We start from the raw sequence: 49659 nt of genomic DNA, 5'->3' as shown, positions 1-49659 counted from the left end.
CTCGTGCGGCTCGATGCCGGCGCCTGCGAGGGCGCGGTCGAGCACGGGAATAATCGCTTCGACATGGCTCCTCGACGCGATCTCAGGGACGACGCCGCCAAATCTCTGGTGGGGCTCGACCTGGGAGGCGATGATATTGGACGCCGCCCTCACAGTGCCGTTGCCGGTTACAACCGCGCACGATGTCTCATCACACGACGTCTCAAATGCCAGGATGACAATAGCCCCACCCTGTCCCGCGCTCACAGGAGACCCTCCTTCCACATTATTATCGCATCCTCATTGTTGTCGTGATAGTAACCTCTCCGGAGGCCGATCCGGGCGAACCCCAGCTTCTCGTAGAGCCTCTGGGCCGGCCTGTTGGAAACGCGCACCTCGAGGGTCATCCTCTTGGCCCCGCGAGAGGCTGCCACCGTCATCATGGAGCGAAGAAGCGTCTCCCCGATCCCCTGCCGGCGATAGTCCGGGTGAACGGCTATATTAGTTACATGAGCCTCATCCAGTATCAACCAGGTCCCTATATACCCTACGACCCGCTCACCCACGCTCGCCACCAGGTAGCATGCCCTGCTATTATGAAAAAGCTCAGAGGCAAATGCGTTCCTCGACCATGGCGTCGGAAAGGAAGCTGACTCGATCTCGATAACATGGTCGAGGTCCTCCTGTCGCATCAAACGGATCTCATAGACCTTTGTTCCCATACAAGTTCAGCCCCAGACTTTCTCAAATAGAATGGTGCCAGGGTAAATGGGTCATCCACATCTCCCGCCTCGATCCTGCATCTCGCAATCTCAGCGATGCTCGAGGCGTGCACCGCGGCCTGTATTCCCAGGGCCACATGCGCACGGGCCCTCTTGCCTGCCCTCGCAAACGCACCCTCGATTTCCGCCCGGTACCGGGCCGCCCCATCGCCTGTAAATAAGACATCCTCCCCCAGGCCTGCCATGTCCTCGATCACAACATCCACATCTACGATCGCAGGCTGGCTGGGGCGCCTTCCTTTGCCTGTACCTGGACGCTCGCCGCCCGGTTCACTAAGATCAAGACAATCATAGCTGGTATAGCTGGCCGCATAGACCTGCCGCCGCCGGGCAGCGATCATGGGGCAGATCACGCCTGGCCAGAATCTCATGGCATGTGCTAGGGCATCTAGCGTCAAAACCCCGGCAAGCGGGATCTTGAGCATGTAGGAGAGGGTCTTGGCCATCGTAACAGCTATCCGGACCCCTGTGAAGGAGCCCGGACCGACCCCAACGCCGATCCCGTTCATATCCCTCAACTTGAATCCCAGGTCACCCAGGAGGTGCCCGCAAATGGCCATAGTCTCCTCTGATCTCGCCCGCGTTACAGTAAAAAATACCTCTCCGATAGGGCCTGAATCATCAACCACCGCTACGCTCCCAATGGAGGCTGAGGTATCAAAGGCGAGCACGCGCATCTCTCACCAGCTCCTCAACCAGAGTTCTAAACCTCTCTCCACGCGGCACGAGCCTGATGCGCCGCACCCCATCCTCGACCACATCCAGGAAGATATCAAGCCTATCGCCTGGCAGTATCTCCCGGATCTTGTCAGCCCATTCTATAACGGTCGCGCCCTCACCGTAGATATAATCCTCATATCCTATGCATCCCATTTCCTCGCTGCTATCGACCTTGTAAACGTCGATATGATAAAAGGGCATCCTCGTGCCCTGATATTCATGAACAATGGTAAAGGTTGGGCTGGTAACCGGCTCCCTGACCCCGAGAGCCCGCCCCACCCCCTGGGCGAAACACGTCTTTCCGCTGCCGAGCCCGCCTATGAGGCAGACCACGTCACCCACCTTCAAGAGCCGGCCGAGAGCCTCGCCGAGCTCCCTGGTTTCACCCGGCGTATACGTCATGAAACTTACCTCGATAAACTCAGCCAAATGATCCACCCCATCCCCCTCGTCCCAGTTGAGAGAGGCCACCGCATGAAATGACCAGATGACCAGTTATGAAATAGCTAGTGTCGATTATAATACATTTGCCCATGGGTAGCAAGTCCAGGCCCAGCCTTCCAGCCTGCCCACCAGCCTGGCAACCTGCCGCCGGTCGCGCTGCCCCTACTACCCTTGCCCCTGCTACCCCCGGAGGAAACAAAAGCCCATCCTGCAATCCATAAACAGGCGGGCTTCCTGGCAACATCTATAGGTTATTATGCGCCCTTGATGGGATGAAAATCCTCCCCCCATTAAGAAACTTGAGAATCGCATCCAGCTCCAAACTTGATCGGAGACCCTGAATTCCTACCCCGGGGCCTCAAAAGGCTCTTAAGGGACTTGCCCACCTCCTGCAGACCCTTTTAACTCCATATATCTCACGATAAGGCTATCCAGTTCCTCACTTATTTTGCACATCTCATTTGAGGAGAGCACGCCCCCGCACTCACCGGCAAGGTGCCGGAGCCTGGCGCGAAGCACCTCGATCTCGTTAGAGATCACGTCAAGCATCAATTTCAATCTAGGCCCCCCTTGAGGGGCTCCCGCTAAGGAGCACCACATATATCATTATCCTTTCGATTAGACACTAGGCACCGTCCCATCGATTAGATATCACCTGGATATCACCTAATATATCACCCGTAATCCTCATTCCCCAAGCCCCACCGCACAATCCGCTGTTTTTTCAACATTCCCTGGACGTCCTGAACACTCAGCTTTCGAGCTTCCTTCATCTTGACGCCAACATCACGCCAACCTCGTCTCATTGCTTACTTACTTTACTTCGACACCCTTCTCTAATTTCCTCCAATTTAATTAAATTATTTGCAATGTTTTCGCGCCCTCTAAGCTTGCATATAAAAGTCGCCAGCCCACTGCGCGGCCTTCGGGCAACACCATACGGGATGCGGACCAACATAAAGGTCACGCCCTCACCTGGCCAGGCTTCGCCCTGGAAATCGGCCGCGATCCCGTCCTTTTTCAATTATGAGCACCCCGTTTACGATCACATACTCAATCCCGGCGGCATACTGGTGCGGCTCCGAATATGTCGCACAGTCAGCGATCCTCGCCGGGTCGAAGATCACTATATCAGCGAACATCCCCCTCGCCAGGATCCCCCTCCTCTTTAGCCCGATCTTGCGCGCGGGGGCGGAGGTCATCTTGCGCACAGCCTCCTCCAGGGTAAGAACCCCTCTCTCCCGCACGTATCTCGCCAATACCCGGGGGAACGCACCATAGCTCCGCGGGTGGGGCTTGCCCCTGCTCAGCGGGCCATCCTGCGCCCTTGCCCCGGCATCAGTCCCGATCATGCTCTCGGGGTGGCGCAGGACCAGGGTAACATCCTCCTCGCACATGCCAAATCTCACCGTCTGGGCCTCCCCGCCCTCCTCGAGCAGTAGCTCCACGACGACATCAAAAGGCTCCCTGCCTCGCTCCATTGCAATATCCAGGATGCTCTTCCCCTCGAGCGCCTTGTTCTTCTCCAGGCAGACAGCTGAGATGACTATATTCTCCCACCCAAAACCCCGGCCCTCACGCTCCTCCACCTCATCCCGGATCGCGCCCAGCACCCTCTTGTCTCGCAGGCGTTCAAGGAGCTTCTCGCGGCCGCCATCGAAAAGCCACTGCGGCAACACCACTGATAGGCCCGTCGATGAAGCGGTATAGGGGTAGACGTCGCACGTAACATCATTTCCCCTCTCCCTCGCCTCATCTATCATGGCCAGGGTCGTGGCGACCTTGCCCCAGTTTGCCCGGGAGCTGGCCTTGTGGTGGGAAATCTGAACAGGTATGCCTGCCCTCGCACCGATATCGATCGCCTCACGGGTTGCCTCAACAACATGGCAATCCTCGTTTCGGATGTGGCTGGCGTAAATGCCTCCCCGCCTCCCGGCGGCCCTCGCAAGCTCCACGAGCTCTTCCGTTGATGAATAGCTCGAAGGGGGGTATATGAGCCCGGTTGACAGCCCCCAGGCTCCTTCATCCATCGCCCTGGTTATGAGATCCCTCATTGTTTCCAGCTCCCCGGGGCTCGGAGCGCGACTCTCAAACCCCATAACGGCGGCCCTGACGGTGCCGTGGCCAATGAGACCAGCGACATTTACCGCGGTTTTCCTCTGGCTCAAGGCCTCCAGGTACTCGCCGAACCCCCGCCACGTCACCTTGATATCCAGGCTCGCAAGCCCCTGGCGCGCCTCACGCTCTGCAGCTCCGGCGAGCGGTGCGAGGGATGACCCGCAGTTCCCCACGACCTCCGTGGTGATGCCCTGCCTGATCTTGCTCTCCGCCCTGGGATCAGCCAGCAGGTTCTCATCTGAATGCGAGTGAATGTCTATAAAGCCCGGCGCCACAACCAGCCCGCTCGCATCGATAGTATGCGTCGCAGGGGTCTCTCCGCGCTCCGCCGGTTCCGCAGAGTATACTGCTGACCGCAGCACATCCGCGATATAATCCCGGCTCACCACGACATCCCCCGTAAAGGGGGGATTCCCGGTCCCATCCACGATCAAACCGTTCCTGATGATGAGATCGATCACCCTGACATCCTCTTCCTCTCTCTGGGGTTTTAATTCTCTCGGAGAGTTATTTTTCGGAGAGTTATTACCCATGATTTGAATTGCTCAACGCTCTAATGCTCAATGAAGGAAACGACTATAGATGGCTATATAAAATTATGCCATGCGGCTGTCTCTTGTGATTGCGTATGATGCATGTGAGAGTGTCTCATTGAAACCCTGTCAGGGCAGGAAATCGCCGCCGGATTCCGGGAGGGAGAGGTAGTCGAACGTAGCCTGGGCCAGTATAGCGGCGCCGATAGCGAGAGCGCGCTCATCAAAATCAAACCGCGGGTGATGGGAGGGAAAGGTGATACCGGCTTCCGGGTTGCCGGCACCCAGCATGATGAAAACCCCGGGGACGAGCTCGAGAAAATAGGAAAAGTCCTCGCCGCCCAGGGATGGCTCGATCTCGCGGATTACATTGGTGTCCCCTACGACCCTGGCCGCCGAGCGCGATGCGAGCTCCGCGATCCGGCCATCATTGACAGTGGGAGGATACCCCGGTATATGCGTAAACTCCGCTGATGCCCTCATGCCGCCCGCTATACCGCGCAGGAGGCGGTCTATCCTTCCCGGGAGCTCCATCCTTACCGCGGGGTTCAGGGTCCTGAGCGTGCCCGTCATGGCCACCTCGTCGGCTATGACGTTATGGCGATAGCCCCCGTGGATCGTCCCTATAGTCAGGACCACGGGGCTCATTGGGCTCACCTCGCGGCTCACTATCGTCTGCAGGGCGCTTATGACCTGCGCCGCCACGACTATGGCATCCACCGCCCTGTGGGGGGCCGCGCCATGACCGCCCTCACCCTTGATCCTTATCCGTATTTCATCGGTGGACGCGAGGGCTGCACCGCTCTTTATTGCCACCCTGCCAGCGGGGATTTCGGGCCAGATGTGTATCCCCAGTATCATATCAACCCTGGGGTTTTTAAGAACACCGGCCTCGATCATGGGCTTTGCCCCTCCGGGGCCCTCCTCAGCCGGCTGGAATATGAATTTTACGTTGCCGGGGAGCTTGTTCTGGTTCTTCAGGTCGGCTAGGAGCATCGCAGCCCCGAGTACCATGGCCACATGGCCGTCATGACCGCATGCGTGCATGACGCCGGGGATCCTCGACCGGTATGGAACATCCTTTTTATCCTGAATCGGCAACGCATCCATATCCGCCCTGATCGCCACGGTCTTCTCGCCCGCCCCGGCTGCACCTGTAACGTCACCGGCTCCCCTTAGAAGGCCAACAATCCCCGTCCCTGCGACGTTCTCTGTAACCTTCATCCCAAATTCCTGAAGCACCTGAGCAACAAGGCGGGATGTTTTAAATTCCATCCCGCCCAATTCGGGGTTCATGTGGATCGCGCGCCTGATCTCAATGAGCCTGGGCTCAATCCTCTTTGCGTTTTCAAGCATCACGCACTGCGACGACATACGCCACTCCCCCGCTGTAGTCATGGTAAATCTCCCGATTTTTTACATGCCACCCGTCATAACTCGTCATTTCATTATTTATATTTATGAATTTATGAAGCTACATCACAGATCGTTCAAATCATCCAGGCCCAGGCTGATCTCCAACGCCTTGTTGATTTTCTCCATGGTCCGCGGGTCCAGGTGGGATACCTTTTCCTTCAACCTGCGGGTATCGAGGGTTCGAATCTGCTCGAGCAGCGCCACCGAATCTACATCCAGCTTGCTCCTGGCCGCAGACAGTTCAACATGCGTGGGAAGCTTGGCCCGCTTGATTTTGGACGTTACAGCTGCAACTATGGTGGTCGGGCTGTACCGGTTCCCTATATCATTCTGCAAGATGATGACGGGACGAATGCCGCCCTGCTCGGAACCGATGACGGGGTTAAGGTCAGCGTAATAGATGTCGCCCCTCCTAATCATCATCCCTGGGCTCTTCACTCCCGACAAGATATGCCTCGTAATCATCCAGCACCCGGGCATCGACAGCGAGGGCGCCCTCAGCAAGTTCCTGGTTCAGGTTCGCCATTTTCAGGTAGCCATCCTTCATCCGCGTGCGTATCTCTGCCTTCCGCCTCTCCTTAATATAGCGGCGCATCGCCTCCCGGATGAACTCGCTCCTGTTGCGATTCTCCTTCCTGACAATGCCGTCCACTTCCGCTAGCAATGTATCCGGCAGGCATATCATGATCCTCTTGACCTCAGCCACCCTAGCACCCCCATATAGAAGACTTGCCGGATTATTCTATTGATCCTCTCATCACTAGTATATATTTAATTCTACACTACTATTATATAACACGCCTATATAACGCGCCTGTATGGCCTACGCGCTGTGGATAGAAAGTCCATGCACAGCCTCGGCTGCCTCCATCAACGCTTCTGAGAGCGTCGGGTGAGCATGGATCGTCTCGGCGAATTCGCACGCCGTTATCGATGACCTCACCGCGAGCGTGGCCTCGGCTATGAGCTCCGTCGCGTGCGGCCCGACGATCTGGACCCCGAGAAGTCTGTCAGTTTCCTTGTCGGCTACCATCTTGACGAAACCTTCAACCTCGTTCATGCTGACTGCCTTGCCGCTGGCCGCAAACGGAAATCTACCCACGGCCACTTCGATCCCATGCTCCCGCGCCTTATCCGCGGTCAGGCCCACGCTTGCGATCTCCGGCGCGGTGAAGATGCAGGCCGGCACAGCATCGTAATTCATCTGCTTCCTGCCGCCCATAATATTATGCGCCGCCACAATACCCTGAGCTGAAGCAACATGGGCAAGCAAGGTTTTTCCGGTCACATCGCCGATCGCGTAAATTCCTGGCACACTGGTGGCCATCATATCATCAACGATGATCTCCCCCTTGCGGCCTACATTGACGCCGGCGGATTCCAGCCCTATACCGTCCGAGTTGCACGCCCTGCCTACGGAAATGAGCGCTTTATCGCACACCACAGTCTCCCCGGACTCGAGGGTCGCCACGGCCTGGCCGTCGACCCTCGCGATCGACGTGATCTTAATGCCGGTTTTCACCTGCACGCCGCGCTTTCGCATGGCGGCCGACAATAGCCTCTGGATATCCTTATCCTCGGTCGGGAGGATTGATGACATAAGTTCTATTATGGTAACCTTGGTCCCGAGCGCCGAGAAAATGCAGGCAAACTCGCACCCGATAACGCCACCACCAACGATAAGGAGGGTGCCGGGAACCTCCCTGAGATTTAGAACCTCATCGCTCGTGAGGATGGTCTCCCCGTCGTGCTCGAAACCCGGGAATATCACAGGACGCGACCCGGTCGCGATGATGATGGTCCCGGCGCCCAGCACGACAGTGCCCTCGCCTGCCTGCGCTCCTGTTTCGCCATCCCGCACCGGCCGGGCATCCGGTCGAGCAGTCGCCTGCTGGCCCTCCAATTCCACCTCAACGGTTCTCGCCCCTGTAAGCCGGGCCTTCCCCTTGATGACGGTCACCTTGTGCTTTTTGAGGAGGAAGGCCACGCCGCCCCTCAACCGCTCCACGATCCTGTCCTTCCGGTCCATCATCGCCCCGAAATCGTAGCTGACTTCCCCGTCCCCGGCACGCACCCCGAAATCGCCGAGCCGCTTCACAAACTCAAGCGCAGAAGCGCTTGCGACAAGGGCCTTAGTAGGGATACAACCCCGATTGAGGCATGTGCCGCCCAAGTCAGCCTTCTCTACCAGGCAGACCCTGGAGCCAGCTCCGGCGCCGAGCTGCGCCGCCCGGATCGCTGCCACATAACCGCCGGGCCCTCCTCCGATCACGATAACGTCAAATTCATTGCTTGAGTTGCTGTTGCCAGAGTTGATGCCTGTACCAACATTCTCCCTATCATTCTCCCTGTTCATTGCCGAAAAACTCCCCCATAGCTGGAATTTCCATAGCCCGAGTCAATTTAGTTCAGCATCTTAGCTATTTGGAAGATAAATCCTCGGAACCCTCTTGCTTATGGCGCACACAATCTCGTAATTGATCGTTCCCGCAGCGTCCGCCACTTCCTCCGCAGTTATCTCTCTATTATCCTGCCTGCCGATGAGCACGGCCTCATCCCCGGCCTCCACCTCGAGATCACCCGCATCCACCATGCAGGTATCCATGCATATTGTGCCGACTATGGGACAGCGCTGCCCCTTTATCAGCACGTGCCCCTTATTTGAGAGGGCCCTTATCAGGCCATCAGCATACCCGATCGGGAGCGTTGCGATGGTCGTCGCGCAACGGGTTACATGGGTGCAACCATAGCTTACGGGCGTCCCGGCGGGAACCCTCTTGACATAGGCCACGCGCGTTTTCAGACTGAGAGCGGGCCGGAGGTCCAGGGTAGGGTTGGGGCTCGAGCCCGGGCCGTGATGCGAGGGCATTCTGCCCTGCAGACCAAAAGGGGAGAGCCCGTATATGATGATCCCGGCCCTCACCATGTTAAAATGGCTCTCCAGTAGGGTGAGAATCGCCGCGCTGTTGGCGGCATGCCGGATAGGGATCTTAATACCGCCCTCCGAGAGGCTGGCGAGGACCCCGTTAAACCTATCGAGCTGGACCCGGGCGAAATCGAGGTCGCTATCCGCCGTTGCAAAGTGCGTAAAAACCCCCTCGATCTCGATATTTGGCAGCGCGGCGAGCCTCCTCACAAAGCTCACGGCATCCCCGGGGGTGACGCCGATCCGGCTCATCCCCGTGTCTATTTTCACATGGACCTTGGCCCTCCGCCCCTCCTGGGTTGCGCATAAAGCCAGGGCCTCCGCGAATTCATAATCCGACACGGTAACCGTCAGTCCATAACGTAAAGCCCTCTTGGCCTGCGGGGGGAAGATCGTGCCCAATATGAGGATGGGCGCTATAATTCCGCTTTTGCGTAGGAGGATCCCCTCTTCGACCGTTGCCACGCCCAGCCAGGTCGCGCCGCTCCCGAGCACGGTAGCCGAGACCTTTTCGGCCCCGTGGCCATACGCATCAGCTTTTACGACGGCCATTATCTCCGGCCCCGGGCCTATCTTCCTGCGGATCTCCCGCATATTATGAGCTATATTATCCAGGTTGATCTCCGCCCGCGTCGGCCTATCCAGCATGTAATCCCACACTTAAACTCCACCTCTCCCGGCTCCGTGGCCCCGCAGCTCCTTACACCACATCTCCATCCCCGCATTGAGAGCTGCACCCGCGCCCGCGCGCGCCCCACCTGAAGCCTGAGGCCGCTACCGGCCTTTCCTGAGCCGTGTCTCCGCGAGCGGCAACCTCTCAAGGATATCCCCGGCGAGGAGCCCAGCCTCTCCTTTATCCTCCAGGGCCAAGTCGCCCGCGAGCCCGTGAATATAGACACCAGCGATGGCTGCCTCAAAAGGGGCCAGTCCCTGAGCGATCAGGCCGGCTATCGCGCCGGTTAACACGTCGCCGCTACCGGCAGTCGCCATCCCCGGGTTACCGGTGGGGTTTATATATGCAGCCCCCGATGGATCGGCGATAATCGTCCTCGCACCCTTAAAGACCACAACCTTGCCCCATTGCCTTGCCGCCCTGCAAGCTGTAGCAAGCCTGTCTCGTTTCACCTCGTTAACGTTGACGCCAAGGAGCCTGGCCATCTCCCCCCCATGAGGCGTCAGGACGAGAGGCGCCCGCGCGGCCCGGAGCACGGAGATGTCCTGGGCGATAGCATTGAGAGCATCCGCATCTACGACGGCTGGCATGTTGAGGGATACAAGCAGATTCCTGACAAGCTGGGCCGTTTCGCTATTTGTGGAAAGCCCCGGCCCTATAGCAAGCACATCCGCTCGCTTTGCAGTGCTTTCGATCATGCCTTGCGCGGCAATGCTCAAGGACCGCGCCTCCGTTTCGGGAAGCGGCCTTGTTATAACCTCTGTGAGCTTTATTTCCATCAAATCGTGAAGGCTCCGGGCAATGCCGAGGGTGACAAGGCCCGCCCCGGTACGCAAAGCCGAAAGACAGGTCAGCGCAGCAGCTCCTATCATTCCCTCGGACCCGGCGATCACGAGGATCCTCCCGAAATCGCCCTTGTGGGAATCGGGGTGCCTCGCGGGCAATAACCCCCGCACGTAACCGGACGTCGACATATTAAAGCGCAGCCTCTCGTCGGAGGCGAAGGCTGATGGTATGCCAATATCGGCGACAACGACGTTCCCCGCATAGAGCGCTCCGGGATACAGCATGAGCCCCACCTTGGGCAGGCCCATTGTCACGGTATATGATGCCCTGACGCACCTCCCTGCAACCCCTCCCGTATCGGCGTCAACGCCTGACGGTATATCCACAGAGATGACGGGGCGGGAGGAATCGTTTATCGCCTCGATGACAAGAGCTGCAAGCCCGCTAATCTCCCCCTTGAAACCCGTGCCGAAAATCGCATCGATTACGATATCGGAGATGGATATGGCGACCCGGGCCTTGTGCAATTCACCCTGGGATAGCTCTTCAACCTCGAGTCCCATCCTGGCGAGCGCCGCGAGGTTGACTGCGGCATCACCCTTGACCTCCTCCTTCTTGCCCAGGAGGAAAGCCTTGACCCGTGCCCCCCTATTTGCGAGGTAGCGAGCCGCAACAAACCCGTCCCCACCGTTATTCCCCTTGCCCGCGAAGATGCAAACCCGGCGGCCGGCAACGTTCCCGGCCGTGTCCCCGTCCCCAGCCGCACCTCCGCCATCGCAGCCGGACCCGCTAACGGTAAGACTACCAAGCACCCTGCCGGCGGCATCCGCAACGGCGCGACCGGCGTTCTCCATCAAGACGATCCCCGGGATCCCGATATCCTCAATTGTCCTGCGGTCGATCTCCCTCATTTCCCCGGCAGTCACAACTTTCATGAGATGCATGGTCACCCCCAACTGCAATGGCGAAGGCGATCGCATAGCTATCGCAATGAGACAGGCTGACAAACACCTGGCCGACCCCGAGGCGCCTGGCAACGTCTACCGCCCTTCCGTGAAGGACGACCGCTGGCGCCCCCGATGGGTTCTCGACGATCTCGATCTCGTTCCACCCAAACCCTCTTACGCCGGTCCCAAGGGCCTTTGCAACCGCCTCCTTCGCCGCAAAACGAGCGGCGAGACCATGATAGCGGCCATCCCTCGCGCATTCAAGCTCCCGCGGGGTAAATACCCTTTCGCTGAGCCTGTCACCCTTGCGGACCATGAGCTCGGCTATGCGCCCTATCTCGATCATGTCCACGCCGATGCCCTTTATCATCATTAGCAACCCTATCTATTCCATCTATTCCATCTATTCCACGGTTACGCTCTTTGCCAGATTCCTCGGTTTATCCACGTCGCACCCGCGCGCCACAGCCGCATAATAGGCGAAAAGCTGGAGCGGGACAACGGAAAGCACCGGCGTAAGCAGGGGGTCCACCTTTGGGATATGAATTACATAATCGACAAGCTTCCCAATGGTTTCATCGCCCTCGAAAGCCAGGGCGATCACTGTTGCGTCCCTCGCCTTGACTTCCTTGATATTGCTCAACATCTTTTCATACACATCAAGCTGCGTGGTGAGGGCAAACACCGGCACCCCCTGGACGATGAGCGCGAGGGTCCCGTGCTTCAACTCGCCCGCCGCATATGCCTCGGCGCGGATATATGAAACCTCTTTCAGCTTGAGGCTGCCCTCCATGGATACAGCGTAGTCAAGGCCCCTCCCGATGAAGAAAACATCCTCGCACCTAGCGAACTCCCTCGCAAAATCCCTCACCCGCTCCTCGTGGCGCCCGAACAGCATATCAACATGCTGGGGCAGCTGCCTGATCTCCTCAACAAGGCGCTTGCTGTCCTCGGGCTTGAGGGCCCCCGCCCTCCTGCCCAGGTATATCCCGAACAGGTAGAGGCTCACAAGCTGCGCCACGTATGCCTTAGTGGACGCGACCGCGATCTCCGGCCCTGCCCACGTATGAATTACGTCATCCGCTTCGCGCGCGACGGAGCTCCCAACCACATTCGTTATCGCGAGGACCCGCGAGCCGCGCGCCCTTGCCTCACGCAGGCCGGCAAGCGTGTCCGCCGTCTCCCCCGACTGGCTTATCACGATGGTGAGCACGTCAGGCCCCACCATCGGGTCGCTATACCTGAACTCAGAAGCTAGTTCAACCTCCACAGGGATCCGGGCGAGCCTCTCGATCACCTTTTTCCCGACGAGCCCGGCATGGTAGGCCGTCCCACACGCTACGATGGCGATCTTCTTCAGGCGCCGGAGGTAATCATCATCGAGCTCGAAATCCTCGAGCGAGACCTCCCCGGTCCTGCCATTTATGCGGCCTGCGAGCGTATCCCGGATGGCCCGCGGCTCTTCGTGGATTTCCTTCAACATGAAGTGTTCATACCCGCCCTTTTCGATCAAACCGGGCCCCCACTTGACATCGAGGACATCCTTGGCAACGGGCTCACCATCAAAGGTCGATACCCTGACCCCATCCCTCGTCAGGACGGCCATCTCCCCGTCATCCAGGACTATTACCCTGTTGGTCCAGGCAAGCAGGGCGGGTATGTCGGATGCGAGGAAGTTCTCGCCATCCCCGAGGCCGACGATGAGGGGGCTGTTCTTTCGCGCAACAACTATCCTGTCCGGCTCGCGCTGGCTCATAACCGCGATAGCGAATGAACCCTGTGCCCGCCCTATAGCCTCCCGGACGGCCGCCTCGAGCTCCCCATCATTGACGGGGTCGTCCCCTTCGCTGTCACCAGGTCCTCCCCTGTAAAACTCCTCCACAAGGTGCGGCAGGACCTCTGTATCCGTCTCCGATTTGAAGGTATGACCCCTGGATTCCAGCCACTCCTTCAGCTCGAGGTAGTTCTCGATAATGCCGTTGTGGACCACGACGAACTCGCCGGAGCAATCCGCGTGCGGGTGGGCGTTTATATCAGAAGGACGACCATGGGTCGCCCACCGCGTATGGCCTATGCCGGCCGAGCCCCCGGGTTCATCGCCCTTCAGCATCTCCTCGAGTCGCGCGATCCTGCCCTCGGCCTTTCGCACTTCTATTCTATCACGATCATAAACCGCCAGGCCAGATGAATCGTAGCCCCGATATTCCAATTTCTTAAGATTCTCCAGGAGGATCGGCGTTGCCTGTTTATCGCCGATATACCCTACTATCCCACACATTCCTGTCCCTTTCCCCCTTCTCAACTGGCTGCTAACTAGCACAATTCCTCCTCTATGACGCGCGCGACATCGTTTACTGCACTCTCAACAATTGATGCATCGGGGCCCTCCCCAAGGATCCTAACCAGGGGCTCCGTGCCCGAGCACCGTACAAATATACGGCCTTCACCCAAAAGCCTTCCCTCCGCGCTCTCTATGGCCTTCGCTATGCGGTGGTTATTCTCAAGCCCGCTCTTATCGTGGACCCTCACATTCACCAACACCTGGGGGTAGGTCTCCATTATGGCTGCAAGCTCCGAGAGGCATTTGCCGGTCCTCTTCATGACGGAAAGCAGCTGGAGGGCGGTTATCAGCCCATCGCCAGTCGTATTATGATCGAGGAAAATTACATGTCCAGACTGCTCTCCGCCGAGGGCGGCTCCGCGCTTGAGCATCTCCTCGAGCACATACCGGTCGCCGGCTCTGGTCATGATCACCTGGCCACCCTCTCTTTCAAGGGCGCGCACAAGCCCGAGATTGCTGTAAACGGTCGCAACGATGGTATTCCCGGGCAGGGAGCCGTTCCGGAGCCTGTCGAGGCCACAGATCGCCATGATGTGGTCGCCATCCACGATATGTCCATTCTCATCGATGGCTATGAGCCTGTCGGCATCGCCATCGTGAGCCAACCCCAGGTCCGCCCCATGCTCCTTGACGGCCTCTTGCGCCCTCTCGGGATGCGTGGATCCACAATCGACATTTATATTCACGCCGTTTGGCTCAACGTTGATGGGGATAACCGTTGCCCCCAACTCTGACAGGACGCGGGGCGCAACCCGGTAAGCTGCGCCGTGAGCGCAGTCAATTACTATCCTGTAACCCGAGAGATCTATCTCAGCAGTCTTCATAATATAGCGCGCATATAGATCCTCGGCGTCCGCGACGGCCCGCACCATGCCTATCCCCCCGCCCGTCGGCCGCGGGATATCCTCGTAGGCCTGGCCGTCCAGCGCCAACTGCTCGATCAGCTCCTCATCCTCATCGAGGAGCTTGAAGCCATCTGACGAGAAAAACTTTATCCCGTTATACTCTACTGGATTATGAGACGCCGAGATAACGACCCCGGCGTGGGCCTTGAGCTCCCTCGTCAAAAAAGCGACTCCTGGCGTTGGGATCACGCCGACCTTCAACACCTCGGCCCCGCAGGACGTCATGCCCGCAATCAGGGCAGCCTCCAGCATATCCCCGGATATCCGCGTATCGCGCCCCAGCACTATTCTAGGATGGTCAAAGCCCTTTCTCAATAACATGGCGCCGCCGGCCCTGCCCAGCTTGAATGCGAGCTCAGGCGAGAGCCCCGCATTTGCCACATCCCTAACCCCGTCGGTCCCGAAAAGCCTGCCCATATCCTTCAAAACCCACCTCCGGGAAATCTCAAATCATAAAATTATAAAGCTATAACGCTTAGCTACAGAGTTAGCTATAGAGCTATAACGGTTTGCTATAGGCTATAACGCTTCGCTACAGGCTACAGCGCTTCGCCATAGCACTCTTTAGGCTCAAGGGCTCTCGGGAGGAGCAGCCGGAAGGGGCGCGATCTCTGCCTTCACCTTCACAACCGGCGGGTGCACCGTCACACTCTCCACCGGCGCCCCCGAAGCGTCCACAGCACGCGGCTCAACAACCTGCTCTAGAACCCCAGCCTTGTCACCCAGATCGATCCTGGCGACAACGGACTGAACCCTCTCCACCAAGCTGAAAGGCCCTGTTACAGTCACCTGGCCGGGCTCCGCCACCGGCTCCGAAACCAGGAAGCCTCCCCCGGGGAATTCAAAGATAGCAATGGTTATCGGGATAGTCTTCGAAACCACCCTCTGAAGCTCGACCGCGATCTCGGGGGGATCGATCTCCTCAATGGAGAGCCCCACCGGGGCCTGGGCCTCGACACGTAGAATATGGCGGCCTTCGGCCAGGCCCGAGAGGGAAACATATGCTTTCACCTGCGAGGCAGCCTCCCGGACCCTAGCCCTGGAACCACGCACGGTAAGCACCACGGAGCTGCGCTCAGGAACCGCGATGAACCCCTGGTCCGGGCCCCGCAGCTCAACAGGGGCATCCATGACCCGCTCCACCTGGACCTGGACCTCGACCCCCGGCTGAGCAGGGGCGGGCTTCGGTGTCCTTACCACCCTCGAGCCCGTGTCCGCAGCCACGACAAACCATATCACGATGGCGAGGAACAGTGCGAGAAGCCTGGTTGAGAAGTCCTGGTCGAAAAGCCCTCTCACCGGACCTCACCCCTGACCCATTCCCAGAAGCTGGACCTTTTCCTGGCCGCAGGCGCCAGGAGGCTGGCCAGCTTCTGCTTCAGGCTCGCCTCATCAAGATGGCGGGTCAACCTCCCGCCAGACGCTATGGAGATCGCCCCAGTCTCCTCAGACACGACCACCGCTACCGCATCAGTCTGCTCAGAAATGCCCAGGGCCGCCCTGTGGCGGGTCCCGAGCCGCTTGCTCAGGTTGGGATTCTCGGTTAGCGGCAAATAACAACTGGCCGCGGCGATTCTACCGCCGCGGATGATTACTGACCCGTCGTGAAGCGGGGTGTTCGGTATAAATATATTCATGAGAAGCTCGGTGGATACTGCGGCATCCATCCTGACACCCGTTTCGACAAAATCCTGCAAGCCTGTATCACGTTCCATAACGATCAGGGCGCCGATCTTTTGAGCCGAAAGGGATGAAGCTGCTCTTGCAATTTCTCCTATGGAGCGGGCCGCATCCTCGCGCGAAAAAAGATCGAAACTCGCGCCAAAAAGCCTCCCCCTGCCGATCTGTTCGAGGGCACGCCGCAGCTCGGGCATGAAGACAATGGGCAGGGCGACGAAGACCATGGTAATGGTCTGCTGGAGAAGCCAATAGACCGTGGTGAGCCCGAGTATCCTGCTCGCAAGGTTGGCGATGAACAACACCGCCAGCCCCTTTATGAGCGATATGGCCCTCGTGCCCCGTATCAGCACCAATATCCGGTAAATAACATACGCCACGATCAGGATATCAGCCACCACGGCCACGGCCCTGGCCGCGTTCATATGCAGCAGCACATCTCTCAACCTGGCGAAATCCAAACTAACAGGCATTGCCCGCCCTCCCGAGACGCCGGGTCTCCGTCATGCCGGACTTTTCACCGGACGATTCTATCATACCCTTCTTTAGCTGGGCGCGCAAGTGCCTGGGATAAACTCCCGGACGAACCCCTAGGCACCGTATTTCATGAGCTTCAGTGCATTCGCCATGGCAAGCGGCATGACGCCGAGGGTGGGGAACCGCCCCAGGCTTCCGAGGCGGCATTCACGCTCGCCGAAGCTCGATATTCCATCAGGCCGGCACCACCTGGAATACAGGAGGACCGGGACGGGGTGCCAGCTATGAGCCTTGAGCCTCGCTGGCGTCGAGTGATCGCCCGTTATGATTATGACATCCGGGTCGAGCGCTGTAAGCCGGGGGATGGACCTGTCGAGCTCCTCTATAATCTCCACGCGGCGCTGGAACTTGCCGTCCTCCCCTGAGCTATCCGTCTCCTTTACGTGGACGTAGAAGAAGTCATAGCGGCCATAATTCTCTTCCAGTGTCCGGAACTCATCCTCGATCGTCGTGCCCGTCGGGATGACCTCCATACCTACAAGCCTCGCCACGCCGCGGTACATCGGGTAGGTAGCGATCGCGGCCGGCGTCAGCTTGAATATCTCGCCCATGGTAGGAATGTTGGGATGCTTCGCAAACCCGCGCAGCAACAGCATATTGGCGGGGTGCTTGTCCGCCAGCATAGATTTAGCTTTGGCTATGAATTCGTTCACGCAGCGGGCGGTCTTATCTGCATCCGGTGCGAGGGCCTCAACCGTTTTGGGGAATTTCCCCTCCTTCTGGGGATCCGAGTCCGTCACGTTTCCGGACAGGCCTTCGCCCCTAAAGATCACGACAAACCTGTGAATCTTGCCCGGCTTGATGATCACCTCTGCACCATCCACCTTGATGCCCTCGAGCAGCTTGCAGAGCTCCTTCGTCTTCTCGGTCTCGATCCGCCCGGCGCGCCTGTCGATGACCCTGCCCTCGCTGTCGACGGTGCAAAAGTTGCCACGCGCGGCAACATCGGTCCGCTCCAGTTCAAACCCTATGCCCAGAGCCTCGAGAACGCCACGCCCGATTTCGTGCTCGAGCGGGTTATATCCGAAGAGCGCGAGGTGCGAAGGGCCGCTTCCCGGGGTTATGCCAAGGCCCACGGGGTCTATGAGCCCGCAGACCGACTTTCTCATCAAGGCGTCGATATTCGGCTTTCGAGCCGACTCGAGTTCGGTGAGATTTGTTTCCGGGTCGGGCAGCCCCCCGAGGCCATCCACGACCACCATGACGATCTTGGTGTCCGTCTTCATGGAGAGCTTGCTTATCACTTCCATGTTGATCACGATACCATGCCCCCTGTTACAGTGATTTCGCTGGTTTTGTGCTGAAATAGGCCCGCGAAGGGATATGTCCGGGTGTATTCGGAGGCACCCGGGTATATTCGCGAGCGTCCAAGAGAAGTGTCCCTCCGCCCTTTGATTCTATACAGGTTGCGGTTATCCTTCCTGGGATGATCATAAATTGTTATGTTTTGGCGAGATTTTACCCGAGCCCGGCTTGCCTGGGGTTTGGGCCTATAGCGCGGCGGGCTAAATGGATATACTAAGTTCTGCCGGGCGCAAGACCGGCACGCGCCTCTGCTCCACCCGGCAAGCGTGCAAACGCGCGCCAGGACAATTACTGCGTAATCACATGAGTAATCACAGGAGTAATAAAAGTATGAACCGTAGGAACGATGGGCGTAAAGAGCGCAAGCATGGCATGGGGGGGCCACTGTGGAGACCGTCGCGCCTTCTATATGTGATCGCCTTCGCAGGCGTTATCATCCTCATTCTGGCTCCCATCATGGCCTGCCTCACGCCGCTCCCCGGGCAGACCCTGGTCAGCACCTTTTACGACATCCACGGCAGGGTGATCACGACCACGGCGACGGCCAACAGGGTAGAGATACCCCTATCCCAGATGCCCCAAGACCTGCAAAACGCCGTAATCGCCATCGAGGATTCCAGATTTTACAAACACTTCGGTATTGACCCCTTCGGCATCATGCGGGCGATCGTCGAAAACATCCGGGCCCGCAGGATCGTCGCCGGCGGGAGCACCATAACGCAGCAGCTCGCAAAGAACATGTTCCTCCCGCCTGAGCGCACGCTCGGGAGGAAGATAAGGGAGTTCTTTCTCACGTTTTACCTGGAGATGAAGTTCTCTAAACCGGAGATTTTGAGGCGCTACCTCAACCTGATCTACCTCGGCCACGGGGCCTACGGGGTCGAGGCGGGCGCGCGGGTCTACTTCGGGAAGAGCGCCAGGGACCTCACGCTCGCCGAGAGCGCGCTTCTCGCGGGCCTCATCAAGGGTCCATACTATTACTCACCCTACATAAATATGCAAGCCGCCCTCGAGAGGCGAGCCGCAGTATTAAACAGGATGCAGGAGCTCGGCTATATCACAAGGGATGAAGCCATGAAGGCCGATTCCCAGCCGGTCAAGCTCGCGGGGCTCCAGCGCCGGGAGTACCGTGCCGCTCCTTACTTCATTGACTATGTAACCGACCAGCTCTTGAGGCGCCACAGCAACGACGGCAACCTCCTCCACGCCGGGGGGCTGAAGATATACACCACGCTCGACCTCGAAGTCCAAAGGGCGGCCGAGGAAGCATTCGCGGCGGGCCTCGATGCCGTCACGCCTTCACAGCCGCGGGGCGGGGGCAAGTACAGCAAGCCGCCGGCCCTTCTCCAGCCCCAGGGGGCGCTCGTGGCCATTGACCCCGCAACGGGTTACGTAAACGCTCTAATCGGGGGGAGAAGCTTCAGCGCAACCGAGTTCAATCGCGCCATCCACGCCAGGCGGCAGCCAGGGTCAGCTTTCAAACCCTTCATCTACGCTGCAGCCATCGACAACGGCTATACAGCCGCCTGGCCATTCATGTGCGAGCCGATCTACATCCCCACTGGCCGGACGCTCTACAGCCCCACGGACTATGGCCCGGCCAAATACCATTACAGGGTGCTATCCCTCAGGGATGCCCTGGTCGTATCGTGTAATGTCGTATCGGTGAAGCTGATATCCGAGATAGGGCCGGATTTCGCGGCCCGGTACGCGAGGGCGATGGGCATCGAGAGCTACCTCGGCCCCAACCTCTCGCTCGTCCTCGGAACATCCGAGGTCTCACCGCTCGAGATGGCCATAGGCTTCGCACCCCTGGCAAACGGCGGGTTCCGGGTTCACCCGATCTTCGTGACGCAGGTAAAAGATAAAAGAGGGAGAATAATAGAGCTAAACAGGGCACGCAAAAGGCGCGTCCTCGACCCCAGGACCGCATATATCGTGACGGATATACTTAAAGGGGTCTTAAGGCCCGGCGGCACCGCGGAGACCGTGGCGGATATCGTCACGTGGCCCGCCGCCGGGAAGACCGGCTCAACAAACCTCTTCACTGATGCCTGGTTTGTAGGGTATACGCCAGACCTCGTCACCTGCGTATATGTAGCCAACGACGACCCGGCAAAGCCTCTCGGCAAGTCCGGGGGCGTGGCCTGCGCTCCGATATGGGCCAATTTCATGAAAAGGGTCCTTGACGGCAGGCCGCAGGAGGATTTCCCTCGCCCGCCCGGCATAAAATCTATCGTGGTATGTGGCGAATCGGGGATGCTGCCGACCCAGTACTGCCCCTGGACGAAAACGGAGATTTTCAGGGCCGACATGCAGCCAACCCAGAGATGCACATGGCACTCGCCCCAGCCTCCATGGTCGAGCTCGAGTAAAGGAAAAGGTAAAGGCAATGATAATGGCAATACAGCCACTATGGACGATTTGGGCCATTAGGCCATATAGATTTATATAGGCCATATAAAACGGCTCCACAGGGAATAATTTTAAAAAGCCTGTTTCCCGCTGGTGGTATGCATAAAAAGGACCCTGCTGCTAGAAGTTAAGTAACGACAAGGAAAACAGTAAAACAGAAAAACGGTAGTCGAATGATAGTGAAACGTAGTAGAACGACGAAATAAAGGAGCGCAGGTCATGTCAGAGCTAAGAAAGGACCCAACCTCCAATTCCTGGGTTGTTATAGCCAGCGAACGAGGCAAGCGGCCCCATGACTTTAAAATCCCTCCCGTCGAGAAAAAGGCCACTACATGTCCTTTTTGTTATGGTAATGAGCCTCAAACCCCGCCGGAGATCCTGGCCCTGGGTCGCGAGACAGGGGGGCCTAATGAGCCAGGCTGGAAGGTCCGGGTTGTCCCCAACAAATTTCCCGCCCTGAGCCCCCATGCAGCCGGCCACAACGCAGGTCCCGGGGTCGAACCCGAACACGGCGAGCTATACGTCCATTCCCCGGGCGTCGGCGCCCATGAGGTCTTGATCGAGTCGCCGGACCATGACGGGACGTTCGGGACCCATTCCCAGGAACAGATGGAGGCCATACTCAAGGCTGTAGTCCTGCGGTTTATGGAGCTCCACCGGGATGACAGGCTCAAATATCCCCAGTTTTTCAAGAATAGCGGGAGGATAGCTGGGGCATCCCTCGAGCACACCCATTGCCAGCTCATAGCCACGCCATCGATCCCCGCGGTGGTCAAGGAGGAGCTCAATGCGACGCGCGAGTCCTGGGAGGCGCGGGGAAGGTGCGTATTCTGCACCATGATGGAGGAGGAGCTGGCACGAGAGAGGCGCATTGTGGCGGAAACCGCGCATTCCCTGGTATTCTGCCCCTATGCTTCACGGTTTCCCTATGAAACCTGGATAGTCCCCAAAAAGCATATAGCCAGATTCGAAGAGACTCCGGGTGAAATAATCAAGGACATCGCCTATGCCCTGCGCACCACCTTCGCAAAACTGGAAAAGGCATTCACCTTCCTACCCTACAATCTCGTCCTTCACACAGCTCCGTGGGGCGAGATGAATGACGAGAGCAATAACAGAAACGATGGCGGAAACCGTGGCGCGCATGAAACGCATGAAACCTCGTATAAGACATACTTTCACTGGCATATTGAGATCCTTCCCAGGTTAACGATCATCGCCGGGTTTGAACTGGGGACAGGTTATTACATCAATCCGACGGCGCCCGAGCTCGCAGCCCCAACGATAAGAGAGGTCCAGGTTTAGGCCCGGATCAATGTACCCGGATTAATATCCAGATCAATATACCAGATCAATATAAGATGAAACGGGTTGTTAAAAGATTCTGAAGCCGAGGTGAATAATGGCATGCTAAAACATCAGGAATTTGAGGAGACATATAAAATACTTATCGTATCCTCCGAGGCGTCACCATTCGCAAAAACAGGGGGGCTTGCAGATGTAGCAGGGTCCCTTCCCAAGGCCCTCGCCATGCTGGGGAATGATGTAAGGGTGGTGTTGCCCCGCTACCGCGGGATAAACAACGTCACAACAATAGCAGACTTCCCTGTATGGGTTGACTGGAGGAAATGCACTGCAATCTTACGCCAATCCCAGATCAGCGCCAAGCTGGACGGGATTGAGAAGCTTATTCCCGTATACTTGATCGACAACTACCAGTATTTTGACCGGGACCGGCTTTACGGTTTCTTCGACGAGGCCGAGCGCTTCAGCTTCTTCTCAAGGGCCGTGCTGGAGATGTTGAAGGTTATAAACTTCCAGCCAGATATCATTCATTGTAATGACTGGCAGACCGGGCCCATCCCCTCACTCCTCAGGGACCAATACAGCAAGGATCCCTTCTACGCCCAGATCGCCACCTTGTTTACCATTCACAACCTCCAGTACCAGGGCAACTTCCCGAAGGATTGCCTCAAGCTCCTCGGTCTCGACGACAGCTATTTCCGCCCCGAACTCCTGGAGTTTTATGGCGACATCAGCTTCATGAAGGCGGGAATCCTGTATGCCGACGTCGTAAACACCGTGAGCAAGACATATGCCCAGGAGATACAAACGCCTGAGCGAGGCGAACGCATGGATGGAGTCCTCCGGACCAGGGCCAAGGACCTCTACGGCATCGTGAACGGCATTAATTACCATGAGTTCAATCCGGAAACAGATCCGAGAATCTACCGGAATTACGGGCTCAATAACCTCGGCGAGAAAAAGGAGAACAAATACGAGCTTCAAAAGGAGATGGGCCTTCCAGTCTCGGACGTCCCGGTTATCGGGATCGTCTCGCGCCTCGTGGCCCAGAAAGGGCTTGACCTCATCTCAGAGGCCCTCGATGCCATCGTGGCGTCGGGCGTCCAGCTCGTCATTCTGGGGACCGGAGAGGACTACTACGAAAACCTCCTCCGCGATGCCCAGGCCAGACATCCTGACCGGGTCGGGATCTATGTAGGGTTTAATGCGCTCCTAGCCCAGCGAATCTACGCCGGGAGTGATATGTATTTGATGCCGTCGCTCTTTGAACCGTGCGGCCTGGGGCAGCTCATAAGCCTGAGATATGGGACTATACCAATCGTGAGAGCGACCGGCGGGCTCGCCGATACAATAAAGGACTATGATCCTCGAACGGAAACCGGGAACGGCTTCACGTTCAAGGATTACTCTTCCCGACAGCTGCTCCTGGCGCTCAAGAAGGCCCTGGATGTATACAGGCAGCCCGAGCGCTGGCTGCGCCTGATGCAGTCTGCCATGAGGTCTGATTTCTCGTGGAATAGGTCCGCCGTGGAGTATATGGGGGTCTACATGGCTGCGCGAAGCAAACATGGCGTGGTCGCGGCGGCAACCGCGTAGCTGGCGCGTCAATCGCGCGAGCCGCCCCCTCCTGCTCGACTAACCGATATCTCCATATCTCTGCTGGCTGCGGCCTCGGGTGTAGTTGGGGCGACGTAGATGGGCCTAGCAAGGATAGAATCGTAAGCGCTCCACCTCGCCCCGGCCGCAAGCGCACTCTGGGTGATCTGGGCAAACCTGGCCGATTGTGCGTCGAGGTTGTCGGCATAGTGAAGCACGCACGCCTCAATGAATTTCGGACGCCTCGGGGATCCAAACTCATACTCGCCGTGGTGGCTCAGGATCATGTGACGGAGGCGCATAGCGAGCTCCGGTGGGAATCCTTCAATCGTGCGAATTCTATCAACGAGCATCATTTCGCCGAGGACTATATGGCCTATGAGCCTGCCCTCGTCGGTTATATCTATAAGGCCATCGTACCTGTATTCCCATATCTTTCCAATGTCGTGCAGGATCGCGCCTGCTACAAGGAGGTCGCGGTCTATAATGGGATAGAGCTTGGTCATGGTAAGGCAGATGTCAAGAACATTTGTGGTATGTTCGATGAGGCCGCCGATGTAAGCGTGGTGGATGGATTTGGCTGCGGGCGCTGTAGTAAATAGATCGACCCACTCGTCGTCCTCCAAGAAGCTGAACAAAACGCTCCAGATAAACGGGTCGCGCGAAGACGCGGCAGCCTCGCGAATCCTGGCCAGCAGGGTGTTTATATCCTTCCTCGTGCGCGGCAGGAATTCCACCAGGTTGTAAAGGGATCGCTCGCACCTCCTGAGGACGTGGACATTGACCTGGAGGCTCCCCCTGTAGGTTTTCACCTGCCCCTCGATCCATACGATGTCTCCGTCCTCAAATGCGGAATACAGGTCTTCGCCGTTGCACCAGGCAACCGCCCTGATCTCTCCAGTCCTGTCGGCGAGGGTTAAAAGCAAGAAACGCCCGGGCTTCGTCGAAAAATCCCCCAGCTGCTTGTCCTTTGCCATAAACGGCCCCCGGACGACCTGGCCGAACCTGAGGTCGATAACGCACGTTCTCTCCGGTATCTTATTTGGTGCCCTCTCCAACATCCTAGACTCTGCTGCTGACTTATCCTTGTCCGTATCTATCCCGGACCGATCAATACTGCCTATATTGCTCCCATTATTCCTACCCTCTATGTCCTCGGTTGCGCTCACAATAGCCCCTCCCCCGGCACCAGACGTTGGTAGACGCTGGCGCTGGCCCCAAAACGCCAGCCCCAAGTGGCCAATTGGTCACCAATTGGTGACCATACCCAATATGGCCCGGGCTTAAAACATGAGGCATAAGACACCTTGTCCCCAGCCTTAATATGCCACATCTACCTAATTTCTACGCAGAGAGAAGGATTCCTGCCAAAATAGGAAAACATGAGGAGGATGAGAACGATTCGCCTGCAAGCATTTCCCTGCAATCACCGCTCAGCTGCAGCTACCTGCAACTATTACACGCACCCCGCTCTCCTGGAGCTTTGACACGACCTCCGCCGGAGCGGCCTTGTCGGTTATCACGACATTAGCCCGCTCTATGGGCGCAAATTGCACGAGGGCCAACCGGTCGAGCTTGCTTGAATCAACAAGGAGGATAACCTCAGAGGCGTTATTGACCATCAACTCCTTTATCCTGCCCTCGTAGGGGTTAGCCTCCGTAAGGCCGTGTTGAATCGAGACGCCCTTGGCAGATATAAACGCCTTGTTGGCCCTGAGTTTCGCGAGATTGCTTTCGGCGGCCGGCCCCACAAAGGAATAAGATGTCCTGCGCAGGGAACCGCCCGTGGAGGTGATGGCGACATTAGGCCTCGAGGCAAGCTCCTCGATCACAGGCAGGGCGTTGGTTATGACGCTTATCTCCATGTCCTCTGGGATAACCTTTGAGAGCTGAAGGACTGTGCTTGATGCGTCCATCATCACTGTATCCCCGAGCTGTATAAATTGGAGCGCAGCCTCTGCAATGGCCTGCTTCTCGGGGAGCCGGCGCGTCTCGCGGTCCGCGAAGGTATACTCCTTCGCTGTCCTGGCGCTTATAGTGGCGCCGCCGTATACCTTTTCCAGGAGGCCCTGCCTTCTCAGGGCCCTGAAGTCCCGCCGGATGGTCTCCCTTGATACGGAGAATTCCCGCGCCAGCTCGTCGACGGTAACAAATCCCCGCTGCTCCAGTATATCTATAATCGCCAGGCGCCTGGCCGATCCAAGCATGATAGCAATCACCCCAAGAAATAATGCTCCCTGATCCATGGGCCCCATTCACGGGCGCCTCAAGGAATACAAAAACGCTACTATAATACTACAACAAAGTGACTGAACTAACAAGAACCTCCTAGCTTTCTCCTAGCTTTCTGGCTTTCAGGCCTTTACACCGAGCCTTGCGTAGTTCCCCGCAGGCCCATAAACGCCAGTAGACCTGTAAAGCCCGTAGACCTTGGGTGTTGACAAAGTCGCTTTAAGGTAGCACAATTATGAATGGAATTCCACCGAATTCAATACAACTACAGGAGGCCCGGGAGTTGAGCATTAGACTCGTCGCTATCGATTTAGACTATACCCTCCTCAATGAGAAGTTGGAGATACCGGATGTAGCACGGGACGCCATACAGGCCGCTGTCAAGCGCGGCACGACGATAACCCTGGCGAGCGGGAGGATGTACAGGTCCACCGTGCGATTCGCCGAGGAACTCGGCCTCGACGCGCCGCTGATCACGTATAACGGCGCCATGACCAAATCATCCCGCTCAAGGCAGCTCTATCACCACCTGCCCGTTCCAATCGACCTGGCCCTGGGCGTTGTAGAGTACGCCCAGCAAGAGGATATCCACATCAATGTTTACCTCGACGATAACCTCTATGTTAAAGAGCTCTCGCCCGAGGCGACCGGCTATGCCACGCGATCCGGCGTCGAGGCGATACCCGTAGGGGATCTAACAAGGTTCCTCCAGGCCGACCCAACCAAGCTCCTATTCGTTGCCGACGAAAAGGTCATAAATAAGCACATACCCATCGTCAAGGAGAGATTTGGCGAGCAATTGAATGTAGTGCGGTCGATGCCCATTTACATAGAGGTAACGAATAAAGGCGTATCCAAGGGAACGGCCCTGAAAGCCCTGGCCGCGCAACTCGGCATCTCCAGGGAGGAGGTCCTCGCCATAGGTGATAGCGAGAACGACCTGGATATGATCAAATACGCGGGGACAGGGGTAGCTGTAGCCAACGCCCTTGATATCGTGAAGGATGAAGCCAATTATGTAACATCCCACCCGAACGGGCGCGGCGTGGCCGAAGCCTTCGATAAGTTTGTCCTTCATTAAAAATTTGTCAAATTTGTCCCTGAAGCCTGCTAATTCATGGTTGAGCCCCAGCGCATATGCGTCGCTGGGGCTTATTATATTATTATATAGAATAGATAGATATAGATCTGTTACACTCCTGTATATCTCTTGTATCTGTCTGTTGTATCTTTATCTTGAATCTCGTATCTGCATACGCGAATGAAGTGTATCTGCCAGTATATCCGGCGGCAATGCTATTTCAGATACTGCCTCCAGTGGGCCACGCTCTCCTTTAAATCGGATATGAGCTGGTCCTCATTCGTGCCGAGCGAATGGAATATCTCCAGGATGAGGTAGTTCTCCTTTGAACCCGAGGCATCGATCGCATCTATCACCTTTTGGGCGTCCACGATCCCGCGATCATTGTACTTGGCCGTGAAGGGCCAGTGATGGCTCGCGCTCGCGTCGGTCTGCTGGATGTGGATGACCGGTGACACCTGCGCAAATTCCCTCAACCATTGATACGGGTCGCCGTCGTCGGGGCTATATGGGTAACCCCTGTGGCAGGCGTGCCCCACGTCGACCGTAAGATAGATCGGCACCGCTGCCCCCTCGTTTACGCGCTCATAAAGCTCGTGAGCCTCGCGGATGGTATGCGGGGTTTCGTTGGGTGTGTACATCTGCTCCCAGAGGATGAATTTCTGCCCGGCATCATGGGCGACCCTCGAGAGATACCTGAAGCTCTCTAAGAGGTTATCTATCATGAACTTCCGCCGCTCGGGATCGCTCCAGTCCTTATACGCTATTGTATCGAAATGCCCACCGATGCCGTCGACACCCATGTAGCTCGCCGTCTCAATGGCCCCCACGCACCAGCGCAACCCCTGGGCCCTCGCCTCGAGATCCGGGTGGGATAGCAAATTCAAACAATGGGGGATCAATCCCGTATAGTAAACCACTATAGTCAGCCCCAGGTCCTCGGCAATTCTCTTGATCTCCCTGGCCGTCCGGACCCTGGTGGATTCCGGTGTAAGTATGGGGTCCAGCAGGTCCGAACAAAACTCGACATAGTCCAGGTTTAGATCCTCCCTCACTATCCTCATCCAATCCTTGGGATCGGGCCATCTCTTACGCGCAAAACATGCATCTATTCCAAGCTTTAAATCCGCCAATTTCTATTCCTCCTCCGTTGCTGGCTAACTCCTAACGCATCTCCTGACCCCCTGTGACGTTTATGGCCTGGCCCGTCATATAATCCGATTCCTTCGAGGCCAGGAAAACGACCACGTTTGCAACATCCTCGATCGTGCAGCCCCTACCCAGCGGCACCTTTTCGATATACTTCTCCCGCACCTTCTCGGGAGGTATGCCGAGTTTCCTAGAGTACTCAACGTCGAGCTGGTCCCACAGGGGGGTCTCAAAGACGTTACCCGGGCAAACGGCGTTGACGTTTATCCCAAAGGGCGCAAGGTCCAGCGCCACGCTCTGGACCAGGCCGATAATGCCGAATTTCGATGCGCAGTAACCAGCATTCCATAGGCTGCCCTTTTTCCCGGACTTCGAGCTCATACTGATGATCTTGCCTGAGCGCTGCTTTATCATCTGCTTTGCAACTTCCCTCATGCACAGGAAGTTGCCCTTGAGATTCACCCTTATGATGGCATCCCAGGCCTCCTCGGGGAAATCGGTGATGGGGAAGGACTTGAGGATACCTGCATTGCTTACCAAGATATCTATCCTGCCGAATTCGGCAACCGCCCGGTCGACCATGGCCGCAACCTGCGCGGCATCCCCCACATCAACCTTGACCGCTATCGCCCGCCTGTCCAGGGCCCTTATCTCCTCCACCACCGTGCTCGCTGTGGCCTCATTGAGGTCGGCGACCACAACATGACACCCTTCCCGCGCGAGGCGCAGGGCGAGCCCTCTTCCAATGCCCTGGCCGGCACCGGTCACAAGTGCTATCTTATCTTCGAGACGTCTTTCCATAGTCCGGAGCTCACCCTCCCCATGAGAATAACATGAGAATAATCAGTGGATTTTACTATTGCCAAGGATTTATGACCATCTTGAGCCCTTCGGCTTTTTGCGCCGTCGCGATGGCCTCAACGATCCTGTCCAGAGGGAATGTCGCGGTTATGAATCTAGAGGCGTCGACCCTCTTTGTGGCGATGATGCTCAACGCCTGTTTATACTGGCTCGGATACGAAGCGAAGGCCCCATGGACCGATACTTCCTTGTAGTGAATGATATTGCTGTTGAAGTTGATGTATGGATTGTCCTTTGGCAAGCCACCAAAGAAGCTTATTCTCCCCTGGGTCGCAACCACCTTGAGCGCATCCTCCTGGGCCTTACCTGAGGAGCACGCTACGATAACGACATTCACCCCGGCTCCATCTGTCTCCTCGGCAACAACCTTCTCGAGGCTCTCCTGTGTGGGGTTGATCAGCCTGTCGATGCCGAAACCCCTGGCTATGTCAAGGCGCTCCACCGACACATCCGACATCATGACCTTGGTCGCGCCCTTGGCCCTGGCGAGCTCAGCGTGCATGCAGCCTATAGGACCCGCGCCTATTATCAGGACCGAATCAGCAAGGCTTATATTCAAATATGATTGCCCGTTTATTACGCATGATAGAGGCTCCACGAGGGATGCCTCGTTGAATGGGAGGTTATCAGGTATCTTCATAATGTTTCCGGCCCTGACCCCCTCCTCGGGCATGACCATGTACTGGGCAAAACCGCCGGGGTAGTGGTAGCCAATAGCTTTGAAATCGATGCACAGATTTGGCGAGCCTTTCTGGCAAAAGGCACACCTGCCGCAAGGTATGGAGGTTACGACGATGACGTGGTCGCCTTCCCTCAGATCCTTGACACTTGAACCAACCTCGTCGACAATGCCCGCGATCTCGTGGCCTATAATCTGAGGGGGCTTGACGTTATGGTGGCCGTGATTGTATATCCTTATGTCCGTCCCGCAGATCGCGCAGGCCATCACCTTGATGCGGACCTCGCCCGGGCCGCACCTGGGTGTCTCCACCTCGCGAACCTCCATCCTACGGGGCTCCATGAATACCGCTGCCTTCATGGTTGAATGCACTCCTCTCCCGGTTGATTACGCGCCTGTGCGCCTATGCGACGTGCTATGTAACGTGCTACGCGACGTGCCGTCTTCGAATGAATCCGGGGGGTGGTTATGGATTATTGGTTTTGGGTTTCGGTTATGCCTGGTGGTTATGCCTGGTGCGGCTGTCTCAAGAGCTGAGTCCTGTATTTCTCGGCGCCGAGGTTTTTGATCTCCTCCACATCCGCCTCGGTGAAGACCCGGGGCTCGCCGAGGATCCTGGATAACACGAATATCTTCGCACCCTCCTCGAGGACCACAGCCCGGTAGAACGCCTCCTTGAGGTTTGCCCCCACCGTAACCGCCCCATGATTTGACATGAGGATCGCATTGTGATCCACGATCTTCCCCTCGACTGCATCGGCGAGCTGAGGGCTGGATGGGACTACATAGCCCAGCATCCCCACTTTCCCAACATACGCCGCAAAATCGGGGAACATCGCCTCGAGCCTGCCGGTGGTGCTGGCTACGGCTATGCCGTAAGGCGGATGGATATGTACAACCGCGCTCACGTCCTGACGGGACCGGTAGCAGGCAAGGTGCATCAGCACCTCGGACGAGGGCCTCGTCTTCTCATTGCTGTCAACGACCTCGCCACTGGCAATATCCACCCCTACGTAATCCCCAGGCTCGACATCATCAAAGGCATAGCCGCTCGGGGATATATACATCACATCGCCGGCCTTCGCGCTGATATTCCCGCCCGGCCCGACTACGAGGCCGCTCTCGATTATCTTCCTGCCATATTTCCAAAGCTCGGACCGGACAACCTTTACCATATCCTCCTGGGACCCACTGACCATCTTTGTAGCCATGCTTGCGCCTCCATTCTTCTAACAACTCGCTACTTGGACCGTTCCTCCACCACCCTCTCAAGGTAACCGCTCTCAGCGAACGCCTTGAGCGGGTCGAGCGGGACGCCGAGCTCAGCCCGGACCATCCTCAATAGCGGCTCCACATCCGTATTGAACGCGTCTACGAGCACGCGCTCCGCGCCTATTATGTCACCCTCCCGCTGGGCCCTGACCAGAGCCTTGCGGTCAATCAAGAGCGCCTTCGCGTACGCCCTCTGAAGGTTCATCACCGTCTGGATCATCGCCGGTATCTTAGGCTTCACGTTATGGCTCTGGTCGATCATGTAATCCACATCGAGCCTGCCGCCAGCCTCGCCCTCCGCCCGGGCCAGTTCGTTGAATATGAGGAAGAGCTCGTACGGGTCGTTGGAGCCTGCTGTCAGGTCATCGTCCGCGTACTTCTTGCTATTGAAATGGAAGCCTCCGAGCCTGCCCTCGTCGATAAGAAACGCGACGATATGCTGGATGTTGGTGCCCAGCGGGTGATGGCCCAGGTCCACCAGGGTCTTAGCCTTCGGACCCAGCTTCATGGCGGTTATCGTCGCCATCCCCCAGTCGGCAAGATCGGTGTGATAAAACCCCGGCTCAAAGAACTTGTACTCCAGGAGCATCTTCATATCCTCATCAAGGCTCTGGTAGACCTCCTCCAGGCATTCCGTCATCCACTTCTTCCTGTCGCGGAAGTCCCCTTGCCCGGGGTAATTCGTCCCATCCGCCAGCCATATGCTCAGCGTCTTGGACCCGACGGTCCTCATTATATCCACACATTCAAGCATGTGGGCGACGGCCTTCTTCCGGACCCCTGTATCCGGGTGCGTTATGCTGCCAAGCATATAATCATCATCCTGAAAGAGGTTCGGGTTGATCGCCCCAATCTTGACTCCCAGGTCCTCGGCGTAACGTTTGAGCGCAGCATAATCATCAACCTTATCCCAGGGAATGTGAAGCGCAACAGTGGGGGTAACGCCGGTAAGCCTCTGAACCTCGGCCGCATCCTGGAGCTTCTCGTAGACATTGCGTGCAGCCCCGGGCTTCTTGAACACGTAGAATCGGGTGCCGCTGTCGCCATAGCCCCACGAGGGGGTTTCGAGGTGTTGCCTCTTCAGGCGCTCCTTGGCCTCATCAAGGTCTATATCCACGCCGCTCCCTGCCAGCCTGGACTTGAGGTACTCATACTCCTGCTCGACATTCCGGTGATCAACGCTCTGGTGACCGGCACTTCGGTGATCGCGATCCATGCGTCCTCCCTCCTTGTCCATCCCATCTGGTCTCGACTTATGGTCTTGACTTTAGTTCCGTTTCGACGTCCCTTTCCCTCTTTCCTTCTTTCTTTTCCTTTCTCGATATTTCAATTTCTCCACTTGAACTCCTGTTGAATCCTATCCTGCCTGGAGAATGGACACATTCTCCCATACTTACAAATGGGAACTTTACGACGGGAGAGTTAAGACAGTTATGACAAGGAAAAGAAAGACAGTAAAGAAAACGTGGTTGGAGATACTAAATGCGGCCTTCAACGATTTGATTCTACAATCCTTATTCTGATTCGACTCTAATTCAACAAACCTAGTTGACTGATCCCGAATTGATCCTGATCTAGCGATCCTGATTCAATATTAATATTCAATGAACAACATTCAATGAGCAACGATCCTGATTCCAGCTTGTAAGCCCCCCATAAACTCCGCCGGGTTTGCTAGCCTAATCCTAATCATAGCAGTGTTTACTACTCATGTCAAGGTGTTGTAGCAATCTAAGCGGGACCCCGTCAAAGTTCCTGTCCGAGTTCCTAGTTCCTATCCAACCGCGGCTGGAGAGATTTTGCCGTTCTTCATCTTGCAATAAAGGTTGCAATAAAGGGCGGTTGCGTATACTCACCACACCCAGCGATGGGGTATATACGCGCAACCGCCCTTGGTAACCAGCCCTGTAGCCATTTCCGCCTTCCCGCTAGGTCAGGGCCCATAAGTATGTTCCCTGAAATTCACGCCATGTTAGCTAACAGCCACCTCTGGCAGCTCGGCAAGGGCCTTTTCGATGAGCTCGCTCGGATGCTCATAGTCCTCCAGCTTGCCCGCGAAGTAGGAATCATAGGCGCCCAGGTCGAGCAGCCCGTGCCCACTGAGGTTGAAGAGGATCGTCTTCGCCTCGCCTGCTTCCTTGCACCTCGCCGCCTCTTCGACCACGGCTTTTATGGCGTGTGAGGACTCAGGGGCGGGAATTATCCCCTCGGACTTCGCAAACAGGCACGCTGCCTCAAACACGCCCACCTGGCCGTAGGCCTGCGCCTCGATCAAACCATCTCGATAAAGCTGGCTCACGAGCGGGGACGCACCGTGGTACCTCAGCCCCCCGGCATGAATCCCCGCGGGCACGAAGGAATGGCCGAGCGTGTACATGGGCATGAGCGGCGTGAATCCTGCTGTATCGCCGTAATCGTACGCATAAATGCCCTTTGTCAAGGTCGGGCACGCCGTCGGCTCCACGGCGATTACCCGAATGTCCTTGCCATTGATTTTGTCCTGGAGGAACGGGAAGCTGAGGCCGGCGAAGTTGCTCCCGCCACCCACGCATCCGATTACAATGTCGGGGTAATCGTCCACCTTCGCCATCTGAGCCTTCGCTTCAAGTCCGATCACAGTCTGATGAAGGAGGACATGGTTGAGCACGCTTCCGAGGGAGTAATTCGTATCATCATGGGATGCCGCGTCCTCAACGGCCTCGCTTATTGCGATCCCCAGGCTGCCCGGCGAATCAGGCGCCTCGGCGCGAATCCGGCGGCCCGTCATGGTCCGGTCGCTCGGGCTCGCGACGACATCAGCTCCGTAAGCGCGAATCATGGACTTGCGGTAGGGCTTCTGCTCAAAGCTCACCTTCACCATATAGACCGTGCACTCGAGGCCAAAGAAGTTACAGGCGAGTGCAAGTGCGGTCCCCCACTGCCCCGCTCCCGTCTCTGTTGAGAGCCGCTTGATGCCATCCTTTTTGTTATAATATGCCTGCGGCACCGCGGTGTTGGGCTTATGGCTCCCTGCGGGGCTCGCTCCCTCATGTTTGTAATATATCCTGGCGGGCGTCCCGAGGGCCTTCTCAAGGCGGTGAGCCCTGAACATCGGCGTCGGTCTCCAGAGAGCATAGACCTCAAGGACCTCCTCGGGGATGTCGATCCACCGCTGGTCGCTAACCTCCTGCTCGATCAGGGACATGGGGAATATCGGCGAAAGATCCTCAGGCGCTGCTGGTTTCATTGTCTTGGGGTTGAGAGGCGGCCCGGGCCTCGTCGGCATGTCGGCTACAATATTGTACCATTTCCTTGGTATCTCCTTCTCCTCGAGTAGTATCTTCGTCTGCTCCATTTCTTATCTCTCCCTTCTTTTCCCTTCCATCTTCAGATTCATCTTCATCTTCATTTTTATCACCGCTTATCTTTCGCTTATCTCTATTTTAGCGCTTTCCCTTCTCATATTCGTACCTTCACCTTCCCCTTTATATTCGCACCTTAATTTGTATAAAAAACAAAAGACCCGCGTCCTTCAAGGGACGAGGGTCTCATGATACCCCGCGGTGCCACCCAAATTAGCCAGCCTATACGGCGGTGCTGCCTGCCATACTGTAACTACTCCGCCATAACTACTCCGTCATTAGCGCTGGCTCAGCTCTCAAAAGGCACGGGCCACACCACTTCTTGACCTCAATAATCGCTTAGGAATAACCGCTCATGGCCATACCATCTAAAGCTCATTACCATCAAAGCTGCATAACGAAGCCATATGACGCGGCAGGCCAGGCCACACAAAAAGTCAGAGATGCAACCGATGCCCTCTCTTTTTAACGGTAGAGCCCCGTCAGGTCCTACTCCGGAAGAAACATGAGCGCAGCCTCAGAGATTCGAAAAGCCGCACAGCACCAACATGCCCGTTTCGGTCTGAAGCTCGCAAGTCCATTCAACGCGTGCGCAGCGCCGGGCTTCCACCTGCCCCCGGCTCTCTCCAGCCCGCCTCTCGCGCCTACTCGTCCTGGTCATTGCCTTTAGATTGCATTATTAGCTTTATGTACGTTTTCCCGCTTGTTAGTGTTAATAGTAGCATATCTTCGTAAAGAGGTCAATGATTTTCTCGCGCGGAGGATAGAGGTGAATGTTCATATTCCTCTACGGACGATGCCCACGTCCTCGCTATAATCGTAGTATTAGCCATCTACTGTTGTTCATATTCCTCTACGGACGATGCCCACCCGGAGGCTTTTGCGCGGTATCACGTTGAGCATAAGTTCATATTCCTCTACGGACGATGCCCACGGACGCACTATGACGCACCTATGGCCCCGGCTGAAAGTTCATATTCCTCTACGGACGATGCCCACACATTCTGGCACTGCTTCAAGGCACGCCGCCAGGAAGTTCATATTCCTCTACGGACGATGCCCACTATTGCGAGGAGGTTTTACAATGACAGCCACAATCAAGTTCATATTCCTCTACGGACGATGCCCACGCTCTCCGTTGATCCTTATGGAATAGCCATCTTAAGTTCATATTCCTCTACGGACGATGCCCACGTCTATATCTTGATTCTGCTCCAGGTTCTCATTGTTGTTCATATTCCTCTACGGACGATGCCCACGACGTGCCAGATACGCTCATAGTTGTTCCTAACACAAGTTCATATTCCTCTACGGACGATGCCCACTCGCCCCCGCCACGGCCGTGGCTATCTTCACGCTATCCGCGTTCATATTCCTCTACGGACGATGCCCACGCGCTCCCTGTAGTTTTAGTTCGAGTGCTGCGCTCGTTCATATTCCTCTACGGACGATGCCCACGGCAGGGCGCAGGGGTTATTTTAATTTAATTATTGTTCATATTCCTCTACGGACGATGCCCACGGCGGCGGATCAGGTGAAACAGAAGACCCAGGAGGGTTCATATTCCTCTACGGACGATGCCCACTGATACTTCGCCAGGTCAACACCGATAGAATACCGGGTTCATATTCCTCTACGGACGATGCCCACCCGTTAGGCCCCCAGGGGGGTTCGTATGAACCATACGTTCATATTCCTCTACGGACGATGCCCACCTCAATATCTCGTCAATGTGCGTGACTTCCTACGCAAGTTCATATTCCTCTACGGACGATGCCCACCAAGGGGGTGTTATAAATGGATGACAAGATCATTATTGTTCATATTCCTCTACGGACGATGCCCACCAGGCGTAGCTAATTTTTTCAGCATTTTGAAGGAGGGTTCATATTCCTCTACGGACGATGCCCACCTGGGAGGGATGGTTAGCCGCGCTTGGAATATATGTGTTCATATTCCTCTACGGACGATGCCCACCCGAATCAGCGGGAGTCCTAGACTCCGGGTGAGCGGTGTTCATATTCCTCTACGGACGATGCCCACCCGGCCTGGAGGATACTTGACGCTCAATATTTCGGAGGTTCATATTCCTCTACGGACGATGCCCACCTGGGACGTGAAAGTCAAGGTGGTTCGACAAAGTGAAAGTTCATATTCCTCTACGGACGATGCCCACCGAAGGTGACAGGACTTATAGGCCTTGAGTATGGCTAGTTCATATTCCTCTACGGACGATGCCCACCGTCCTCCCCATCGGGATTATCTCGATACACAAGCCAGTTCATATTCCTCTACGGACGATGCCCACCCAGTCGATTTCCGCAATAAGGGCATTCGGCTATAAAGGTTCATATTCCTCTACGGACGATGCCCACCGCTAACTGCACCCAAGCCGAATACGGCCCGAGGTAGGTTCATATTCCTCTACGGACGATGCCCACCCGCAGGTAAAAATGTAGATATACCAGAGCTTCGGTTCTATATTCAATAGATATCTTGCGTCAAACCTCGGGTCTTGCAGAATAAACTTTTGAATCGACCCAGGGCAAAAACATTAAATTGAGGTAAAAACCTCATAAAACCATTTTTGTACCGGTTTAGAGGAAATTGTCCATGGGGTCGGGAGTCTCTGTTAAGATATCTTTATCCAGTTTAACCCCGTCTGCAAGTTTGTAGGCAATCACAAAATCCTCATTTTTATCGATCACTCTACCCAGCTCATGCTGAAGACGGGCATATTTGCCTTCCGTAAGATAGCCTTCGAAAACTGATTTCTGGACATGCACGAGGTATTTGCGGCAGACCTTCATGACTCTGGGAAGGCGCTTCTTTCCCGCATTATCCTCAGTGTTGATATCATAAATCAAAATAACACGCATTTCTACCACCATACTTTTGTCGGAGTAAAGGTCTCCTCGCCGATTAGATGTTTGATCAGTTTATATAGGTCAAGGCGAATCAAGCTTCTATATTTTACCTTCCGGCCGAGCGCTCTATGTAAAACGGTACTCTCGGCCTGCTCTTCAAACTCGCGCACGAAGATTTTACGCCCCTCGTCTGAGAGATATGTAGCATTCAATTCCTGGTTGAAATGTTCGGTGGTAAGCTTCCCCAGGTTAATAATACGGAAAATGAGCCGATCCACGAGTACAGGCTTGAAGATCTCTGCGATGTCTAGAGCCAGGGAATACCGCTTTTCCGAAGGCTCATGGAGGTAGCTAATAGTCGGGTTAAGTGCTGTCCTATATATCTCCCGTAATACCGAAGTATAAGTCATGGCATTTCCAAAGGATATCAATGCGTTTAGCGCGTTCCCGGGTGGCTGCTTACTCCGCTCATTAAACTCCCAGCCGGTAATCCCCTCCCACACTGAGTAATAAAGTTTGCGGGCGTGCGCTTCGATACTCATTACTTCCTCGATCGTCTTTACCTCTTTGAGCGAACTCCGGTATTCATCAAGTCCCGTACAGGTCTCATCAAGGTTCCGCTTCTCCAGGTTGCGCCTTATATTGTGAATCGCCCCCTCGACAAGGCACCTGGCCAGAATCAACCTTTTCCCCAAGTTCAGGTAGTGTTCCACCTGTTTTACGATTAGGAACCCGGAAAGCTGACTTTCACGCGGGATGAAGCTCCCTACATAGTAGCCGAAGTGGTTGAAGATATGGACAGTGACCTCCTTCTGGGCCAGAAAGTCTAAAAGACGCGAGTTAAAATCGGTTTCTCCAAAGAGGTAGAGCTGTTCCACATCCTCAATAGGAATCATTCTGCGTCCATCTTCAGTTTCCAGACTCAGAGTATTCTGTTCCCTCTTCAACCGACCAGAGGAGAAGACATAGTATGTCCTGCCCATCATGTTCACTTCCTGGTTAGGATTTATACATAACAGAAGTCAAAGTAGGCGCACCGCTTGCAGAACTTCTTTTTGAGCTTACCGGGGGGCACGCTGGCCTTGACAACTCCGGAAATGCCACCAAGTGCCTCAACAATGTGCTCCTGGTCCTCCTCAGTGAATGTCACCTCCACTTTACGCATTGCCGTGGGGTAATGGATTATGCCGCCCGAGCAGTTTATACCCTTGCTACGAGCAACGAAAATATAATACTTCATCTGCATGATGTGGGCGTCTTCGAACTTTCGACTCTTCTTGAGCTCATGCAGGTAGACTTGGTCACCAAATTTAATAAAATCGACCTTTACCTGGCCGAAGGATACATCGCGTAATGTCTCCCGCGGGAAACGAGATTCATGAATGATGCTTCCTTTAATCACGTCGGGGTTACCGGAGACATTTTCGAGGTTAAGTCCCCGGCAAAATAGCCAGAGCTTACGCTGGCATATATGGTAGTAGGCAACCATCGTGCCAGTAATAGCAAGTTGGTCGATTGGGAAATCGTGTTCTTCCTCAGCTTTCTCCATTTACGTTTGCCTCCAGGACCAATCCACGGTCGCTATCGTAGGGGGCGGAAAGCGACATAATTCCCTGAAGCCAATTCCTAACTTTATTGGCTAGCGTGCTATCAGCTTCGCCCAGCTTGATTTGGTCGACAAGGGGCTGCCTTTTGTGTCTACGCATGGAATACTCCGCTATAGGCACTGTGAAGCGGCTCAGGATCAGCTCGGCAAAGTCAAAATAGCTTGGGTGCTTATAGTTATAGATAAATGTCTCCAGCTCCTCCTCGAATTGCTTCATCATAGCTGATGGAACAACCTCCACAGTATGTATCTCGCGGAAGAGACGCTGGGCATCGTCCTTTCGGTCGGAGCAATAGCCGTTATCTAGGGCATCTAGCCTTCCATAGTACTCACTGAGGTAGGAGGCAATTTCCGATTCACCTTCTTCCTCAGCACGGTCCAGCACCTCGTAAATCAGGTTTACCATCTGGCTTTTCTCCGACTCTGTAAGCGAGAATTCAGGCGCATCAACAAGAAATTGTAGCAGTTTGGTACCCCCTTCTTCGTTCTGACCCTTCCGGGGAGCACCCCTTCTGGACCTCTTTCCGGGGGTCAGCACTTCTTTGTAGGATGCTAGAAGCTCCGAAGGGAGCTGTGTTATCTCTTGATTTCCTTGAGCGTGGCATGCGAGAAGATACGCCGTTAGGCGAAGAAGGTGTCTGTCATATACCCCTCCATCACCGGAACATAGCTTATCATTATCTGTACAGATCAAGATATGGACATTTATATATGGCGGACTCCAATCACCGGAGACCCAGCGGGCAGCTCTACGCCATACCCGGCCAAGGCGCTGAATGAGGCTATCCATCGGGCAGAGCTCAGTGTACAATATATCGGCATCGATATCGAGGGAAGCTTCAACGATCTGAGTGGCGAATACGATGCATCCCCCCTCGATTTTTGATGGCTTTCCATTTGGTATATAATCCTCCGTGGCTAATTTTTCATGCCCTCTCCGATCAGCTTGGGTAAACAGAGAATGGAGAAGCAGTAAGGGAAGCCTGGTTTTGGCTTCATTCAAGAGTTTCGATGCCAACTCATAAGCCCTTTGGGCGGCTTTTACAGTATTGAAAACGGCTAATACCTTTCTGCCGTCTCTCGCAGCAGCCGTCATCTCACTGATTAGCCCCTCAAAAGAGGGTGCATGGCATATTTCTTCCGTCTGGGTCGATTCCCCACGATAGACTCTTATTTTGAGTCGATGACGGGATCTGGTAGCAAGTGCCTTGCCAAGGGGGGTTTCTGATAGGAAATCAACGACCGGTAACTCAAGACGCTTTTCAATTTCCCTCCTTATGAAAGGGGGGAGGGTGGCGGTCATCAAAAGGACTTTGCCACCTAGTTTGTGAACGTCCTCAAGGAGCTTGGTAACGATCGCTGCCGCCTTGGGATCATAGGCCTGTACTTCATCTATTACCACGAAGGAATCCATTAGGACTGCATATATGCGTTCATAGCCTGGATATTTGAGTACAGCCGGAGCTACCTGGTCACCTGTGGCGATGATATAGGGTTCGGCCAGATGACGGGCAAGGACGAGGGAGCGCACCAGCCCTTCCCCCTCCAGATCGAGCTCATCCTTACGGTTACGAAACTCCAAAGCAGCCTCGCCATGAAGGAGGGCGACATGAGTCCTCAAGTTGCTCTCTATCCTACCCAGGACACCTTGAGTACGCTGCCATATCGCGTTCACCGTGGCCTTTAATGGCAAGAGATAGATATTCTTCTTCCCGGTACCCCAAAGGTAGGAGAACTCCGTCTTCCCAACGCCGGTAGGAGCTATAAACACCATAGACTGGCCGCAACGTTCGGGATTCTTCTCAAAGAACTCCTTCTGCCAGAAAGACGACTGCGCTCCCTGGCTGTCGGAGGACTTTTCTCGGAATATCTCTTCTAGAACCCTGGCAAGCTCTTCATACGATAAGGGGAGGCTATATTCGATATCCTCTATGGTGAGCTCAGGGTTCTCGGTCTCGACAAGGGAGGCGAAGTGGTCGCATCGTATCAAGTTTCCAGATAGAAAGATTCTCTTTCTTACATCCTCAACAGTGCTGCGCAGCGTAAGCCTCTGCGGCAGAAAGGAAAGCAGATAGGGTGGCAGAAGGAGTCCTGCATTTCCGAGGTTGCTATGTTGGAAGTAAGATACCCAATTAGCGTTGAGATCTATAATCTCGGGATCGATTCCATGTTGTAAAGCCAAGGATCGCATTTCGTTGCGGAGCTTACTTGCTAGAGCCCCCCATCGCTCCCTTTCCATTGACATGTTTCTTGCAAGCCCCGAAACTTCCGCACTTCTTGACCCAAGGAGAAGATCTGGATAATAATCGCGCCAGTGATGAAAGGAGACCGCCCCTAGGACCATTTCCGGACTATGGGTAGACGCGATGAATTTCTCTCGGTTGACCAGAAAGAGAGAAACTAAGTTATGAGAGATAGAGGGTGATGCCTCTTGTAACCAGTCGCTGTATTCACCCCCCACTTTCCGCTGGAATGAGGGATCGGCTTTCCCCGTATCATGGAGAAAGGCGGCAATCTCAAGATCCCTCCACAGTTCCTCGGGATACCTGCTGCGATTCTTCCTCTTGAGGACCTGGACTGATGTCAACACATCAGCTGTGTGCTTCTCCAATGTAACACCGTTGCTTTTGGCAAGAAAGGGCACTCTTGCTCACCTCCATAGGATACATGCCGGGAAGATGGGGAGCATGAGTTCGGGATCGGGATCGACAAGGACTTTGGGGAGGCTACCGAACTCTACCAAAGGTACCTGTCCGCTGCAAATCTTTGCACGTATATGGTTGAAGTTACGAATCTTCCAGAACTCTCCGTTTCCTTTCGGCTCCTCTACCTTTCGATAGAGAGCGGTGACCAACTGCGGGGTCCCCATAGCTTTCCTAAATAGCTCTTCATATTCTTTCCTATTCCCCCACTTATCGAGCTCCCAGGTATCCTCCGGATAAGGGAGCCAATAGTAATAACCCCTGTCTTTCGTCCAAATCGGTTCTACTTCCAGAGAAGGTAAAGGAGTGACGACACTAATGTTCTCCGGCACCACCCAGTCTTCTGATCTGCCCAAATGAAGATGGCTTAGCCAAACCTCAGGATAAAAGAGATTATCATGTATCTGCATGAGGATCTCCCGACATGGATGAATCAAGTATACTACAGTCTCTACCTCATTCAAGACATCTAATGTAACTGGAACCTGCCCTCCAGGGTGTTCCGGGACCTGGTCGATTTCGCGCCGACTCCTATCCTTGAAGCGTTTGATATGTTCCTCCTGCTTCATATTACGTAACCACGTGTATTCATGGGTTAATGATTGGAATCTACCCGCTATGTAAAGCCCAAAAGGCTGGCTCAGAAAAGCGTCGATTGTTTCCCCTATACCCAGGACATTACATAAGAGCCCTATTACCGTTGAATAGGGGGGAATGGGATAGCTCTGCCTAACCTTATAGGTGAAAGGCACGCGGTAATGCGCGGTTGGAGCCTTAAACTGAAGGCGCAGGCATTCCATTACTTAGTCCCCCCGTCAGCTCCAGTCAAGCAGCAATTGACAATCGTATCGATACTGATCTCCTGGTCGAGTTTCTCTCGGGCCTTTGCCTCCCATTCCTTACTGAAGGGAAGGGTGCTACTAACAAATGCGCGCAGTATATAGTCGTTGTCCGTAAGAACCCTGTTGAGTTGCATCGCATCAATGGCACCATCTTTAAGGGTGACAAAGCTATTGAACACGGGCACAGGTATTGTAAGACAACCGATAATGAGGAACTGTGGCACGATACCGTAACTTTCCCCGCTAGCATGAAGCATCATCCCATTCTTTAGGACAGAGACTATCTCGGCGAGCCGCTTTCTACGTTCTGCGTCCGCTACAACGAAGACTGCCCTCCCAATCTCGGGAGACACTCCAATCAAACCTATGATCTCGCCCTGAGAATCATATTTCCTCCACTCCACGTCTTCCCCCAGATCGGAGATTCTATTCTGTGCCCAGCTGGCTATCTTTTTCACGTCCTCATCTTTCTTCACCGGAAGGGTGCGCGTGTCTATTAATTCCTTGAGAGCATCTGGTACTTTCGGTTCCTTTTTATCGTTTTTATAGAGGTATTCATCATAGCCGAATCTATAGAGGTCGAGCGTAAAGGAAACGCGGTAAAAGGAATAATGCTCTTCCTTCACGTATGGGTTAGGTTCTGCTTTTTCACCCCTTTGCCTATACCGTGCCACCATATCATGGTTTGCACCGAAGGACATATCTGCCTGCCAGGGCTCGATTGAGACGGCCTTTGTGATCCCGAGAGGCGCTTTTCGGGTAGGGCGTCCGGAGGCATCGGTATTCATGTAGCCGAAGAGGTCCATTTCGGGATAGTCAAGGATATTAGCCTCTGGAAAGGCAAACTGGATAACTTTATTGTCCCTATCCCCAGCCAGGGTGACAGGCGCAGGCTTCCAATCATTATACCGATATTGGAGTGTGGTGAAAAGATGGTGGCGAATGCTCTGTCTACTAAAATAGGAATAGACCCCGCTTCCCCGAGCGAGTTTCTTGATGGAGGGCACATTGCCCCCGACTTTCTCGTCCCGGTTGAGAGCCGCACTTTCGAAAAGTGCGGTGACTGTAATGCCCTTGCAGACCATTTATGCCTCTCCTCCTTGTTCTTCTTTTTCCTTCCTTGCCTCAGCAATACCAGAAATGTAGCCGAACATAGAGTTCCTAAAGAAGTTGAGATCCCGTAACCTCAGAACGTCCAGTAATGCGGTCGGGAAAGGGCGGTTATTGGCTATATATGACCTTAGTAGCAGGTAGTAGGTTTCCTCCTTCCTTCCCAGTCGCACTAGCTCCAGCAACCTGAAGGTGAGACTACCCTTATCCTCCACAAGCGGCGACTCTCGACCAGCTTTCAGTATCTCATCGAAGTTTACCATAAAATGATTCCTCCCTTCCTGGCGTAATTTTCTGATTTCTATATATAGCCGGCAGAGACTTATAGTCCCGGAAAGTGAGAGCCTTGCTTCGAAGTCTTGATCTATGGTATTGTCGGGAGTGGTTTTTAAGGCATTACGTAAGGATTTGTAACATACGTTAGGCAGATGCTCATAGCGTTCCTCCATGATATGCTTGAGTACGGCCTGATTTCTGATCTTAGTAAACAGCCCACTTGCTATCGGGTTAAGTAAAAGGTCACAAATAAGGGGAGGTAGAATATAATGCTCAATTCTATCTGCTGTAAAGTTGATGAACTCCAATCCCTGCAACCTCCAGGCTCCCATACTCAATGATATCTGGCTATTGGAGTGTAAGAAGCGACCAAAGAGCTCCTGATAGTTTCGGTTTGATGCCGGGCGGGTAAACATCGCGTGACTCCTCAATAGGAACTTATTGAAATACCAGTTAAAGGCCAGGTCGTTGGTATTTGCAAAGAGCCTTTGCTCTGCAGCGAAATGTGAGCAGAGAAGAATGCTCCGGCATAAGGGACATATAAGAGAATTCGGGTTTAAATCCCAGAATGAGTTTGGGAACTGGGGTGATGAGGCAAGATTGTATGAAAGCACCGCCATAAAAAAGCGATGATACTGGCGTATTTCGAAGTCGTCTTCCGGATAACATACGGGTTGTCCACAGAGACTACATTTCTCCAACCCCATTGCCTTACCCGCCGAAAACCACCTGTTGAGAAATGCCTTTTTGTCTCGGTAGACCTCTTTTTGGAAAAGGTTATAGTATTTTTGAAAGCCCCCGAAATGTGTCCCAACGATAGCTGGCATGCCCGCGATCACTCTCCCGCACACCGCCTGGATGATGTCATCGGGGGATGGATCAGAGAGAGCTTTATCCTTTTCCTCCCAGACGATCATCTCCCTGCTCATCTCTACCCACCACCAGGCAAACCGCTTGATATCGCTGACGCTAAGGGGCGGCTCCCGATCCTCCTGGAGCGGAATCACAGGTGGTCCCTCTTTCGGAGTGCTAAAAACTGTGGTAAGTAATTCTGCGCAGAGATATATCGTTCCGTCGTCTTTCAGTACATTCCTTTCTATGTAGTCCTCTCCAAGGCCGTAAGCGACCACCTTCAGGAAACCATACAAGCACGCATTATAATACCATGAACTTGGATATAGGGTAATCCCTTCTACCATTCCTGCACCACCTCCACATACCCAAAACCCTGCCCGGTCCGCACGCCGAGGCCATAGTCATAAAGGAATTGGAGAGTTAAGGGAAACCCTTCCAAAAAGATATCCCCCCGAACGGTGGTTAGGGTCCCGCCGTAATGGTAACACACTCCTTTTTTTGGATCTGAGCCTTGGAGCAGGCGTATTCGCTCCCGTGGGATAGATTCAAGGCCATAGTGCTGTGCCAGGAACTCTGCTTTTTTCATTCCATGATAATTGATGGCTTCTTCAAGGGCAGTCAGGTCGTTGCCATCAGGGTACCCATCCCTTGTGCGGAAGACGACGTGCCCTGGGAAATGAAAATGAACATGGCTTTTTGTAAGTCGCCGGAGGGGTAGTAATTCTACCTCTTCTAACACAAGTCCCAATACCATTTCCGCTCCTTTGTGGTTGATGGCCGTGTTGATAACTGGAGTGAAGAGATCCGGTAGGCCCGTGGAAAATATATAGGAAATGGGAGGACGCACGATCATTGTTTGCTCGATAGAATCAGCTTCAACAACCTCCCCAAAGGCAACATGGAATACATAGGGGCTATATCCTGGTGCATCTTCGGTAAACCGCTGATAGCAGGGCGACCCCTGGAGTAGTGTTTTAGTTAATGAGATGAAATATCGACGAAAATCCAAGGGAATGACGGTTAAGCCGTTTATTTCTCTAGGGAATAAACGGATCTTCACCCGCATACGATGCACCCCCCAAATTATTCTATTCTAGCATTTCTAGCATTACAGTATCTTTATGGAATACCTATCTATTTCACCGTTATTTGCCACATTCGGCATAGTTATCAACAATCCTTCTCAAAAACCGATTTTTCGACCGACAAATGCCATTTTATCGCCCCAGGAAATATGATCATACGTTCCGCATGGTACAAATGGGCGTAATGATAACAAACAGGGCTCTTCAAAGGCCCCTTGGAATCCTTGATATTCCTAAACTCGTACGTTGCCACCCAAGGCACCTATTCAGTATTGACACTACAAATCCTTCTTGTCAGAAAAGGGAAAATCCTTTCTCCGTAGAAGATAGATACCTGTACGGCACGCTATAATCCAGGGGTAGGTCATGATCCCTGAGCCCTCTTTGAGCTAAATCAATCGATCATACCACTCCGCGTTGAACCATAATCTATCATCCATGATCTATCATGCATGACCCATAGAATGGATTGGCACAGAATCGTGATATGCATCAGCCTTCACCCAAGAGGCGTGCTGCACATCAGCTGTTGCCCGTGAGGGTTGCTGTGGTGAATGATTCCGGGGGAACCAGTGATGTACAGAACGAGTGATGCGAGATGAATGACGAACATTACAGATGGGGGAGGAGTAGTGATACACGTAACGGGTGAGGCGCGATGGAATGATGTACGTCACGGGTGGGGCGGGAGAGGTGATGTACGTTATGGGTTAGCCGGGAAGGATGATGTAGATCAGTGTTCGGGCCCTAACGCGTGACGTAGAGAACGGGTTAAGATATTCAAAGTGATGGAGATATATGATACAATTGACTACAAAAGGGAATGCGTTTAGGATCAGTTTTTCTTCGAGGGTTGTCAGCGGCCCAATTTAAGCCAATTTATTCTTAAATCTGGAGGAGAGCTTCCTGTGGGCATAATTCAAGCGGACACAATCCAAGGCGTGATTTTTGACCTGGACGGGACCTTAGCCAACACGCTACCTCTGTGTTACAAAGCCTTTAATCATGCCTTTGAAAAATATATAGGCCGTCGTTTCAAGGACGAGGAGATCAGGGCCATGTTTGGACCGCCCGAGGAGGGCATGGTGGCGCGGGTCGTCGGCGCTGAGCACTGCCAGGACTGCCTCGAGGACTACTGGCGTTTTTATGCTGAGTTTCATGACACCAGCACGGTCGAAATCGAGGGGATATGGGAACTACTGGATTCCCTGAAGTCAAGGCGCGTAAAGACGGGCATCGTGACGGGTAAGGGGCCCCGGAGCGCAGCTATCACCCTACAGAAGCTCGGCCTCGATACCTTAATCGATACCGTGGTTACAGGGGTCGATGTGGTCGTCCCGAAACCAGACCCTGAAGGCATCTTCCTGGCAATGAAGCACCTGGAGCTCCGGCCGGGGCATACCGTCTTCGTTGGAGACTCATGGGCCGATATCAAGGCCGGGCGGGCCGCTGGCGTTACCACCGTTGCGGCGCTGTGGGTGACATCTGCACCTGGCCATGTAGCTATTCTGAAAGAGGCGCCTGATCACGTTTTCTATGCGGTGCCGGATTTCGCCGGGTGGCTGGCACAGCACCTGCCCGACCACCGGTGCTGTATGCCGGTGCTTTAGAGGACGCGGTCCCAAGCCTTCTGAAAAGGGTAAGAAAGAAAGGGATTGAGCTCCCTCGACACAGGATGCGTTAGCCCTGGTGCAGGTAACTATAGACAAGCTCCGCGGCCTTCCGGGTCATCCCCGGCACGCTCGCGAGCTCGTCGACTCCGGCGCGGCGCATCTCATCGAGGGATTTGAAGGCATTAAAGAGCGCCCCTATCCTCTTCCTGCCTATGCCCTTTATCCCCGCGAGCTGGGACAAGGTAGCGTCTTTCTCCCGTAGTCGCCTGTGGTAGGCCACGGCGAACCTGTGAGCCTCATCCCTCACGCGCTGGAGGACAAAGAGGGCCTTTGAATCGCGCGGAAGAACGATAGGATCGCTCCGTCCCTCAACAAATATGTGCTCGAACTCCTTTGCGAGCCCGATCGTCGGGATGAAATCCAGCCCGACCTCCCTCAAGGCATCCCTCGCCGCCCCGAGCTGGCCTTTGCCGCCGTCGATCAGGATCAGATCCGGGAGCTGGTCCCATTTCCCCGCATCGCCAGTGCCGGCCCCTGCCCCAGCCCCGTCGCCACCGTACGCCGCCCTAGCGCGCCGGTAACGCCGGAGCACCACCTCCCGCATCATGGCGTAGTCATCGGGCCCTCCCGCCAGCTTGATCTTAAACCGGCGGTAACCCGACTTGAGGGGCCTTCCATCCTTAAATACGACCATCGATCCAACGGCTTCCCGACCCTGGATGTTGGAGATATCAAACGCCTCTATCCTTCGCGGCGGTTCCTCGAGCCCGATCTCAGCCCCGACCGCCCTCTGGAGCTCGAGAAGGGCGCCCTCCTCCATCTCCCCGGCCTGGACCCTCTCAACCCTCTCGAGCGCGACCCGGCCCAGGGAGAGCCGGGCGTTCTCCGCCGCCATCTCTACAAGCTCCTTCTTCGTGCCGCGCCTCGGCACACGAAGCGTTACCTTCCCGCCTTTCCTCTCGCTGAGCCACTTCGCGACAATATCCGCGTCGTCGATGGGATGCTGTAGGAGAACCTCCGACGGCACGAAGCTCGCGCTGGCGTAATACTGGTTTACGAATGCAGTCATAATATCCGAATCGCCTGGCTCCCCGGTATCGGTAACAACCTTGACATTCTCGAGGACGAAATGCTCGCGGCCTATCATCTTGCCGTCCCGGATAAGCAAGATCTGCGCGCAGGCATCCGTATCATTGCGCGCGAACGCGATGACGTCGATGTCTCCCAGCGAAGGAGAGACGATCTTCTGCCGCTCAATCACCTTCTCAAGATCGCGAATCCTGTCCCGTATCGCGGCCGCCCGCTCATAATCCTCCACCAGGGCCGCGCTCGTCATATCCTTGCGCATCGCCCTGATGAGCTCCTCCTGCCGCCCCTCCAGGAAGAGGCAAATCTGGTCAATCACCGTCCGGTAGGCCTTCTCGCTGATCCTCCCTGAGCACGGGGCCAGGCAACGCTCGATATGGTAATTGAGACAAGGCCTGTCATCGGTCTTATCACCTATCTTCTTGTTGCAGCTCCTCACGGGGAAAAGCCGCTTCAAAAAGCGCAAGGTATCATATAGGGACCCCGCATCCGTATACGGCCCGAAGTAGCGCGACCCGTCCTGAACCATCCTCCGCGTAGTTATTACCTTGGGGAAACGCTCAGCGAGCGTGACCTTGACATAGGGGTAGGTCTTGTCGTCGCGCAGCCTTATATTGTACCAGGGTCTGTGGCGCTTGATCAGGTTATTCTCGAGAATCAACGCCTCGACCTCGGACCCTGTGACAACATATTCTATGTCGGAGACCTTCTCCACCATGAGGCGCACCCTGGGCGAAAGGCTCCCGGGCGACTGGAAATATGAGCGGACGCGCGCCTTGAGCGATACAGCCTTGCCGACATAGATGAACTTCCCTCGCGCGTCCTTCATTATATAAACCCCCGGCTTCTCCGGGAGGTTTCTGACAATCTCCTCTACCCCATGCCCCTCACCTTTCTGCCCATGACCCTCACATGGCCCTCACCTTTTCCCCAGCACGCCCATATCTAGCTCTTTATCTGGCCAGCTGGCCAGCTGACTAGCTGGCTATCTAGCACGCCGCCACCTTAGCGGCCATCCTGAGCCGAGGCCCGAGGATTCCCCTCAGGAACTGGCCTGTATACGACCCGCAGACCTGCGCAACCTCCTCCGGCGTCCCGCACGCCACAATCGTGCCGCCACGTTCGCCGCCCTCCGGCCCCAGGTCTATAATATAATCCGCCGTCTTTATCACGTCAAGATTGTGCTCGATGACGAGCACCGTATCCCCGGCGTCGACGAGCTTGCCGAGAACGCTCAGGAGCTTCTCGATATCCGCGAAGTGAAGCCCGGTCGTCGGCTCATCGAGGATATAAAGCGTGCGGCCGTTGCTCCGCCTGCTGAGCTCCGTGGCCAGCTTGACTCGCTGGGCCTCGCCGCCCGACAGAGTTGTCGCGGGCTGCCCAAGCTTGATATAGCCCAGCCCCACATCATAAAGGGTCTGGAGCTTGCGCCTGATCCGCGGGATGTTCTGGAAGAATTCCAAAGCATCTTCGACGCGCATGTCCAGAACATCCGCGATGCTCTTGCCCTTGTACCCCACCTCGAGGGTCTCCCGGTTATAGCGCTTCCCCTTGCAGACCTCACAGGGAACATAGACGTCCGGCAGGAAATGCATCT

42 protein-coding genes and 1 CRISPR repeat array (1 of these 43 cut by a window edge) are annotated in these 49659 nt (G+C 55.2%); of the genes, 5 read left to right on the top strand and 37 right to left on the bottom strand.

Going from position 1 to position 49659, the window contains the following annotated elements; all coding sequences use genetic code 11:
- The 18 genes from HPY71_08275 to HPY71_08190 all read right to left on the bottom strand — a co-directional run.
- On the bottom strand, positions 1-222 hold a 222-nt coding region (locus HPY71_08275), incomplete at its 3' end, for a tRNA (adenosine(37)-N6)-threonylcarbamoyltransferase complex transferase subunit TsaD (GenBank protein ID NPV53507.1).
- A gap of 20 nt (positions 223-242) precedes the next feature.
- Positions 243-701 (bottom strand): ribosomal protein S18-alanine N-acetyltransferase, encoded by a 459-nt coding sequence (gene rimI, locus HPY71_08270; protein ID NPV53506.1) that lies wholly within the window; start codon positions 699-701, stop codon positions 243-245.
- Positions 671-1438, bottom strand: coding sequence for a tRNA (adenosine(37)-N6)-threonylcarbamoyltransferase complex dimerization subunit type 1 TsaB (gene tsaB, locus HPY71_08265; protein ID NPV53505.1), 768 nt, complete (start codon positions 1436-1438; stop codon positions 671-673). The genes rimI and tsaB overlap by 31 nt, the downstream gene beginning before the upstream one ends.
- Entirely contained in the window at positions 1419-1883 is a 465-nt protein-coding gene (gene tsaE, locus HPY71_08260) for a tRNA (adenosine(37)-N6)-threonylcarbamoyltransferase complex ATPase subunit type 1 TsaE (GenBank protein ID NPV53504.1), read from the bottom strand. Before tsaE ends, tsaB begins: the two co-directional genes overlap by 20 nt.
- Before the next feature lie 411 nt (positions 1884-2294).
- Positions 2295-2483: an aspartyl-phosphate phosphatase Spo0E family protein gene (locus tag HPY71_08255; protein ID NPV53503.1), complete on the bottom strand. Its 189-nt coding sequence runs from the start codon at positions 2481-2483 to the stop codon at positions 2295-2297.
- 413 nt (positions 2484-2896) lie between these two features.
- Positions 2897-4504 (bottom strand): D-aminoacylase, encoded by a 1608-nt coding sequence (locus tag HPY71_08250; GenBank protein NPV53502.1) that lies wholly within the window; start codon positions 4502-4504, stop codon positions 2897-2899.
- A gap of 201 nt (positions 4505-4705) precedes the next feature.
- Complete coding sequence (locus HPY71_08245) at positions 4706-5950, bottom strand: amidohydrolase (protein NPV53501.1); 1245 nt, start codon at positions 5948-5950, stop codon at positions 4706-4708.
- 105 nt (positions 5951-6055) lie between these two features.
- Positions 6056-6415: a type II toxin-antitoxin system PemK/MazF family toxin gene (locus tag HPY71_08240; protein ID NPV53500.1), complete on the bottom strand. Its 360-nt coding sequence runs from the start codon at positions 6413-6415 to the stop codon at positions 6056-6058.
- Complete coding sequence (locus tag HPY71_08235; GenBank protein NPV53499.1) at positions 6405-6698, bottom strand: ribbon-helix-helix protein, CopG family; 294 nt, start codon at positions 6696-6698, stop codon at positions 6405-6407. The genes HPY71_08240 and HPY71_08235 overlap by 11 nt, the downstream gene beginning before the upstream one ends.
- Positions 6699-6815: 117 nt before the next feature.
- The gene (gene lpdA / locus HPY71_08230; protein NPV53498.1) at positions 6816-8348 is read right to left on the bottom strand and encodes a dihydrolipoyl dehydrogenase; all 1533 of its coding nucleotides are present in this window, start codon (positions 8346-8348) and stop codon (positions 6816-6818) included.
- 60 nt (positions 8349-8408) lie between these two features.
- Positions 8409-9566 (bottom strand): alanine racemase, encoded by a 1158-nt coding sequence (alr, locus tag HPY71_08225; GenBank protein ID NPV53497.1) that lies wholly within the window; start codon positions 9564-9566, stop codon positions 8409-8411.
- Positions 9567-9692: 126 nt separating this feature from the next.
- Positions 9693-11312, bottom strand: a complete 1620-nt coding sequence (locus tag HPY71_08220; GenBank protein NPV53496.1) for an NAD(P)H-hydrate dehydratase — start codon at positions 11310-11312, stop codon at positions 9693-9695.
- Complete coding sequence (gene acpS / locus HPY71_08215; protein ID NPV53495.1) at positions 11260-11694, bottom strand: holo-ACP synthase; 435 nt, start codon at positions 11692-11694, stop codon at positions 11260-11262. Before acpS ends, HPY71_08220 begins: the two co-directional genes overlap by 53 nt.
- A gap of 33 nt (positions 11695-11727) precedes the next feature.
- The gene (gene glmS / locus HPY71_08210; GenBank protein ID NPV53494.1) at positions 11728-13602 is read right to left on the bottom strand and encodes a glutamine--fructose-6-phosphate transaminase (isomerizing); all 1875 of its coding nucleotides are present in this window, start codon (positions 13600-13602) and stop codon (positions 11728-11730) included.
- Positions 13603-13637: 35 nt separating this feature from the next.
- On the bottom strand, positions 13638-14987 hold the full coding sequence (locus HPY71_08205) for a phosphoglucosamine mutase (protein ID NPV53493.1): 1350 nt from the start codon (positions 14985-14987) through the stop codon (positions 13638-13640).
- A 153-nt stretch (positions 14988-15140) separates the two neighbouring features.
- A complete protein-coding gene (locus HPY71_08200) occupies positions 15141-15869 on the bottom strand; it encodes a hypothetical protein (protein ID NPV53492.1) in 729 nt (242 codons plus the stop codon).
- The gene (locus HPY71_08195; protein NPV53491.1) at positions 15866-16672 is read right to left on the bottom strand and encodes a TIGR00159 family protein; all 807 of its coding nucleotides are present in this window, start codon (positions 16670-16672) and stop codon (positions 15866-15868) included. Before HPY71_08195 ends, HPY71_08200 begins: the two co-directional genes overlap by 4 nt.
- Before the next feature lie 165 nt (positions 16673-16837).
- The gene (locus HPY71_08190) at positions 16838-18043 is read right to left on the bottom strand and encodes a 2,3-bisphosphoglycerate-independent phosphoglycerate mutase (protein NPV53490.1); all 1206 of its coding nucleotides are present in this window, start codon (positions 18041-18043) and stop codon (positions 16838-16840) included.
- Positions 18044-18419: 376 nt separating this feature from the next.
- Here HPY71_08190 and HPY71_08185 point away from each other — a divergent pair, with 376 nt between their 5' ends.
- The 3 genes from HPY71_08185 to glgA all read left to right on the top strand — a co-directional run bounded on the left by HPY71_08185 (position 18420) and on the right by glgA (position 23405).
- Positions 18420-20525, top strand: a complete 2106-nt coding sequence (locus tag HPY71_08185; protein ID NPV53489.1) for a PBP1A family penicillin-binding protein — start codon at positions 18420-18422, stop codon at positions 20523-20525.
- A gap of 198 nt (positions 20526-20723) precedes the next feature.
- A complete protein-coding gene (gene galT, locus HPY71_08180) occupies positions 20724-21809 on the top strand; it encodes a galactose-1-phosphate uridylyltransferase (GenBank protein ID NPV53488.1) in 1086 nt (361 codons plus the stop codon).
- A 102-nt stretch (positions 21810-21911) separates the two neighbouring features.
- The gene (gene glgA / locus HPY71_08175) at positions 21912-23405 is read left to right on the top strand and encodes a glycogen synthase GlgA (protein ID NPV53487.1); all 1494 of its coding nucleotides are present in this window, start codon (positions 21912-21914) and stop codon (positions 23403-23405) included.
- Positions 23406-23413: 8 nt separating this feature from the next.
- Here glgA and HPY71_08170 read toward each other — a convergent pair whose 3' ends face one another.
- Both HPY71_08170 and HPY71_08165 read right to left on the bottom strand, forming a co-directional pair.
- Positions 23414-24574, bottom strand: a complete 1161-nt coding sequence (locus tag HPY71_08170; GenBank protein NPV53486.1) for an HD domain-containing protein — start codon at positions 24572-24574, stop codon at positions 23414-23416.
- A 264-nt stretch (positions 24575-24838) separates the two neighbouring features.
- Entirely contained in the window at positions 24839-25624 is a 786-nt protein-coding gene (locus tag HPY71_08165; GenBank protein NPV53485.1) for a DeoR/GlpR transcriptional regulator, read from the bottom strand.
- Positions 25625-25920: 296 nt separating this feature from the next.
- Here HPY71_08165 and HPY71_08160 point away from each other — a divergent pair, with 296 nt between their 5' ends.
- Entirely contained in the window at positions 25921-26718 is a 798-nt protein-coding gene (locus HPY71_08160; protein NPV53484.1) for an HAD family phosphatase, read from the top strand.
- Between the two features lie 215 nt (positions 26719-26933).
- Here HPY71_08160 and HPY71_08155 read toward each other — a convergent pair whose 3' ends face one another.
- The 15 genes from HPY71_08155 to HPY71_08085 form a co-directional block, all read right to left on the bottom strand.
- Positions 26934-27851: a TIM barrel protein gene (locus tag HPY71_08155; GenBank protein NPV53483.1), complete on the bottom strand. Its 918-nt coding sequence runs from the start codon at positions 27849-27851 to the stop codon at positions 26934-26936.
- 31 nt (positions 27852-27882) lie between these two features.
- A complete protein-coding gene (gene srlD, locus HPY71_08150) occupies positions 27883-28668 on the bottom strand; it encodes a sorbitol-6-phosphate dehydrogenase (protein NPV53482.1) in 786 nt (261 codons plus the stop codon).
- 55 nt (positions 28669-28723) lie between these two features.
- On the bottom strand, positions 28724-29767 hold the full coding sequence (locus tag HPY71_08145) for an alcohol dehydrogenase catalytic domain-containing protein (protein ID NPV53481.1): 1044 nt from the start codon (positions 29765-29767) through the stop codon (positions 28724-28726).
- A gap of 146 nt (positions 29768-29913) precedes the next feature.
- Positions 29914-30582 (bottom strand): class II aldolase/adducin family protein, encoded by a 669-nt coding sequence (locus tag HPY71_08140; GenBank protein NPV53480.1) that lies wholly within the window; start codon positions 30580-30582, stop codon positions 29914-29916.
- A 65-nt stretch (positions 30583-30647) separates the two neighbouring features.
- Positions 30648-31895 (bottom strand): L-rhamnose isomerase, encoded by a 1248-nt coding sequence (gene rhaI / locus HPY71_08135; protein NPV53479.1) that lies wholly within the window; start codon positions 31893-31895, stop codon positions 30648-30650.
- A gap of 756 nt (positions 31896-32651) precedes the next feature.
- A complete protein-coding gene (locus HPY71_08130) occupies positions 32652-34013 on the bottom strand; it encodes a TrpB-like pyridoxal phosphate-dependent enzyme (protein NPV53478.1) in 1362 nt (453 codons plus the stop codon).
- A gap of 524 nt (positions 34014-34537) precedes the next feature.
- On the bottom strand, positions 34538-34681 hold the full coding sequence (locus tag HPY71_08125) for a hypothetical protein (protein NPV53477.1): 144 nt from the start codon (positions 34679-34681) through the stop codon (positions 34538-34540).
- Between the two features lie 114 nt (positions 34682-34795).
- A CRISPR array of direct repeats spans positions 34796-36462; the repeat unit is 29 nt; unit sequence GTTCATATTCCTCTACGGACGATGCCCAC.
- A gap of 155 nt (positions 36463-36617) precedes the next feature.
- On the bottom strand, positions 36618-36899 hold the full coding sequence (cas2, locus tag HPY71_08120; GenBank protein ID NPV53476.1) for a CRISPR-associated endonuclease Cas2: 282 nt from the start codon (positions 36897-36899) through the stop codon (positions 36618-36620).
- Between the two features lie 2 nt (positions 36900-36901).
- Complete coding sequence (cas1b, locus tag HPY71_08115; protein NPV53475.1) at positions 36902-37870, bottom strand: type I-B CRISPR-associated endonuclease Cas1; 969 nt, start codon at positions 37868-37870, stop codon at positions 36902-36904.
- A 23-nt stretch (positions 37871-37893) separates the two neighbouring features.
- Positions 37894-38436: a CRISPR-associated protein Cas4 gene (gene cas4, locus HPY71_08110; GenBank protein ID NPV53474.1), complete on the bottom strand. Its 543-nt coding sequence runs from the start codon at positions 38434-38436 to the stop codon at positions 37894-37896.
- Positions 38423-41137 carry a CRISPR-associated helicase Cas3' gene (cas3, locus tag HPY71_08105; protein NPV53473.1) on the bottom strand — a complete coding sequence of 905 codons (2715 nt, stop codon included), beginning with the start codon at positions 41135-41137 and terminating at the stop codon, positions 38423-38425. The genes cas4 and cas3 overlap by 14 nt, the downstream gene beginning before the upstream one ends.
- A 6-nt stretch (positions 41138-41143) precedes the next feature.
- Positions 41144-41995, bottom strand: a complete 852-nt coding sequence (gene cas5b / locus HPY71_08100) for a type I-B CRISPR-associated protein Cas5 (protein ID NPV53472.1) — start codon at positions 41993-41995, stop codon at positions 41144-41146.
- Positions 41995-43122, bottom strand: coding sequence for a type I-B CRISPR-associated protein Cas7/Cst2/DevR (cas7i, locus tag HPY71_08095; GenBank protein ID NPV53471.1), 1128 nt, complete (start codon positions 43120-43122; stop codon positions 41995-41997). The genes cas5b and cas7i overlap by 1 nt, the downstream gene beginning before the upstream one ends.
- Positions 43123-44622, bottom strand: a complete 1500-nt coding sequence (locus tag HPY71_08090; GenBank protein ID NPV53470.1) for a hypothetical protein — start codon at positions 44620-44622, stop codon at positions 43123-43125.
- On the bottom strand, positions 44616-45344 hold the full coding sequence (locus HPY71_08085; GenBank protein NPV53469.1) for a hypothetical protein: 729 nt from the start codon (positions 45342-45344) through the stop codon (positions 44616-44618). Before HPY71_08085 ends, HPY71_08090 begins: the two co-directional genes overlap by 7 nt.
- A 927-nt stretch (positions 45345-46271) precedes the next feature.
- Here HPY71_08085 and HPY71_08080 point away from each other — a divergent pair.
- Positions 46272-46973: an HAD family hydrolase gene (locus tag HPY71_08080; GenBank protein ID NPV53468.1), complete on the top strand. Its 702-nt coding sequence runs from the start codon at positions 46272-46274 to the stop codon at positions 46971-46973.
- A gap of 70 nt (positions 46974-47043) precedes the next feature.
- On the opposite strand, the gene uvrC is transcribed toward HPY71_08080, so the two are convergent.
- Positions 47044-48930: an excinuclease ABC subunit UvrC gene (uvrC, locus tag HPY71_08075; GenBank protein NPV53467.1), complete on the bottom strand. Its 1887-nt coding sequence runs from the start codon at positions 48928-48930 to the stop codon at positions 47044-47046.
- Between the two features lie 121 nt (positions 48931-49051).
- Positions 49052-49659 carry the final stretch of an excinuclease ABC subunit UvrA gene (gene uvrA, locus HPY71_08070; GenBank protein ID NPV53466.1) on the bottom strand. 2314 nt of this gene lie beyond the right edge of the window, so the window shows 608 of its 2922 coding nt (coding positions 2315-2922); its start codon lies beyond the right edge, outside the window; the stop codon is at positions 49052-49054.

It is taken from the genome of Bacillota bacterium, assembly GCA_013178125.1.
Lineage (GTDB): Bacteria > Bacillota > SHA-98 > Ch115 > JABLXJ01 > JABLXL01.
The sequence above is the reverse complement of the archived record's forward strand: the minus strand, read 5'-3'. Positions and strand labels throughout refer to the sequence as shown.

Bases quoted from the DNA above. Each gene is read 5' to 3' on its own strand.
- rimI (NPV53506.1), bottom strand. From the start codon at position 701: ATGGGAACAAAGGTCTATGAGATCCGTTTGATGCGACAGGAGGACCTC.
- tsaB (NPV53505.1), bottom strand. From the start codon at position 1,438: ATGCGCGTGCTCGCCTTTGATACCTCAGCCTCCATTGGGAGCGTAGCG.
- tsaE (NPV53504.1), bottom strand. From the start codon at position 1,883: ATGACGTATACGCCGGGTGAAACCAGGGAGCTCGGCGAGGCTCTCGGC.
- HPY71_08245 (NPV53501.1), bottom strand. From the start codon at position 5,950: ATGTCGTCGCAGTGCGTGATGCTTGAAAACGCAAAGAGGATTGAGCCC.
- HPY71_08240 (NPV53500.1), bottom strand. From the start codon at position 6,415: ATGATGATTAGGAGGGGCGACATCTATTACGCTGACCTTAACCCCGTC.
- lpdA (NPV53498.1), bottom strand. From the start codon at position 8,348: ATGAACAGGGAGAATGATAGGGAGAATGTTGGTACAGGCATCAACTCT.
- alr (NPV53497.1), bottom strand. From the start codon at position 9,566: ATGCTGGATAGGCCGACGCGGGCGGAGATCAACCTGGATAATATAGCT.
- HPY71_08220 (NPV53496.1), bottom strand. From the start codon at position 11,312: ATGAAAGTTGTGACTGCCGGGGAAATGAGGGAGATCGACCGCAGGACA.
- acpS (NPV53495.1), bottom strand. From the start codon at position 11,694: ATGATAAAGGGCATCGGCGTGGACATGATCGAGATAGGGCGCATAGCC.
- glmS (NPV53494.1), bottom strand. From the start codon at position 13,602: ATGTGTGGGATAGTAGGGTATATCGGCGATAAACAGGCAACGCCGATC.
- HPY71_08205 (NPV53493.1), bottom strand. From the start codon at position 14,987: ATGGGCAGGCTTTTCGGGACCGACGGGGTTAGGGATGTGGCAAATGCG.
- HPY71_08195 (NPV53491.1), bottom strand. From the start codon at position 16,672: ATGAACGCGGCCAGGGCCGTGGCCGTGGTGGCTGATATCCTGATCGTG.
- HPY71_08185 (NPV53489.1), top strand. From the start codon at position 18,420: ATGAACCGTAGGAACGATGGGCGTAAAGAGCGCAAGCATGGCATGGGG.
- galT (NPV53488.1), top strand. From the start codon at position 20,724: ATGTCAGAGCTAAGAAAGGACCCAACCTCCAATTCCTGGGTTGTTATA.
- glgA (NPV53487.1), top strand. From the start codon at position 21,912: ATGCTAAAACATCAGGAATTTGAGGAGACATATAAAATACTTATCGTA.
- srlD (NPV53482.1), bottom strand. From the start codon at position 28,668: ATGGAAAGACGTCTCGAAGATAAGATAGCACTTGTGACCGGTGCCGGC.
- HPY71_08145 (NPV53481.1), bottom strand. From the start codon at position 29,767: ATGAAGGCAGCGGTATTCATGGAGCCCCGTAGGATGGAGGTTCGCGAG.
- HPY71_08140 (NPV53480.1), bottom strand. From the start codon at position 30,582: ATGGTAAAGGTTGTCCGGTCCGAGCTTTGGAAATATGGCAGGAAGATA.
- rhaI (NPV53479.1), bottom strand. From the start codon at position 31,895: ATGGATCGCGATCACCGAAGTGCCGGTCACCAGAGCGTTGATCACCGG.
- HPY71_08130 (NPV53478.1), bottom strand. From the start codon at position 34,013: ATGGAGCAGACGAAGATACTACTCGAGGAGAAGGAGATACCAAGGAAA.
- HPY71_08125 (NPV53477.1), bottom strand. From the start codon at position 34,681: ATGACCAGGACGAGTAGGCGCGAGAGGCGGGCTGGAGAGAGCCGGGGG.
- cas2 (NPV53476.1), bottom strand. From the start codon at position 36,899: ATGCGTGTTATTTTGATTTATGATATCAACACTGAGGATAATGCGGGA.
- cas1b (NPV53475.1), bottom strand. From the start codon at position 37,870: ATGGGCAGGACATACTATGTCTTCTCCTCTGGTCGGTTGAAGAGGGAA.
- cas4 (NPV53474.1), bottom strand. From the start codon at position 38,436: ATGGAGAAAGCTGAGGAAGAACACGATTTCCCAATCGACCAACTTGCT.
- cas5b (NPV53472.1), bottom strand. From the start codon at position 41,995: ATGGAATGCCTGCGCCTTCAGTTTAAGGCTCCAACCGCGCATTACCGC.
- cas7i (NPV53471.1), bottom strand. From the start codon at position 43,122: ATGGTCTGCAAGGGCATTACAGTCACCGCACTTTTCGAAAGTGCGGCT.
- HPY71_08090 (NPV53470.1), bottom strand. From the start codon at position 44,622: ATGGTAGAAGGGATTACCCTATATCCAAGTTCATGGTATTATAATGCG.
- HPY71_08085 (NPV53469.1), bottom strand. From the start codon at position 45,344: ATGCGGGTGAAGATCCGTTTATTCCCTAGAGAAATAAACGGCTTAACC.